This window comes from Companilactobacillus nantensis DSM 16982 (assembly GCF_001435815.1).
Lineage (GTDB): Bacteria > Bacillota > Bacilli > Lactobacillales > Lactobacillaceae > Companilactobacillus > Companilactobacillus nantensis.
Genome location: NZ_AZFV01000008.1, coordinates 1 through 57,671, shown reverse-complemented (window position 1 = coordinate 57,671; position 57,671 = coordinate 1). Strand labels below are relative to the sequence as shown.

At 36.5% G+C, this 57,671-nt stretch carries 55 protein-coding genes (1 of these 55 running past the window's edge); 39 read left to right on the top strand and 16 right to left on the bottom strand.

The window, feature by feature from the left end:
- The 3 genes from FD31_RS04840 to FD31_RS04830 form a co-directional block, all read left to right on the top strand.
- A protein-coding gene (locus FD31_RS04840; RefSeq protein ID WP_057891641.1) for a helix-turn-helix domain-containing protein crosses the window boundary here: on the top strand, window positions 1–485 show its 3' portion. The gene continues 361 nt to the left of window position 1, outside the view; only the last 485 of its 846 coding nucleotides appear in the window; the start codon falls outside the window, past its left edge; it ends in the stop codon at window positions 483–485.
- Window positions 486–497: 12 nt separating this feature from the next.
- Window positions 498–1,049 (top strand): hypothetical protein, encoded by a 552-nt coding sequence (locus FD31_RS04835; protein ID WP_057891640.1) that lies wholly within the window; start codon window positions 498–500, stop codon window positions 1,047–1,049.
- A gap of 84 nt (window positions 1,050–1,133) precedes the next feature.
- Window positions 1,134–1,790, top strand: coding sequence for a histidine phosphatase family protein (locus FD31_RS04830; protein WP_057891639.1), 657 nt, complete (start codon window positions 1,134–1,136; stop codon window positions 1,788–1,790).
- 53 nt (window positions 1,791–1,843) lie between these two features.
- On the opposite strand, the gene FD31_RS04825 is transcribed toward FD31_RS04830, so the two are convergent.
- Complete coding sequence (locus FD31_RS04825; protein ID WP_057891638.1) at window positions 1,844–2,776, bottom strand: DHH family phosphoesterase; 933 nt, start codon at window positions 2,774–2,776, stop codon at window positions 1,844–1,846.
- Window positions 2,777–3,113: 337 nt separating this feature from the next.
- Window positions 3,114–4,571 carry an APC family permease gene (locus FD31_RS04820; RefSeq protein WP_057891637.1) on the bottom strand — a complete coding sequence of 486 codons (1,458 nt, stop codon included), beginning with the start codon at window positions 4,569–4,571 and terminating at the stop codon, window positions 3,114–3,116.
- A 657-nt stretch (window positions 4,572–5,228) separates the two neighbouring features.
- Between FD31_RS04820 and FD31_RS04815 the strand changes: the two genes are divergently transcribed.
- From FD31_RS04815 to FD31_RS04750, 14 genes are all read left to right on the top strand, one after another.
- Entirely contained in the window at window positions 5,229–5,981 is a 753-nt protein-coding gene (locus FD31_RS04815) for an ABC transporter ATP-binding protein (protein ID WP_057891636.1), read from the top strand.
- Between the two features lie 15 nt (window positions 5,982–5,996).
- The gene (locus FD31_RS04810; RefSeq protein ID WP_057891635.1) at window positions 5,997–7,787 is read left to right on the top strand and encodes an FtsX-like permease family protein; all 1,791 of its coding nucleotides are present in this window, start codon (window positions 5,997–5,999) and stop codon (window positions 7,785–7,787) included.
- Window positions 7,788–8,351: 564 nt separating this feature from the next.
- Window positions 8,352–9,083 (top strand): amino acid ABC transporter ATP-binding protein, encoded by a 732-nt coding sequence (locus FD31_RS04805; RefSeq protein ID WP_164480483.1) that lies wholly within the window; start codon window positions 8,352–8,354, stop codon window positions 9,081–9,083.
- A gap of 12 nt (window positions 9,084–9,095) precedes the next feature.
- Window positions 9,096–9,941 carry a glutamate ABC transporter substrate-binding protein gene (locus tag FD31_RS04800; RefSeq protein WP_057891633.1) on the top strand — a complete coding sequence of 282 codons (846 nt, stop codon included), beginning with the start codon at window positions 9,096–9,098 and terminating at the stop codon, window positions 9,939–9,941.
- Window positions 9,919–10,557: an amino acid ABC transporter permease gene (locus FD31_RS04795; RefSeq protein ID WP_057891632.1), complete on the top strand. Its 639-nt coding sequence runs from the start codon at window positions 9,919–9,921 to the stop codon at window positions 10,555–10,557. The genes FD31_RS04800 and FD31_RS04795 overlap by 23 nt, the downstream gene beginning before the upstream one ends.
- Before the next feature lie 12 nt (window positions 10,558–10,569).
- Window positions 10,570–11,223: an amino acid ABC transporter permease gene (locus tag FD31_RS04790; RefSeq protein WP_057891631.1), complete on the top strand. Its 654-nt coding sequence runs from the start codon at window positions 10,570–10,572 to the stop codon at window positions 11,221–11,223.
- An 865-nt stretch (window positions 11,224–12,088) separates the two neighbouring features.
- Window positions 12,089–13,489: a Na+/H+ antiporter NhaC gene (gene nhaC / locus FD31_RS04785; protein ID WP_057891630.1), complete on the top strand. Its 1,401-nt coding sequence runs from the start codon at window positions 12,089–12,091 to the stop codon at window positions 13,487–13,489.
- 569 nt (window positions 13,490–14,058) lie between these two features.
- Entirely contained in the window at window positions 14,059–14,970 is a 912-nt protein-coding gene (locus FD31_RS04780; RefSeq protein ID WP_057891629.1) for an efflux RND transporter periplasmic adaptor subunit, read from the top strand.
- 12 nt (window positions 14,971–14,982) lie between these two features.
- Window positions 14,983–15,660 (top strand): ABC transporter ATP-binding protein, encoded by a 678-nt coding sequence (locus tag FD31_RS04775; protein WP_057891628.1) that lies wholly within the window; start codon window positions 14,983–14,985, stop codon window positions 15,658–15,660.
- On the top strand, window positions 15,653–16,804 hold the full coding sequence (locus FD31_RS04770; RefSeq protein ID WP_057891627.1) for an ABC transporter permease: 1,152 nt from the start codon (window positions 15,653–15,655) through the stop codon (window positions 16,802–16,804). The genes FD31_RS04775 and FD31_RS04770 overlap by 8 nt, the downstream gene beginning before the upstream one ends.
- Window positions 16,805–16,812: 8 nt before the next feature.
- Window positions 16,813–17,265 carry a hypothetical protein gene (locus FD31_RS04765; RefSeq protein ID WP_057891626.1) on the top strand — a complete coding sequence of 151 codons (453 nt, stop codon included), beginning with the start codon at window positions 16,813–16,815 and terminating at the stop codon, window positions 17,263–17,265.
- A 208-nt stretch (window positions 17,266–17,473) separates the two neighbouring features.
- Window positions 17,474–17,962: a prolyl-tRNA synthetase associated domain-containing protein gene (locus FD31_RS04760; RefSeq protein WP_057891625.1), complete on the top strand. Its 489-nt coding sequence runs from the start codon at window positions 17,474–17,476 to the stop codon at window positions 17,960–17,962.
- A 96-nt stretch (window positions 17,963–18,058) separates the two neighbouring features.
- Complete coding sequence (locus FD31_RS04755) at window positions 18,059–19,750, top strand: FAD-dependent oxidoreductase (protein WP_057891624.1); 1,692 nt, start codon at window positions 18,059–18,061, stop codon at window positions 19,748–19,750.
- Between the two features lie 98 nt (window positions 19,751–19,848).
- Window positions 19,849–20,613, top strand: a complete 765-nt coding sequence (locus FD31_RS04750) for a hypothetical protein (protein WP_057891623.1) — start codon at window positions 19,849–19,851, stop codon at window positions 20,611–20,613.
- Window positions 20,614–20,685: 72 nt separating this feature from the next.
- Here FD31_RS04750 and FD31_RS04745 read toward each other — a convergent pair whose 3' ends face one another.
- The gene (locus FD31_RS04745; RefSeq protein ID WP_057891622.1) at window positions 20,686–22,380 is read right to left on the bottom strand and encodes a hypothetical protein; all 1,695 of its coding nucleotides are present in this window, start codon (window positions 22,378–22,380) and stop codon (window positions 20,686–20,688) included.
- A gap of 954 nt (window positions 22,381–23,334) precedes the next feature.
- Here FD31_RS04745 and FD31_RS04740 point away from each other — a divergent pair.
- From FD31_RS04740 to FD31_RS04720, 5 genes are all read left to right on the top strand, one after another.
- Complete coding sequence (locus FD31_RS04740) at window positions 23,335–24,189, top strand: PRD domain-containing protein (RefSeq protein WP_057891621.1); 855 nt, start codon at window positions 23,335–23,337, stop codon at window positions 24,187–24,189.
- 28 nt (window positions 24,190–24,217) lie between these two features.
- Window positions 24,218–24,562: a PTS lactose/cellobiose transporter subunit IIA gene (locus FD31_RS04735; protein WP_057891620.1), complete on the top strand. Its 345-nt coding sequence runs from the start codon at window positions 24,218–24,220 to the stop codon at window positions 24,560–24,562.
- A gap of 14 nt (window positions 24,563–24,576) precedes the next feature.
- Window positions 24,577–26,007, top strand: coding sequence for a 6-phospho-beta-galactosidase (lacG, locus tag FD31_RS04730; RefSeq protein ID WP_057891619.1), 1,431 nt, complete (start codon window positions 24,577–24,579; stop codon window positions 26,005–26,007).
- 564 nt (window positions 26,008–26,571) lie between these two features.
- On the top strand, window positions 26,572–28,332 hold the full coding sequence (locus FD31_RS04725; protein ID WP_057891618.1) for a PTS lactose transporter subunit IIBC: 1,761 nt from the start codon (window positions 26,572–26,574) through the stop codon (window positions 28,330–28,332).
- A gap of 2 nt (window positions 28,333–28,334) precedes the next feature.
- Entirely contained in the window at window positions 28,335–28,559 is a 225-nt protein-coding gene (locus FD31_RS04720; RefSeq protein WP_057891617.1) for a hypothetical protein, read from the top strand.
- Between the two features lie 38 nt (window positions 28,560–28,597).
- On the opposite strand, the gene FD31_RS04715 is transcribed toward FD31_RS04720, so the two are convergent.
- The 3 genes from FD31_RS04715 to FD31_RS04705 all read right to left on the bottom strand — a co-directional run bounded on the left by FD31_RS04715 (window position 28,598) and on the right by FD31_RS04705 (window position 31,641).
- Window positions 28,598–29,737: a trans-sulfuration enzyme family protein gene (locus FD31_RS04715; protein ID WP_057891616.1), complete on the bottom strand. Its 1,140-nt coding sequence runs from the start codon at window positions 29,735–29,737 to the stop codon at window positions 28,598–28,600.
- A gap of 507 nt (window positions 29,738–30,244) precedes the next feature.
- Entirely contained in the window at window positions 30,245–30,904 is a 660-nt protein-coding gene (locus FD31_RS04710) for a histidine phosphatase family protein (RefSeq protein ID WP_057891615.1), read from the bottom strand.
- A gap of 83 nt (window positions 30,905–30,987) precedes the next feature.
- Window positions 30,988–31,641, bottom strand: coding sequence for a histidine phosphatase family protein (locus FD31_RS04705; protein ID WP_057891614.1), 654 nt, complete (start codon window positions 31,639–31,641; stop codon window positions 30,988–30,990).
- Window positions 31,642–31,750: 109 nt separating this feature from the next.
- On the opposite strand from FD31_RS04705, the gene FD31_RS04700 reads away from it, so the two are divergent.
- From FD31_RS04700 to FD31_RS04685, 4 genes are all read left to right on the top strand, one after another.
- Entirely contained in the window at window positions 31,751–32,371 is a 621-nt protein-coding gene (locus FD31_RS04700) for an NAD(P)-dependent oxidoreductase (protein WP_057891613.1), read from the top strand.
- Window positions 32,372–32,375: 4 nt separating this feature from the next.
- Entirely contained in the window at window positions 32,376–32,816 is a 441-nt protein-coding gene (locus FD31_RS04695) for a flavodoxin domain-containing protein (RefSeq protein WP_057891612.1), read from the top strand.
- 134 nt (window positions 32,817–32,950) lie between these two features.
- Window positions 32,951–33,643 (top strand): sunset domain-containing protein, encoded by a 693-nt coding sequence (locus FD31_RS04690; protein WP_057891611.1) that lies wholly within the window; start codon window positions 32,951–32,953, stop codon window positions 33,641–33,643.
- Window positions 33,643–34,479: a DNA/RNA non-specific endonuclease gene (locus FD31_RS04685; RefSeq protein ID WP_057891610.1), complete on the top strand. Its 837-nt coding sequence runs from the start codon at window positions 33,643–33,645 to the stop codon at window positions 34,477–34,479. Before FD31_RS04690 ends, FD31_RS04685 begins: the two co-directional genes overlap by 1 nt.
- 31 nt (window positions 34,480–34,510) lie before the next feature.
- Here FD31_RS04685 and FD31_RS04680 read toward each other — a convergent pair whose 3' ends face one another.
- The gene (locus FD31_RS04680; protein WP_057891609.1) at window positions 34,511–34,912 is read right to left on the bottom strand and encodes a MerR family transcriptional regulator; all 402 of its coding nucleotides are present in this window, start codon (window positions 34,910–34,912) and stop codon (window positions 34,511–34,513) included.
- 278 nt (window positions 34,913–35,190) lie between these two features.
- Here FD31_RS04680 and FD31_RS04675 point away from each other — a divergent pair, with 278 nt between their 5' ends.
- On the top strand, window positions 35,191–37,446 hold the full coding sequence (locus FD31_RS04675; RefSeq protein WP_057891608.1) for an L-type lectin family protein: 2,256 nt from the start codon (window positions 35,191–35,193) through the stop codon (window positions 37,444–37,446).
- Between the two features lie 98 nt (window positions 37,447–37,544).
- Here FD31_RS04675 and FD31_RS04670 read toward each other — a convergent pair whose 3' ends face one another.
- From FD31_RS04670 to FD31_RS04645, 6 genes are all read right to left on the bottom strand, one after another.
- Window positions 37,545–37,862: a hypothetical protein gene (locus FD31_RS04670; protein ID WP_057891607.1), complete on the bottom strand. Its 318-nt coding sequence runs from the start codon at window positions 37,860–37,862 to the stop codon at window positions 37,545–37,547.
- 601 nt (window positions 37,863–38,463) lie between these two features.
- On the bottom strand, window positions 38,464–39,453 hold the full coding sequence (lacD, locus tag FD31_RS04665; RefSeq protein ID WP_201782111.1) for a tagatose-bisphosphate aldolase: 990 nt from the start codon (window positions 39,451–39,453) through the stop codon (window positions 38,464–38,466).
- 33 nt (window positions 39,454–39,486) lie between these two features.
- Window positions 39,487–40,431, bottom strand: a complete 945-nt coding sequence (gene lacC / locus FD31_RS04660; protein ID WP_057891605.1) for a tagatose-6-phosphate kinase — start codon at window positions 40,429–40,431, stop codon at window positions 39,487–39,489.
- Between the two features lie 472 nt (window positions 40,432–40,903).
- On the bottom strand, window positions 40,904–41,419 hold the full coding sequence (gene lacB, locus FD31_RS04655; protein ID WP_057891604.1) for a galactose-6-phosphate isomerase subunit LacB: 516 nt from the start codon (window positions 41,417–41,419) through the stop codon (window positions 40,904–40,906).
- Between the two features lie 20 nt (window positions 41,420–41,439).
- A complete protein-coding gene (gene lacA, locus FD31_RS04650; RefSeq protein ID WP_057891603.1) occupies window positions 41,440–41,874 on the bottom strand; it encodes a galactose-6-phosphate isomerase subunit LacA in 435 nt (144 codons plus the stop codon).
- A 17-nt stretch (window positions 41,875–41,891) separates the two neighbouring features.
- On the bottom strand, window positions 41,892–42,656 hold the full coding sequence (locus FD31_RS04645; RefSeq protein WP_057891602.1) for a DeoR/GlpR family DNA-binding transcription regulator: 765 nt from the start codon (window positions 42,654–42,656) through the stop codon (window positions 41,892–41,894).
- Between the two features lie 509 nt (window positions 42,657–43,165).
- On the opposite strand from FD31_RS04645, the gene agaB reads away from it, so the two are divergent.
- The 9 genes from agaB to ppk1 all read left to right on the top strand — a co-directional run bounded on the left by agaB (window position 43,166) and on the right by ppk1 (window position 52,245).
- Entirely contained in the window at window positions 43,166–43,660 is a 495-nt protein-coding gene (gene agaB, locus FD31_RS04640; RefSeq protein ID WP_057891601.1) for a PTS galactosamine transporter subunit IIB, read from the top strand.
- A 40-nt stretch (window positions 43,661–43,700) separates the two neighbouring features.
- A complete protein-coding gene (gene agaC, locus FD31_RS04635) occupies window positions 43,701–44,501 on the top strand; it encodes a PTS galactosamine transporter subunit IIC (protein WP_057891600.1) in 801 nt (266 codons plus the stop codon).
- Window positions 44,479–45,324: a PTS galactosamine transporter subunit IID gene (gene agaD / locus FD31_RS04630; protein WP_235805331.1), complete on the top strand. Its 846-nt coding sequence runs from the start codon at window positions 44,479–44,481 to the stop codon at window positions 45,322–45,324. Before agaC ends, agaD begins: the two co-directional genes overlap by 23 nt.
- Window positions 45,325–45,342: 18 nt before the next feature.
- A complete protein-coding gene (locus FD31_RS04625) occupies window positions 45,343–45,786 on the top strand; it encodes a PTS sugar transporter subunit IIA domain-containing protein (protein ID WP_235805330.1) in 444 nt (147 codons plus the stop codon).
- 324 nt (window positions 45,787–46,110) lie between these two features.
- Entirely contained in the window at window positions 46,111–46,623 is a 513-nt protein-coding gene (locus FD31_RS04620; RefSeq protein ID WP_057891599.1) for a PTS sugar transporter subunit IIA, read from the top strand.
- A 15-nt stretch (window positions 46,624–46,638) separates the two neighbouring features.
- Window positions 46,639–46,944, top strand: coding sequence for a PTS sugar transporter subunit IIB (locus FD31_RS04615; RefSeq protein ID WP_057891598.1), 306 nt, complete (start codon window positions 46,639–46,641; stop codon window positions 46,942–46,944).
- Window positions 46,945–46,972: 28 nt separating this feature from the next.
- On the top strand, window positions 46,973–48,391 hold the full coding sequence (locus FD31_RS04610; RefSeq protein WP_057891597.1) for a PTS galactitol transporter subunit IIC: 1,419 nt from the start codon (window positions 46,973–46,975) through the stop codon (window positions 48,389–48,391).
- A gap of 449 nt (window positions 48,392–48,840) precedes the next feature.
- Window positions 48,841–50,214, top strand: a complete 1,374-nt coding sequence (locus FD31_RS04605; RefSeq protein ID WP_057891596.1) for a DUF2252 domain-containing protein — start codon at window positions 48,841–48,843, stop codon at window positions 50,212–50,214.
- Between the two features lie 27 nt (window positions 50,215–50,241).
- Entirely contained in the window at window positions 50,242–52,245 is a 2,004-nt protein-coding gene (gene ppk1 / locus FD31_RS04600; protein WP_057891595.1) for a polyphosphate kinase 1, read from the top strand.
- 462 nt (window positions 52,246–52,707) lie between these two features.
- Here ppk1 and FD31_RS04595 read toward each other — a convergent pair whose 3' ends face one another.
- From FD31_RS04595 to FD31_RS04585, 3 genes are all read right to left on the bottom strand, one after another.
- A complete protein-coding gene (locus FD31_RS04595) occupies window positions 52,708–53,613 on the bottom strand; it encodes a proline-specific peptidase family protein (RefSeq protein ID WP_057891594.1) in 906 nt (301 codons plus the stop codon).
- 349 nt (window positions 53,614–53,962) lie between these two features.
- Complete coding sequence (locus FD31_RS04590) at window positions 53,963–54,262, bottom strand: type II toxin-antitoxin system HicB family antitoxin (protein ID WP_057891593.1); 300 nt, start codon at window positions 54,260–54,262, stop codon at window positions 53,963–53,965.
- 24 nt (window positions 54,263–54,286) lie between these two features.
- Window positions 54,287–54,478, bottom strand: a complete 192-nt coding sequence (locus FD31_RS04585) for a type II toxin-antitoxin system HicA family toxin (RefSeq protein WP_057891592.1) — start codon at window positions 54,476–54,478, stop codon at window positions 54,287–54,289.
- A gap of 220 nt (window positions 54,479–54,698) precedes the next feature.
- Between FD31_RS04585 and FD31_RS04580 the strand changes: the two genes are divergently transcribed.
- From FD31_RS04580 to FD31_RS04570, 3 genes are all read left to right on the top strand, one after another.
- Window positions 54,699–56,012 (top strand): NEAT domain-containing protein, encoded by a 1,314-nt coding sequence (locus FD31_RS04580; RefSeq protein WP_057891591.1) that lies wholly within the window; start codon window positions 54,699–54,701, stop codon window positions 56,010–56,012.
- A 397-nt stretch (window positions 56,013–56,409) separates the two neighbouring features.
- The gene (locus FD31_RS04575) at window positions 56,410–57,174 is read left to right on the top strand and encodes a threonine/serine exporter family protein (RefSeq protein WP_057891590.1); all 765 of its coding nucleotides are present in this window, start codon (window positions 56,410–56,412) and stop codon (window positions 57,172–57,174) included.
- A 2-nt stretch (window positions 57,175–57,176) separates the two neighbouring features.
- On the top strand, window positions 57,177–57,641 hold the full coding sequence (locus FD31_RS04570; protein WP_057891589.1) for a threonine/serine exporter family protein: 465 nt from the start codon (window positions 57,177–57,179) through the stop codon (window positions 57,639–57,641).
- The last annotated feature ends 30 nt before the right edge of the window (window positions 57,642–57,671 follow it).

The following is a 57,671-nucleotide window of genomic DNA, read 5'->3' as shown; positions in this document are numbered from 1 at the left end:
CATTTGATTTTAAACGTTATTACACTTATTGGACTTTGAATCGAACGGGAATTACTTATATTAGTGATACTAAGGGTAAATACACGGGGATTGATGAGTTAATAATTCCGCTCAAAGCCTTATTTCACCTTAGAAAGCCACAATTTATTTCATACAAAAAGATAAAAAGTATTGAAATCAAAGTTGATTTATTTGCTTACAATCCTAATTCGATGATTACCTTTGATAATTACGTACCCAATATGGGTCAAACGATGCACGAAATGTTTTATCTACTTGTAACAACTAAAGATAATCAAAAAATTTATTTAGATTTACGCCAGTATTATTGGCCTGACTCCAATGAACGTAAAATGTTGGCAACGATATTAACGTTTTTACAACGAAAGAATATTGAATTTATAGATAAACAAAATATTACGGAAATTACGAAGAATCGAGATATTAAATTAACCAAAGAGCTATATAGATTGCGTGATGAGTAGCAGGGGGCAATTATGAAGGAATTTACGTTTGGTCGCAAAATTAATTATGTGCCACTGGTAGTTAGTTTGGCTGTGGGCATAATTATTAGTGTATTTTTCTATACTTTTGCTAAAGAGATTGGAATTAGTATTTTGTTTGGAGTGCTTTGTTTTATCGTAGCTGTGGCACTGTATGCAGTTAAATTGTCAGATACTTACGGTTATTGGAAAATCAATCAGCAACAAATTAGTTATTACGATTATAAAACGATGGGTCGTCGAATTATGGCTATCTTATTACCGTTAAGTAGTAAGCAATCCATTGTCAGTCTTCAACAGGTCGACACTGCCAGTTTAGTTATTGGCAAGAAAATGCAAGTTCCTGCTAATATTAAAGCCGCTGCAGCCAGTGCTTATCTGGTATATTTTTACCCAAGTGCCTATTATTTAGGCTTGAAACTGGAAGATTCACAAGAAGTAGATTTGGATTTGTCATTTGATGAGATGGAAAATCAGAAAATTGAGCGGATGATACAATTATTGAACTCACAGTTGAGCAATCCCGTAACCTTAATTGAAAAATAAGCCGATTTGAAAAATTGTCTTTTGTTTCGGACAAGCCTACAATTTTCTCTGTAATTACGTTTCAATTAGGAGTTGATTTGTAAAATGGATATCTACTTCGTTCGTCATGGAGAAACTTATTTTAATTATTTAGGTAAAATGCAAGGTTGGTCTGATACACCTTTAACTAAATCAGGTCATGAGGAAGCCTACCAAATGGGCAGAACACTTGGTAACTTAGGCGACATTTCCAATACCATTTATTGCAGTGATATGAATCGTTCGATCCAAACTGTCACGGAATTGAATAATGGTTTTAAAGCCGCTGGTGGCAAAATCTTTAAAATGGTTACAATGCCTGAGTTAAGAGAACAATTTTACGGTAGTTTTGAAGGTCAATCTAAGAAAGAAACTTACGCTAAGATTTCTGGTAAATCAGTTGAGGCAACGCTGCAGGAAATGAATGCCAACGAGATGCAGGATAAAATTGCTAAGCTTGATTCAACACATTTAGCCGAGACAAGTAAGGCATTTTGGACTCGTTTTGCCAGTGGAATTGAAAAAATTCTTCAAACGGAAACTAAACCAGTTATCGTTGTAACACATAGTGCTATTTTGACTGCTTTAGTTGATACATACGCTCACGAAATGCTGGATCAAATTGAACCAAACAATTTATCACTAACCAAAGTTCATTTTGAGAGTAAGAAATTTGAACCAAGAATTGTTTACTATAATATTAAAGTTGAACAAAATATTTAGAAGAATCAAAAAAGGAGCTAGTAATCATAGTCGATTACTAGCTCCTTTTGCGTTTATTTATTTAAGTTATCCATATCTTTAATCAAAGCATTAACATCTTCCATGCTACCGACATAAACGCCACTAGCTAGGGGATGACCACCGCCACCGAATTTTTCAGCGACACCGTTAATTGCGACATTCTTCGAACGTAAGTTGACACGGAAGTGATTAGGTTCTTTTTCACTAACAACAATCCAATTATTGATGGTATTAATTCGACCAATCAGTGGCACGGCATGATCGAGTTCGCCGTCGTCTAAATGGAATTTATCGAATTCAGGTTTACGGATAATAATGTAACCAAAACCTGAATCAGTAATTTGGAAATTGTCTAAGATGTAAGCCTCTAATCGAGCAACTTGCAAGGACATTTCATCCTCATGCAAAGCAATTTGGGAAATATCGATACCAGTTTTAGCTAACTCAGCTGAGATTCGTAAAGTTCGATAATCAGTTTCTCCATATAAGAAACGATTCGTATCGCCAACAATACCGGAATAGAGGCTAAAAGCTGTTTCCCGTGAAACTTTAAGTGGTGCCAGCTTTTCGGCCAAGGTATAAATCATTTCAGCACAACTAGAGAAGGATTCGTCGACCCAATTAATTTCCCCAAACGAATCAACATTAGGATGGTGATCAATCTTAATGATTTTATCAGCAATACGATAGTCGCCATTATTGTCGATTCGTGGTGAATTGGCAGTATCAACCGCAATAACGAGTGCATCTTGATAAGTGTCAATAGAAATTTGGTCCATTTTACCAATCCAATCGAGGACTGCTAAATCGATTCCAGCAACGTAAATTTGTTTTTCAGGAAAAGCTTCTTGAAGCATTGTCTTCAAACCGATTTGTGAGCCAATTGCATCAGGGTCAGGATTTTGATGTCTGAGAATAATAATTTTTTGATACTGCTCAATTGTTTTTAAAATTTCATTGATCATAAGAAGACCCCTCAGCTTTTTATAGATTTAATAATATTGTATGCCGTCTCCAGAACTTAGAAATATTCACTGGCTGTGCGGACCGACCTGAGCCAAGGTCTCAGGTCTCGGTTTGAAGCCTTGCAAGCCAGTCTCCAAACACGTCCGGTGGTGTAAGCGATAAATCGCTAACGCCACTTTCACTGCCTGTGAATATTCTAAGTTCCTCCGACTAGATTAAATAAGAAAACTAGTAATTTGGTTATAGGCTATTTATATAAAATAGTAAATTATCAGATTAATATCAAAATACTTATTTATATTTTAACATCAATTCAATAAAGCAAGAATTAATATGCTAAGCCTGCTCGTGTGACCGTTGAACGTAAGCAATTACTGGCAAAATGATACCAATTAGGATCATCAAAACAGGTTCCAAAATGTTCAATGTCAAAACGTGTGTCCAAGCAGCTGTACCCGGTGTTTCATCAGTTGGGAAGATACCTAATGTGGCGGCCCCAAAGGTGATAGCGAAGCACCAAATACCAACTAGGATAGCGAAATACTTGTTTTTGATGTAAACGAAGTCAGATTTAAATTTATCATCGTGTAATCTAACGAGAATAAAGGAACTGAACAAGAAACAAGTTGTATATGGTGAAACGATTCCGTTCAAGTTCAAGAGTTGATTAAAGATTGAATTCATATTTGGCAAAGTAGCACTCATTACCATGATAACGGTACAGATACCAGTCGTTAGCCAGTAACCATTGATTGGTAAACCACGTTTATCAGTTTTCGTGAGACCCTTTGGTAAGTATTCTTTGGCGGTATCAGAAAGGAACATTCTTGTCCCGGCATCCAAAAGGACAGCCAATTGCGCCATCATATAGAGAGCTTGTGTTAAAGCAAATAAGTATAGGAAGAAACGCCCCATACCAAATTCTTGTCCCATGTATTGGAAAGCATAGTAAGAACCATTCATTTTCAAGTCATTTGGCAAATGGTGTGCATTAAAGAAGACACCTAAGGCAAATGAACCTAAAACAGTTAGAAAACCAGTCATAATAGCTAGCATCCACATAGCTTTAGGAAAATCACGTTTCCCATTTTTCATCTCTGTAACATATGGTGCCGCAAATTCTGAACCGTTCATCGCAAAGATGACAAGTCCGAAAGTGGAAAGATAATGCATATCAAACTTAGGAATAAAAGATTGAATCGTAAATGGTTGAGTATGTGGCATGTTACCTTTGCCAAGATAAACAAAAGTCATCACGACATACAAGATTGAGATGATGAACATAGCGCCACCACCGAGAATACTCAAAATTTGTAGTGAATTGCGTAAATAATGTTGAATAAAAATGAAGACTGTAAAAATAACAGCTGTTAAGAGAGCAAACATTGAATTGCTCATTTTGTCAGACATTGAACTGTTACCGTTGATCAACCAACCAAAGGAAATCAAAGTTGAATTCGCAACATCGACAATGTAAGGCAAACTAGAAACCCAAACGGTCCAGGCACAAATATAACCCCAGACATTACCACCAGTGGCACGAACCCATGATGTAACGCCGCCACCTTCTTCATTAAATGTTGAACCTAAATGACCAACCATCATTTCATAAGGTACAACGAAAACAAATAACATAATGATCCAAGTAAAAACAATTCCCAAACCTTGGTTATGGAAATTATAAACAATATCATCGAAGCCAATAACAGTAACGAAATCCATTAGAGCAACGACAGGCCAACTAATAAACGACTTTTTTGATTCTCCGTCGATATTTGGCAGATTTTTCCCCATCGGAAATACACCCCTTAGTGTTTTATATTTTCGGACATCTTTGCGAATAGTCCTCAAATATTATATATCAATTGCTGTCTCCGGAGCTGAGAAACATTAACTGTCTATGCGGACCGGGCCGAGCCAAGGTCTCGTCCCTCGGTTTGAAGCCTTGCAAGTTCGGCAAGTCTCCAAACACGCCCAGTGGTGTAAGGGCTAAAGCCCTAACGCCACATTCACAGCCAGTTAATATTTCTCAGCTCCTCCGACTAGTTTAATAAATGTTTGCAGTGTTTATATATTTGAGTAGTTGGATGCTTTTGAAAATCATTGCAGCTCTTTGACATAATTATTCGTAAGAAACATAAAATTTAAGAATCCAATAGTCGGAGGGCACAAGGGGTGAAATCAGCAGTGGCAGTGGTGTTAGGTCGAGTGATTTTTCTCGGCCTTACAGCACAGGACGTATTTTGAAATTCGCGGGTTCTGCGAAGTTCAAAATCGAGGGTCAAGACCGCTCCTCAGGCTTGAGCCGTTCCTCACAGCGATTTCACCCCTTGTGACCGGAGACGGCCCCGTAAGTGCGGCTTACAAAAGTGTAAGGAAATGTAAGGAGAATCGCACGACCCTAAACGTCCTAGCCGTTATGATAGATATATCAAATGGAGGGAAGTACAAATGCAAAAAATCGTCGATGTACAAAATGTTGAAAAAATTTATGGTAAGGCTGGAGAGAAACAATTCAAAGCTTTATCCGATGTAAATTTTGAAGTTAAGCCCGGCGAATTCGTAGGAATTATGGGTGCTTCAGGTTCAGGTAAAACAACACTTTTAAATATTCTTTCAACTCTAGACACACCAACTAGTGGTCGTGTTGAAATTGCTGGTCAAGATATTACTAAATTAAAAAACAATCAAATGGCTGATTTCCGTGCCAATAAAATTGGTTTCATTTTCCAAGACTTCAATTTGTTGGAAAACTTAACTGCTTATGAAAATATTGCTTTGCCATTAGCTCTACAAAACAAACCATCTAAGTCAATCAAGCCTGCAGTGACGAGTATCGCTGAAAAATTAGGCCTAACAGAGATTTTAAATCACTATCCAACAGAACTATCAGGTGGTCAAAAACAACGTGTCGCCGCTGCTCGTGCCCTAGTTCATGAACCATCAATCGTCTTTGGTGACGAACCTACTGGTGCTTTGGATTCGAAGAGTGCTAGAGCTTTGATGGATACTCTAACAAAAATTAATCGTGAAGATAATGTATCAATTTTACTTGTAACTCACGATCCATTCTCAGCTAGTTTCTGTGACCGTATTCTTTTCATTAAAGATGGTGAGATTGGTCAAGAGTTGAAGAAAGAAGACGCTAGTCGTGCGGAATACTACCAAGAAATTCTAGATTCATTAGGAACATTCGCTGAATAGGAGGGGAGAAACAGTATGTTAAATAAATTAGCCTTAAGTGGCATTAAACATCGAATGCGTGATTATAGCGTGTTATTTTCCGGTTTGATGATTGCATCAGCTATTTTCTATATGTTCATGTCACTGGCAACTAATCAAACATTTTTAAGTTCTAATTCTCCAGCAGCAGCCACAAGTTTCATCTTCGGTTTTGGGATTGTTTTACTAGCAATCATCACAATCGTTTATGTGAATTATGCGAATACCTTCCTGTTGAGTATGCGTCAAAAGGAATATGGGATGTTCATGATGCTTGGAGCGAAGAGTAGCAAGATTTCTCGCATGATCTTCGTGGAAACTTTTGCTATCGGTGCTATTTCTACTGTAATTGGCTCAGCTATCGGTATCATTACTACTGGTTTTGTAAGTAAGTGGATTATCAGTGCGTTAGATATGCACGTAAAACACTTCAATAGTTTCTATTTACCAGCTCTAGTTTGGACATTTATTTTCTTTATCGCCATTTTCATGTTTTCTGCAATTAGAAATTCAATTTCACTCCGTCGTAGTAAGGTTTTAACTTTATTAAAACGTGATAGTCAACCAGTTAAAATCAAACGTAACGGCGTTTTGAAAACAGTTCAAGCTGTTTTAGGATTGGTACTTTTAGCTGTAGGTTATGTTGCAATGTGGTATATGGGTAAGGAAGCTGGCTTCATCATGTTAGGTGTTCCAATTGCCTTAGTGACAATCGTTGCCGGAACTTACTTCACAATTAACTCATTTGTGACAGCTATTATTTCAATGTTAAAACGTAATACGAAATATTCTCAAAAAGGTTTGAACAACTTCACACTTTCTCAATTAAGTTTCCGTATTAATGATTACACAAAGATTCTCTCAATGGTTTCAATGATGTTTGCTTTAGCACTTGGTGCAATTACTGTTGGACTAGGCTTTAACAACCAAATTGATAACGTTGTTAATGGTCAAAATTATTATGATGTGCAACTAACTAATCCAGATGCTGCACAACAAAAACGTTTAAAGAGTTTAAATATTAAGTCTAAGAATGTTTACAACTTTAAATCAGATGATAAAGCAGTTTACTATCGTGCTAGTGAATTTAAAAAACAACCAATTGGTTATTCACAAATCAATACTAAGACGATGGTAGCCAAACTTAATAAGACAACTGATCCTAATAAGAGTGATAATGCCAAGTTTGAGTTGATGAATACGCGTTTACCAGAGCAACGTGGTAAAGAAGCTAAGTTTGTCAGTGATGCTGACTATAACGCCATTAATGGTCAAGAAACAACAACCGTTTTAGTTAAAACTAATTCCTTTAAAGATAATTTAGCTGGTATTAAAGCAATTTCAAAAGCTGAAGCTAAGCGTTATCCAGTTTTGGCCAAAGCAGGTGGCGACAAGTTCAGTGCTTATAACATGATTAATGGTTTCTTCTCTGGACTAGAATTTATGGGATTCTTCCTAGGAATTGCTTTCCTAGCTATGTTAGCCAGTTGTTTGATGTTCAAGATTCTTTCCGGTGCCAATGGCGATGTTAAGCGTTACAACATGCTTTACAAGATTGGTACACGTCAAAAGGTTCTTCGTTCAACAATCAATAAAGAAATTGCTGTACTTTTCTCAGTACCTGCAATTTTAGGTGTGATCCATGTGTTACTTGGTTTACAAATGTTCAGTGCCATTCTTTATAAGCCATATGCGCATATTGAAATTCCATTTGCTATCTTCATCGTCTTATATCTTGGTTACTACTTCTTAACCAGATATCTCTACAAGAAGATTGTTCTGAAATAGTTTTAGCAGTTCCTTTCCGAGGAACTGCGCACAGCGGGTAATGACCTTTTGTGCGCAGCTTCTCGGAGACGAGAAGCACTTCCCCCTTAATAATTAATCTAATAAGATTTCGAAATCCTCAACAATTTTTCGAAAGAATTAAAAAGAGTCCACGTACATTCTAATGCGTGGACTTTTTGTTTGTTCGTAAAATTTTTTTTATTCCGAAAAGTGTTTCGATTATAATACTGATAACATTGGTGTTATAGTTTTTTTAGGACTGTGTCCAATCAACAAAAAGCCGAACATTTTTTTCACAAAATGTTTTTTTGTTGCCAAAACACAAATTAAACATTAAAATTTTCTTAATATAAATGTGACATGTATAAAGCCGTCTCCAGAGTGGCAAAATATTTATTTTGTTGGATTATTATTTAAAACACGTCACGTTAGTATGATTTAAATTTTGTGAATTAGACTTGGTTTTAGTTGTTTATCACCGACCAAAAAAGAATTAAGGGACGGCACTGACACAATAGGACTATTTTTTTATGAGGATAGAAGGGAGTATTAGCTATGTCATCAATGATTGAATTCCGCGATGTTCAAAAATATTACGGAGATTTCCATGCTTTGAAAGATGTGAACTTGGAAATTGACAAGGGTGAGACGGTTGTTTTGATTGGACCATCTGGATCCGGTAAAAGTACTTTAGCCAGAACTGTCAATGGTCTGGAAACGATTCAAGAGGGACAATTGATTGTCAACGGTCATGATATTGCTGAGAAATCAACTGATATTAACCGTATTAGACGTGATGTTGGGATGGTTTTCCAACACTTTAATTTGTATGCTAACAAAGATGTTTTGGAAAATATCATGCTTGCACCTCGAATCGTTTTGAAAATGAATGAAGAAGAAAACAAGAAGCAAGCTATGGCCTTACTTGAACAAGTTGGTTTAGCTGATAAAGCTCATAATATGCCTTCTCAAATTTCTGGTGGTCAAAAACAACGTGTTGCGATTGCTAGAGCTTTAGCTATGAAGCCTCGTTGCATGTTGTTTGATGAACCAACAAGTGCTTTGGATCCTGAAATGATCGACGATGTTTTGAAAGTTATCAAATATGTTACTAGTCAAAGTGATATGACTTCTTTGATTGTTACGCACGAAATGGGCTTTGCTCAAGAAGTTGCCAACCGGGTTATCTTTATGGCTGACGGACAAATTTTGGAGGATGACGAAAAGGACAAATTCTTCAACCATCCAACTAATGAACGTGCAAGACAGTTCCTAAGCAAAATTATTAAACACTAGGGGGATAAGGATATGAAACGCTTGAAATATTTAGCAGTAATTATCACTTCTTTACTTCTAGTCTTTACATTGACTGCTTGTGGTTCCCAATCACTGTCATCACAAAATATTTATGAAAATGACAAGAAATCCAAAACAGTTACTTGGGGTGTCAAAGCTGATACTAAGTTACTTGGTTTGGTAGATGTTAAAGACGGACAAGAAAAGGGATTTGAAATTGATTTAGCCAAAGCTATTACTAAAAAAATGTATGGTAAAGATGCTAAGGCTAAGTTTGTTACCGTTACATCACAGTCACGTATCCCTTTGTTGAAGAATGGTAATATCGATGCAATCATCGCTACAATGACCATAACGCCGGAACGTCAAAAGACAATTGATTTTTCTAACTCTTATTTTGACGCTGGACAATCAATCTTGGTTAAAGATGGTTCACCAATTAAAAAAGTGCAAGATTTAAATAATCGCACAATTATTGGGGTTGTTGGTTCAAACTCAGTTCAAAACGTTAAGAAGTTTGCTCCTAAAGCCCAAGTTTTACAATTGCCTGATTATGCGCAAGCTCTAACAGCATTGAAGTCAGGTCAAGGTGATGCTTTGACAACTGATAACGTTATTTTAGCTGGTATGGCTGTCAATAATCCGGGTTATAAACTACAAGGTAAGGCCTTTACGACAGAACCTTATGGTATTGGTATCAACAAAGGCCAAACTGATTTTAAGTCAGCTGTTAACAAAGCTTTGAGTGAAGTTGAAAATGACGGAACATACAACAAACTAATTATTAAGTGGTTCGGTAATGTTCCTGGATTTAACTACAAGGAGGTGCTACGCAATGATTCATCTACTAACAAGTAACTGGAATGAATTTATCAGTGGGTTTGGTTGGACGTTATTATCAAGTGTTCTAGCACTGTTCTTTAGTTTGATCGTCGGCTCATTGTTCGCGATTCTCGAAGTAGTTCCCAATAAATTTTTACGTATCATTGGTAATATTTACGTTGAAGTTTTCCGTAATATTCCACTATTAGTTATTACAATGTTCTTTTATTTAGTAATTCCACTATATGTTGTTAAAATCAATGGTTTCACAGCTGGGACAATTGGCTTAACGATTTATACCTCAGCCTTTATCGCTGAAACAGTTCGTGCTGGTATCAATTCAGTTGATATCGGACAAATGGAGGCTGCCCGTGGACAAGGAATGACTTTTTGGCAAGCAATGCGTTATATCGTTTTACCACAAGCTTTCAAATACGTTATTCCGCCATTGGGTAATCAATTCGTTAACTTGGTCAAAAACTCTTCAGTTCTAGCTTTCGTGGCCGGATTTGATTTGATGTATCAAGGTAATGCGATTGCCTCACAAACCTTTGATACCGTTAATACATACATCATTGTTGGTGTATTCTACTTGATTATTACGTTACCAATAAGTTATTACATGCAACATCTAGAAAGAAAACTAGCTTAGGAGGAGTAAATTATGCAAAATTGGATTGACGCTTATTCGTGGATCAATATCAGATTCCTTCTCCAAGGCTTGTGGATCACGATTTTGATCTCCGTTATATCGGTGGTTTTAAGTTTCATTATTGGATCAGTTCTAGGAATTATTCGTTATGCGAAAATTCCATATCTTTCAAAAATCGTTGGTTTTATTATTGATGTTATTCGTAACTTGCCATTGCTACTGATTATTTTCTTCGTGTACTTTGGTTTGCCAGCATTCGGATTCAAACCAGATACGATACCAGCGGCCATCTTAGCGATGACAGTTTTCGAATCAATGATGATTGCCGAAATTATCCGTTCAGGTATTTTGGCAGTTGATGTCGGACAAATGGAAGCCTCAAGAGCCATGGGTATGAAAATGTCTCAAGCAATGTGGCATATCGTTTTACCACAAGCATATAAAAAGATGATTCCAGCTCTAGTTAGTCAATTTATCTCATTAATTAAGGATACATCGTTGGCAACAATTATCGTTGTGCCAGAATTGATGCAACATGGCCAAGTAGTGTATGGACAAGATCCAAACTATATCATTCCAGTCTTCGTAGCGATGGCTATAATGTACTTCGTAGTTTGTTACGCTTTGTCATTACTATCAAAATTCATCGACCGTCGCATGGCATAAGGATTTTTGAAGTTAAAATTTACTAATAGAGTCGTTATAACGGAGTGGACTAATAATTCATTCCGTTATTTTATTAGTTAAGTATGCCGTCTCCAGAACCGAGAAAATCTTAACTGGCTGTGCGGACCGACCTGAGCCAAGGTCTCAGGTCTCGGTTCTTCCGACTAGTAGAATGTAGTTGTCATATTAGGGATTCAAATTCATAGAATACTGAAAATTATTAAAATACGTCAGATTTAATTTTATAATAAACACGTAATTCAAATTTATATTAATCAAAAAATTAAAAAATACACTAGCCATTGAGAGTGAGGAAATCTGGCAGCAGTGCAGGTGGCGTTAGGGCTTTAGCCCTTACACCACGGAACGAGTTTTGAAATTCGCGTACTTTGCGAAGTTCAAAATCGAGGTCTGAGACCTTGGCTCAGACCGGTTCCCACAGCAGCCTGATTTTCTCACTCTCGGTGGCGGCAATATAACTTTAATGTTGACAGATTAAAATTTGCCTGTTATTGTTGATGTCAATCAAATAAACAAATATAAGTGTCTGAATCAATTAGTAATGTATCTGTGTGTAAGAAAGCCGGTGGTTGATGCGAACTGGTCAGGGTGCAGTTATGAAATACCAGACATGACTTGGTTTTGCCAAGCGGAAAAAGAGAGCCGTTATTTCTCAAGAGTGGAGTAATAGTTTATTTAACTATTCTCAAGCTGGGTGGTACCACGGTAAATCGTCCCTGTTGCATATTTGCAGCAGGGACTTTTTTTATACAAGGGGTACGGAAAATGATTATTAATACATGCGGTGGAAATCCTCGATATTAGTTTTTCTCGTTATAGATAAAAACAATTTGGAGGAAAAAACATGAATAAGAGCAAAAAAGAAGTAAGTTTTAAAGAGGCAATTGCCATTTTAGTTATGATGTTGATTGTTTTAGGATTTGGAGTTATCAAATTTGGATTATCTCCTCAAACACCAGTCTTAGTAGTTATCGGTCTATTGATTTTGTGGGCCAAAGTTCGTGGTAGTGAATGGGACGATATTTTTGAGGGAATTACCGACGGTGTTAAAAATGGTATTATCCCAATTTTCATTTTTATTTTAATCGGTGCCTTGATTGGTACTTGGATTGCTGCCGGAATTATTCCATCAATGATGGTTGCCGGATTCCACATGATTTCAGCACAATGGTTCGTGCCATCTGTTTTCTTAGTTTGTGCTTTGATTGGTACATCAATCGGTAGTGCTTTTACAATTATTTCAACAATCGGAATTGCCCTCTTCGGAATGGGTCAAACATTAGGTATGAATCCAGCTCTAGTTGCTGGTGCGATTATCTCAGGTGCTATCTTTGGTGATAAGACTTCACCACTTTCAGATTCAACTAATTTAGCTTCAGCAATTGCCGAAGATGACTTGTTCGATCACATTAAAAACTTGATGTGGACAACAATTCCGGCTTTCTTAATTTCACTAGTTCTTTACGCTATTTTAGGTAACGCCGGTTCAGGCGCTAGTTTAAGCAAAATTGATACAACTTTAAATGTTTTAAATACGCACTTTATCATTACATGGTGGTCTATTTTACCAATCGCGTTGTTGTTTGCTTGTTCAATCATGAAAATACCAGCCATTGCGACATTGATTTTAAATATTACGGTAACTGTCGGAATGATTTTTATCGAAAAACCTGGTACACCTGTTAAAGATATTGCCGGATTCATCGAAAGCGGCTTTGTTTCAAAAACGGGCAATGCCAGTGTTGATGCTTTATTGACTCGTGGAGGAATTACTTCCATGATGGGTACTGTCTCACTAATTTTCCTAACACTTTCGTTAGGTGGCTTGTTAATGAAGTTTGACATCATTCAAACAGCCATGACACCTCTAGCTAAGAAGCTTAAGACACCAGGATCAGTCGTTACAGCTACGATCCTATCTGGAATTGGCGTTAACATCTTCGTCGGTGAACAATACTTATCAGTTATTTTACCGGGTAAAGCTTTCAAAGAAACATTCAACGAGCGTGGTTTAGATAACTTAGCATTGAGCCGTGTCCTTGAAGATGGTGGAACAGTTATCAACTACTTGATTCCATGGGGAGTAGCCGGAGCCTTCGCTGCTAATACCTTAGGAGTACCAACATTAGCGTTCCTACCATTCTGTTTCTTCAGTCTACTATCACCAGTTCTTTCCATTATTAGTGGATTCACAGGAATCGGTTTGAAACGCCGAGTAAAGACTGAAAAAGTTGCTACAGCATAAACGTTGTATTCAGTGTTCTGTGAATGGGTGTATTTGATTTAGTTCCTATTTAATAATGATTAAAATAAATGACCTTTAGTTATCTTGATAGAAATCTTGATGATTAGAGGTCATTTTTCTTTTTCATGCTAAGTGGAAACTGGGGTGTAGGAAAATACTTTGGTTATTAATATAAAAAAAGTGATTAGACTATAAGTATTTAACTAGCTGGAGGAGATGAGCAGACGGGTGTACCAGCAGTGAAAGTTGCGTTAGAGCTTTAGCTCTTACACCACCGGGCGAGTTTGGAGACTTGCTTGCAAGGCTTCAAATCGAGGTCTGAGACCTTGGCTCAGACCGGTCCGCACAGCAGGTACACCCGTCTGCTCATCTTCGGAAGCAGCATTTTAAGAATAAATTTTTTTATAATCTGTGTAACCGCTAACGACCCCAAGTACAAAGAAAAATACCGTAATTTATAGGTAAAAACTGTTCTAATTTTTTATAACCAAGCATTGACAGTACGCCAATTTTTGTCTAGTTTAAGACTGTTATGCTATTTAAGATAAGCAAATTTAGGGAGATTATTTATGAAGAAAATTAAGATTGCTATTTGGGGTATTAATGTTGTCCTAATTGCCGTTATTCTTTTTTTAGTTTTAGGAAACGGTTTTAAGAATGATAATAATAAAACAGATTATAAAACTTATACTGTTCAACGCGACAATACTAATTATTTCAATGGTATTGTTCAAGAAACAGATAAGCAAGCGGTCAGTGACCAACCAAAATCTGAGGATGAAAGTTTAACTTCAACTCATGTGATCAATGGTCAAAAAGTAACTAAGGGTGAAGTATTATTCAGTTTTTACCGTGATATGAGTAGTGATTTGGCTAGTGCCAACGCTGAAATTCAACAAGCCCAACTTGCTATCCAAGCATATAATTCAACTGACAAGACAACTGCCGACAAGATTGAATTGAGCAAAAATCAAGAAGTTTTAGCTGAAGCACAAGCTAAGATTGCTAAGTTGAACAAAGCTCAAAGTAGAACTGTTTTAGCACCAATCAGTGGTACTTATTACAAAGATGATGCTGGTAGAAGTTTCATTTATGGTGCACCTGTAATTCAAGGTAACGTAAATGAATACAGTCTTGATAAGATCAAACTTGGTGCTAATGTCACAATTATTAAGAATGATGGTACAAAGATTTCTGGTAATTATGAACAAAAAGATGTTATTCCATACAGCACACACAATGTTTCTTACTATCACTTCCGTGTCGCAACTGAAGACAAGCTTCCATATGGTATGCATGTTCAAATTAAGACTGAATCAGACGGCTACAAGATTCCTTCTAAGGCTGTTTGGAACAAAGATACTGTCTATCTCTTGAAGAATGACAAGAAGCATAAGAAACACGTAACAATGACGAAAAAAGATCAAGATTATTACGTGATCGATGGGCTTAAGGCTGGCGATAAGCTAGTCTTAAAATAAGGCGGTGAAATGATGCTTAAAGTTACTAATGTAGGTAAAGCTTATGGCAAATTCACTGCTTTAGAGAATATCAATCTGGAAGTTGCGGATGGTGAATTTTTAGCTGTCATGGGACCTTCTGGATCAGGTAAATCAACTTTGATCAACGTTTTGGGGTTACTAGATCAAAGCTATACTGGTGAATATTTGCTCGAAGGTAAAAATTATAAAGATGTTAATGACAATGAGTTATCACAAATTCGTGGTGATCAATTAGGATTTGTTTTCCAAAACTTCAAATTGTTAACAACTTATAATGTTTATGAAAATATTGAAATTCCGCTTATTTATAGTAAGAAAAAACAAAGTAAGAAACATGAAATGGTTGAAGATGTCATCGAAAAAGTTGGTTTAACAGGGAAAGAAAAGAATCGTCCCTCTGAATTATCTGGTGGTCAACAACAACGTGTAGCCATTGCTAGAGCAATCGTTAACCGTCCTAAGTTGATTATCGCTGATGAACCAACAGGTGCTTTGGATTCCAAAACTAGTAAAGAAATCATGGAGATTTTTACGAAATTAAACGAAGCTGGAACCACAATTATTATGGTTACCCATGATAGTGAAGTGGCTGAATATGCGATGAGAACAGTTTATATCCGTGATGGTCGACTATATAACGATGAAAAGAGTGTGAAAAATCATGACTGATAAAATTATGATTGCTCTTAAATCAATCGGTAAGAATAAGAATCGTAATTTCCTAACGATGTTGGGAATTATTATTGGTATTGCAAGTGTCATTTGTATTTTAGCTATCGGTGATGGTTTTACACATACTGTTACCAAGGGTATGGGTAATCACAATACTCGGAATAAGGTTATTTTACAGTGGGAACCAACGTCTGATTACAATACTGATGGTGGTTTCACACCCAATGATGCTTCAGCTTTAAGCAAAATTCCTGGCGTTGACCATGTAAAATTAACAAGTAGCGTGGCCGAAGCTGGTGCTAAGGTTCAATATAAGACGAAAAATGTTTCAATTGGTTTGAATAAACAACCTAAACACCTGAGTTTGGTTAAAGGTACATACTTTACAATGACTGGTGCATCTAACGGTGTTTATATTTCTGAAGATTTAGCACATAAACTTTTCAAAGAAAATGCTATTAATCGCTTGATTTCAATTGATGGAACGGTTTTTGAAGTTCAAGGGATTTATCACATCAGTGAGATGAATTATCGACCAGATGCCTATGTTTCCAAACAAATCTTCAAGGAATTGTTTGCTAACCAAATTTCTAAAGATCAAGCTAAATTGTACGTTAAAGCTGATGCCAATAAGAAACAAGTTGGTAAAACAGCTGTTCAACGGATGAAGAAGATGGGTGAACAAAAGAATACAGGACGTTATTCAGTATCGAACCCAGATACCGTAAGTAAACAGTTCACACGAATTTTGAATGACATTACATACTTCATTGCCTTTATCGCGGGGATTTCATTATTGATTGCAGGTATCGGCGTTATGAACGTTATGTATATTACTGTTTCTGAACGTCGGAAAGAAATCGGGATTCGTCGAGCTTTCGGTGCCACTTCTGGTGATATTAGAAATCAATTTTTGATTGAAAGTGTGGTTCTCTGTGTTATTGGGGGATTAATTGGGATTATCTTTGGATATATCTTCGTCGCAATCATCAATGCATTCTTACCATTTAAAGCCGTTATAACGGCGTACTCAATTATCCTCTCGTTGTCTGTTTCAACGGCAGTCGGTTTAATCTTCGGATTTATTCCATCAAATAAAGCTGCCCATTCAGAACTAGTTGGACTATTGAAAGAAGAGTAGGGGAAAATATGAAGAATTTATATAAATTAGACAGACTTTCTGTTTTGGGAACTGTTTTAATCAGTATTTTGATGACAGTTATTCAAATGATTATTTCAGATCCTAATGTTGCAGATATGCCACAAATGGGTAAATGGTTGAAACTATTGCTCTATGTTGTTGGAGCTGTAGTTGCCTTTGCCATCGCTTATTGGCTATTCACATTATTGTTGAGAAATAACGATAATTATAAAGCTAAATTGGTTATTAATATGGCAATTGGGTTAACAATTGAAACAGCTTTGATTATCATTGTTTTCTTAATTGCTGGTAAAACAAATATCTGGGCTAACGGCATTGCTGGTGTCATTGGTTTTGGTACATTAGCCGGTTTAAATTGGAAATACTTGGAAGTTTCACAATCAGACAAGATTAAAATCAGTGTCTTAACAGCTATTTGGTTCATTTTGACATTGTTCTAAGAGAGTGGGACAAAACATGGTCAGCTTTCGAGCATTAAGGCAAATAACCCAAGTAATCCGATTTTGGATTGCTTGGGTTATTTGTTTTAAGCGGAAAAAGCTATGTTTTGTTCCACGTTTATGCTGCATGTTTGAAAACAATAATAGTTTTGTCCCAAGTTGTTTTATTGGGATAAAGTAAAGCTAATGATTTCAAGGGGGAAAGATGATGAGTCCATATGAACAAGTGAAAGCGGAACTAGAGAAGTTGGATATTTCTTATGATATCGTGGAACACCCAGCCGTGTATACGACTGACAAGGCCGATGAATATATTAAAGGTAAGGTTGGTATTAGAACGAAGTCATTATTTTTAACTAATAAAAAGAAAAAAGCGTTCTATTTGGTTTTCATGGATGATGACAAACGATTAGATATGAACCACTTTGCCGAAGTTGTCGGTGAAAAACATATCAAATTTGCGTCGGAAACTTTGTTGATGGATAAGTTAGGCTTGAAACCGGGATTTGTTTCGATATTTGGGTTATTGAATAACCGTGAAAAAGATGTTCAGATCTACTTTGAAAAGGATATTGTTGGGGATGTTCCTTTGACTTTCCATCCGAATGACAATACGAAGACACTGTTTGTGCAGATGGACGATTTAGTTAAGTTTATGAATGATTTGGGATTTGAGTACCATGTGATTGAATTGTAAAAGAAAACTTTCTGAGGCTGAATATTATCAGCTACAGAAGGTTTTTTATATAATTGAAGTAATAGTTTGTTAAAAGAGGAAAAGGGGATAATACTGATGTTTAATAAGAAGATTGTAGTAGTTGGTGGAGTAGGCGGTGGCGCTTCAGCAGCTGCCAGAGCACGTCGTTTGGATGAATCGGCAGAAGTTACGATGTATGAAAAGGGCCCAGACGTTTCATTCTCAAATTGTTCATTACCCTACCATTTGAGTGGTCTGATTCCTGATGCAAATAGTATTATTTTGAAAACTCCTGAACAATTTAAAAAGCAATACAATATTCAAGCCGAAGTTAATTCGGAAGTTGTTGATATTGATTCTAAACAAAAGACGGTTCAAGTTAAGGATACACAGACTGGTGCTTTAAGAACGGTAAATTATGATGAATTAATTTTATCACCGGGTGCCAAGCCTGTTATGCCACAAATAATCAAAGGTATTGATAATAAAAATGTATTTTCGATTCGCAATGTAGTTGATATTAAACGAATTCAAAAGTACTTGGTTGATAATGATGTCACTGATGTAGCAGTTATTGGTGGAGGATTTATTGGCTTAGAGGTTATTGAAAATTTAGGTCAAACAGGTAAAAATTTAACATTGATTGAAATGGCAGACCATGTTTTAGGAACGATTGACGATGACTTTGCGCAATTGGTTCATAAGAATTTGTATGACAATGATGTTAACGTGATTTTGGAAGATGGTTTAGTAGAGGTCGATGATGATCAAATCCGATTGGTATCTGGAAAAACAATTAAAGCTCAAGCAGTTATTATGGCCATTGGTGTAACTCCAGATATAGCTTTAGCAGCTAAAGCAGGGTGTAAAATTGGCGTTACTGGTGGTATTGAAGTCAACCAACAATATGAAACATCTATTCCTGATATTTATGCGGTTGGGGATGCGATTGAAGTAACTAATATGTTAACTCGCCAAAAAACACGATTAGCATTGGCTTATCCTGCTCAAATGGAAGCTCGTGATGCAGTTGACCATATTTATGGTCGTCCCATTCAAAATAAGGGTGTAATTGGATCACAAGTAATTCATTTATTTGATTTGAACGTTGCATCAACCGGTTTAACTGAGGCAGCTTGTGAGGAGAATCAAATCGAGCATCGTGCCGTGACCGTTATACCGCAAAATCGAGTTAGCGTAATGCCTGATACGTCTCCAATCTTTTTGAAATTAGTTTTCGGTTATCCTAGTGGAGAAATACTAGGGGCACAAGCTATCGGCAAGTCAGGTGTTGATAAGCAAATTGACGTTATAGCGACAATGATTTCAATGCACGGTCATATAGATGATTTGACACATTTGGAATTATGCTATTCTCCTTGGTTTAGTACAGCCAAAAATGCAGTTAATATCGCAGCTTTAGTTGCTGAAAATATTCTCAATGACGAGTACCAACAAGTATCAATTAGCAAAGTTCGCTCATTAGTGGAAAAAGGTGCCTTTATTATTGATGCACGTGAACCTAATGAATATGCTGCAGGGCACATTACAACTTCTGTAAATATTCCACTCAGTCAATTCCGTCAACGTTTAGATGAGATACCAACGGATCGACCAGTTTATATTCATTGTCAGTCAAGTCAGCGTAGTTATAACATGGTGCGTGCACTCGATAATTTAGGATATAAAAATATTACTAATATTTCTGGGTCATACTTGGAGTTAATGCAATATGAGTATTTTAAAGATCAAACAACTAATCGTGAGTCTATTTTGACTAATTATTAATTGATTAAATATTGACAAAAATTTTAGTGATTTATATAAAATAATCGCGGTACAAACGCTTTCTCGAACGTGCGATAATGGCAACGAGGAGAATTGCGATGAAAAAAACACTAATGATAATTGTGGCTTTGTTAGTATTTGTTTTGCCGTTGTCAGCATACAGCGTTAATGCGCTGAGAAGTTCTGATGCACGACAAATAAAACTTGAACAATCCTCTAAGCTAATTCATACGAATCAAAAAAAATGGCGAAAACATATTGCGAAAGCTGACGTAATTCATAGTGATGAATTTGCTAACCAGTCAACTTCGGTTAGTACTTCGCTGGAACAATTACAAAATCATAGTCAGACGGTTATTCAAGGCACCGTTTATAATTTACAGAAAATGCACAGTCCAGAAGGGATGTCATACACCAAAGCGACAATTTATGTTGATCGTGTTATTAGTGGTGACGAGTCCATAAAGGATAAGAATATTTATTTAGCGCTGGATGGCGGGTTAGTCTCATATGATTGCTGGTATGCTAAAAATATTGGTAAAAACATGGACCCTAAACATGAAATATTAGTTCAGAATGATGAATTTCCTTTGCCAACAATTGGTTCTAAAGTTATTACGGGATTAGTACCCAATCATTTAAATGAGACCAATGCGTATAATACAGCACTAAAACAGAGTGGTTTTACAATCAATAACTCCTATGCGATTGATAATCCTCAATACGATTTTTGGGTTAAGAAACCTAAAGCCACAAAGTACCAGTTGAATAATCCCAAATTGAGAAAATTTACTAGTAATCAACGTACCAAACAATTACAAAAGTTAACTGTACTCATAAATCAAAAATACAATAAAAAATAAAGATCAAAAAAGGCATCTATCGAAAAGTTTATTAACTTACGATAGATGCTTTTTAGCGTTGATATAGATTAATTAGTTGTTCATTAATTCTGTTAGGAGTTCTTTTGCTGATTCATGCAAACTGTCTTTGGATTTGTCATAACCTAAGTGAGTATAAATTTCGCCGACATAAACATTGTCTTGATAGAGCTTATTGAAAACTTTATCAATAATTGGACGAGTTTTAGCTTCTTCTTGAACAGGACCAAATGGATTAGCAAAGAAAGTTGTGCTCATACCAACTTCATCGGTTGTTCCCAAGGCTTTACGCTTACCGGCAATGAAGGTTGCCTTAGCATGATCTTCATCAGGGAATTGATGTAAACCAATTTCAGCATCGTAGTTGTTGGCGTAAACCCACATGTCGATTGAATGATGTTCAACAACGTGTTTATAAGTATTGGCTGGTAAAATAACTCGTGCGTTCTTCAATTCTGGATTCAAGTAAATTCCTCGATCCATATTGTTGAAAGCAACTGAACTACTTAAATCATCCAAACGGACAAAGGCACCAGTTTCTGTTCCTTGAGCATAGATATTACCTTCATCATCGAAAGCAAAACTACCCATGTCATCAAAAATGGTTTCAATATTAATGATTTTGTCATCAGCGATTTCTTGAAGTGCTTCAATTGATTCAGATTTACCGGCACCTGAGTCACCGAAGAAGACAACTGATTTAGTTTTACCATTAGAGAAACTAATACGAACCATTGAACCATGAATTGGCAAACGGTTTTCATAAATCATATGTAAATTGTGGACGGTTAGGCACATCTTTTTCATGTAGCCAAAGTAAGTTGTCTTATCATTGTAAGGAACTTCACCGACCCAAATATCGTTTTCTTCATCGTGGTAATAATGGCTAACATCACCTTCAGTTTCTTTAAGACCGAAGAGAATAATTTCGTCAGGTTTCTTGCCAGCAATACTAGCTTCATCAGCGACTTCAAACAAGTTGGCTAAAGCAATTCCACTGACAAAATAATCGCGATGGAAATAAATGAATGCTAAACTTTCACCGATTTTAGCGGGGAAGCAGTACCAGTCTTTTTGATCACCATCGAATTTATCGATTGGATTATGCTTAACAGCACTGAAGACACCCTCACGCTTGTTACTCTTAGTGTGCATCATCATTGGTGGACGCAACATAATAGTATCTAGGAAACGAATACTTTCGAGTGCTTGATAGTTTTTAGGCATGTTCCATTTGATTGATTGAGTTAAAACACAGGCATTAGTTCCGGCATTGATTTGACGGTAAGTGCGGTTAGGAAAGCCTTGCAACTTTTCTTCAATAGCCCTGTAAAGGTGAATTACAACTTCATTGTAACGGTTGTCGATGTTCATAAAGTTACCCTTAACGATGGCACTGCTGTGTTTATTGATGAGAGAAACTCTAAAGTATGAACGGTAGTATGAGTAAAAATCTTCAATACTCTTGAGGATTTGTTCGTTACCATATTTTTCATATGTAGGTTTATCGTCAATTAGGATAGCCTTCAAGATGTTAATGTAAGTATCGGTGGCTAGGCCCTCAACTTTATTGGTTACAGCAAGTTGACTCTCTTCTAGATACAGGTCAACCAAGTTGCGGAAACCTTTGCTGTTAATTAATTGGAAAATATCTTGAATATATTCCTCGTTGTAATTAATTACAGCAACTGATCGATTAGGATTAATATAAAATGCATTTGATTCGATAGCTTGTAATGAATCAGACATATGTCAAAGTTCCCCTTTCAAATATGAGATTAATACACAGTTTATAGCATTTTTCAGTAAATGGATAGAGATAAATTAGAGAAAATTTAATCTTTGAAATATTTAAAATGCCTTTAATATTGAAACTACTGATTTATATAATTCATATTTGAAAAATTTTAAATAAAAAAATTATTTTATTAGACTGATTGTAATTTTCATGAAAGGGGCCGTCTCCGGAGCTGAGCAATATTCAATGGCTATGCGGACCGACTCGAGCCAAGGTCTCGAGTCTCGGTTTGAAGCCTTGCAAAATCGGCAAGTCTCCAAACACGCCCGGTGGTGTAAGAGCTAAAGCTCTAACGCCACTTTCACAGCCATAGAATATTGCTCAACTCCTCCGACTAGAGTATTGGATATATTTGGTTAATTAATAGATATATTTCCTAAGTAAGAAAAGTAGTTTTAAAATCATGGTACTAGAAGCTCTAAACATGATAAGGTTCCTTTCTTTAAATGATGGTAATAGACTAGATTATTGATAACATATGAAATGATTAATCAACTAGCTTCTGGGGACAAGAATTTTTGGCAGCAGTGAAGGTGGCGTTGGTGCTTTAGCACCTACACCACGGGACGAGTTTTGAAATTCGCGATTTTTGCGAAGTTCAAAATCGAGCTTGGAGACCTTGGCTCCGAGCGGTCCCCACCGCAGCCAAAAAATTCTTGTTCCCAGAGGCGGCATTTTTCAAAAAGCCTTTATACTCAAGAAATAAAGCATCTAATTAATAAATAATAATCAAAAAATGACAAAAATAATAATTAAAGCGTTTACAAAACGTAAACTGGTGTCTATAATGAATCTTGTAAGTTGAATAAATCGTTGGATTGTTACTATTAAATTAGGCATGACCATGGATTTCGCTCTTAGGGCGAAGTTTATGGTCATTTTTTTTTGAGAAAGGGGGGAATGCTTTGTTAGTAGTAAATCGTGTTTATAATAACAACACTGTACTTGTTGATATCGGTAAAAAAGATCAGGCAATTATCCAAGGTAAAGGCGTTGGTTTTCAGAAGCGACATGGGGACGATGTTTCGCCCAAGCAAGTTGAACGGATTTTTTATTTAAATACTGACGAAGCAAAAGAGAGATTCGGTACGTTATTGAAAGATGTTCCAATTGATATCACAATGACGAGTTTTGCCATCATCGAAATGGCTAAAAAGGATTTCAATTACCCAGTTCTTGATTATATTTATGTAACGTTAACTGACCATATTGCACAAACTTACAAACACATAATGTCAGGCAAGTATCAAAAAAGTGCTGCGCCTGATATTGCAGATAAATATCCTGTTGAATATGAAATCGCTGATAAAGCTGTTGAAATGCTGAATCATGATCTCAATGTTCGTTTCCCAAAAGACGCTGCTCAACCAATTGCATTACATTTTATTAATGCTCATGGAACAGAGACGTCTGAAGATAAAGAAAAAATGGATCAGGCTGATTTTGGAAATAATGTAAATAAAATTGTCCAATCTGTTTTCAGTGAATATGGAATAACGAGAAACATCACGAATCAAAATTACTTTGATCGTTTGATGATTCATTTACAATACTTAGTTGCACGTATTCAAACTGATGAACAAGATAAACGAATTTTGAATCAAAATATCGAATCGGATTTTCAAAAGCTTTATCCTAAGTCATACAAAATCTCGAATGAGATATGTAACAAAATCGAAACAGGCTTAAATATCACATTAAATGATAATGAATTAGTTTACTTTGTGATTCATGTTCAACGTCTAATTCAAGAAAAATAAAAACGTACAATTTCAGGAGGCTTTACTGATGGCAACAAAAGAAGAAATCTCAATGACTGGTTTTTCAATCGTAGCTTATGCTGGGGATGCAAAAACAAGTTTGATCGAAGCATTACAACATGCACAGAAGGGGGAATTCGATAAGGCCAGCGAATGTGTTGATGAAGCTAACCAATCAATCGTGGATGCTCACAATGAACAGACTAAGCTTCTAAGTAAAGAAGCTGGTGGTGAAGATATGGATGTCACTTTCATCATGGTTCATGGTCAAGATACATTGATGACAACAATGATGTTGATGGATGAGGTGAGATTCTTCATCGATGAGTACAAACGTATTGATAAGATTGAAAAACAATTAGGTATGAAATAAGAGGAGGTAATGCCGTGAGTATTGAATTGAATCGTGTTAAAAAGTTACCAAAAGGTTTCGTCTGGGGTGGTGCGACAGCTGCATATCAAGTTGAAGGTGCTACAAAAGTCGATGGTAAAGGTAAAACAATGTGGGACGACTATTTGAAAGCTCAAGGTCGTTTCTCACCAGATCCAGCCAGTGATTTTTATCACCTCTATCCCGAAGACATTGCATTATCTAAGAAATATGGATTGAACGCAATTAGAGTGTCAATTTCATGGACTAGAATTTTCCCAAATGGTTATGGCGAGCCAGTTCAAGCTGGGGTCGATTATTATCACCGTTTGTTCAAAGAATGCCTAGACAATGGAATCGTACCTTACGTATCATTGCATCATTTTGATTCACCTAAGACTTTGTTTGATGATGGTGATTGGTTAAACCGAAAGAATATTGATTACTTTGTCGATTATGCGAAGTTCTGTTTTGAAGAATTTACGGAAGTTAAGCACTGGTTTACAATCAACGAATTAATTTCTTTGGCATATTCACAATATATTCAAGGTAATTTCCCACCAAGTCATAAATTTGATGTCACAAGTGCTATTCAAGCTGAACATAACGAATTGTTGGCTCACGCACGAGCAGTTAACTTGTTTAAAGATAATGGCTACGATGGAGAAATTGGTTTGATTCACGTGTTACAACCAGTTTATCCATACCCAGAAACACCAGAAAATCAACATGCGGCTGATTTAAGTGATGCCTTTATGAATGCTTTCTTGTTAGATGGAACATTCAAGGGTGAATATACTGATAAGACAATGAAACTCATCAACGAAATTCTTGACGCTAATGATGCCAAATTGGACATTGAACCTGGCGATATGGATATTTTGAAGAAAGCTTCAACACGCAATGATTACTTTGGTTTGAACTATTATCAACCATCATACTTTGCTGCATATGATGGTGAAAGTACTAATCACTTCAATGGTACTGGTGAAAAAGGTACGTCATCATTTAAGTTTAAGGGCGTTGGCCAAGCTGTTAAGAATCCTAATATTCCAACAACTGATTGGGACTGGAACATTTATCCAGAAGGACTCTACGATATTTTGAAACGTGTCAGTTCTGAATATCCAAACAGTAAAGAAATTTTCATTACCGAAAATGGTTTAGGTTTGAAAGAAGAATTACCTGAAGGTGCTACTCAAGATACCATTATCAATGACGACAAACGAATTGATTTTGTTGACCAACACATGGAAGCTATCTTGAAAGCACGTAGCGAGGGTGTTAATGTAAACGGTTACTTTATCTGGTCGCTCCAAGATCAATTCTCTTGGGCTAACGGATATAACAAACGTTATGGTTTATTCTTCATCGATTTTGCAACACAGAAACGCTATATCAAGAAGAGTGCTCTATGGTATAAGGCACTTGCCGATACAATGAAATAGCTTTTAGTTGTGGATTGTTACTATTAAATTAGGCATGACCGCAGTTAAAGCATGGTGAACTAGTTTGCTGTGCTTTAAACTGCGGTCTTTTTTTATGAAATTATTTAATGCCGCCTATAGAGCCGAGAAACATTTACTGACTGTGCGCCACTTTCACTGCCAGTAAATGTTTCTCAGCTCCTCCGACCAAGTTCATCAGTAATTAATTGATTATAAGGAAATTTAATACTATACACATTTGAGACTTTTACTGATGAACTGGAATTTTAGGTCTGAGAATTTCCAAGAATTAAATTAAGTATCTAAACATATTGGGGAAATCAATAAAAGGTTAGTTTCTGCAATAAACAGATATACTAGCCGGAGGATTCGATAAATTTAACATGCAGTGAAGGTGGCGTTAGAGCTTTAGCTCTTACACCACGGGCGACTTTGGAGACTTGCTTGCAAGGCTTCAAAGCGAGGCGCGAGACCTTGGCTCGCACCGGTCCACACAGCATGTTGAAATTTATCGAATCCGGAGGCGGCAGCAGTATGAATTTAAAATAAGAAGGGGTGTAAAGCATGCAAGTTATTATTGATAAACTGGAAAAACATCAAAAATTCTTTGATAAAATTTCCAAAAACATTTATCTAATGGCTATCAAGGACGGATTCTTAGCAGCAATGCCAATTATCTTGTTCTCAAGTATTTTTATTCTATTAACATCTGTTTTGCCACTGATTGGTATCAATTTACCCGGTGGACTGAACGATTGGTTTAACAAAATTTATAATTACACTATGGGATTTGTTGGTTTATATGTTGCGGGGACAACTGCTAAAGCCTTAACCGGTTCAATGAACCAACGTATCAAAGGTGGTCGTTTCATTAACGGAACTTCCACAATGATGGCCGCAATGTGTGGTTTCATGTTGCTTGCTATCGGAACTACTAAAGGTGGAGCTTACATTGGCGACTACTTTGGTACAAAAGGTATTTTGTCATCATTCGTATCTGCTTTTATTACTGTTCACATGTACAAGTTCTGTGTTGAAAGAGATATTACTATCAAGATGCCTAAGGAAGTTCCTGGTGCCATTTCACAAAACTTCCGTGATATCTTCCCATTCTCATTTTCAATTCTTGTTATGGGTATTATTGATGTAGCTGTTCGTTCATGGCTACACGTTCCATTCAGTGCTATGCTAGCTACTTTGATTGCTCCTATCTTTAAAGGTGCTGAAACATATTGGGGCATGGCATTTATCTGGTTCCTTATTCCGCTATTCTGGTTCATGGGTATCCACGGACCTTCAGTTGTTAAACCTGCTATTACAGCTGCTTTGTATGGTAATACAACTGCTAACTTGGCTTTGTTTAAAGCCGGTAACTTCCCATACCACTCACTAACAGAAAACTTTGGTAACTTCATTGGTGAACTTGGTGGTACTGGTGCTACATTCGTTGTTCCATTTATCTTTATGTTCTTAATGAAATCAAAGCAATTGAAAGCTATTGGTAAGGCTTCATTTATTCCTGTAATGTTTGCTGTTAACGAACCTCTATTGTTCGGTGCTCCAATCATTTTGAACCCTTACTTCTTTATTCCATTCGTCTTATCACCAGTTGTTAACGTTGTTATTGGTAAGATGTTCATTGATCTATTCCATATGAGAGGGTTTATGTATATCTTGTCATGGGCTTTACCTGGTCCTATTGGTGCTTGGCTTGATACACAAATGCAACCTATTTCCTTATTGTTAGTTGTTGTTCTATTAGCCTTGGATACATTGATTTATCTACCATTCTGTCGTGCTTACGATGCTTCACTTGTTAAACAAGAAGCTGAAGTGGACGCAGCCGACGAAGATACTGATGCTGCCGTTGAAACAGTTGGTGCAACTGCCGCCGTTGGTGCAGCCGTTACTGCTTCAGAAGCAACACCTGCTACAGCTACAACCGAAGAAACTGCTCCAGTCGATTCAGATCCAGCTCTTGCTAAGAAATTAGACCATCAAGTTAAAGTCCTTGTTCTTTGTGCCGGTGGTGGTACGAGTGAACAATTAGCTAATGCTTTAACAGAAGGTGCTGAAAAGTACAATGTTCCGATTGTCGCCAGTGCTGGTGCCTATGGTTCACATCACGATATTCTTCCAAATTACGATTTAGTTGTTTTGGCTCCGCAAGTTAGAACTTATTATGACGATTTGAAAGCTGATACTGATCGTTTAGGTATTCAATTAGTTGCAACGAAGGGTCAACAATACATTGCTTTAACACGTGATTCTAAGAAAGCATTGGACTTCGTTATGGATAATTTGAATAAGAAAGCCGATGACTAATAATGATGAAGACCATTTTTACGGCGCAACATATCTTTTCGATAATATTTTTCTTACTAGCATATTTTCAATTTAGATTTGCTCGTAATTATAAGAAAACAGCTATGAAACGAGGTACATCAAGTACAGCTCAATTCGGAGCACCGATGATTGTTGGTAGTTATATAGTCGTTGTACTTTTGTTGATTGTAGCCATTTCCTTATTGATTGGTCCACTAAGTCATTAAAATAAAAATTCCGATAGAAATTTTCTATCGGAATTTTTTTATATCTTAGCAAAAGCTTGTTGTAAGTCGGCTAACAAATCCTCTTCATCTTCAATACCAACTGATAAACGAATCAACTCATCTGTAATACCGTTTTGTAAACGAATTTCTCGAGGGATGGCAGCGTGCGTCATAACGGCTGGAACTTCAATAAGGCTTTCAATACCACCTAAACTTTCAGCTAAATCAATTAATTGAAGACTTTCAACAAATTTTTTGGCATCAAGTCCTGGTTGGAGTTCGAAGGAAATCATAGCACCGAATCCACGCATTTGTTTCTTGGCAATTTCATAATCACTTGATTCGGGATTTCCGGGGTAATAAACATTAGCCACTTTATCGTTATTGGTTAAATAATCGTAAACCAACTTAGCATTTTCGTGGTGAACACGCATTCTAACACCGAGCGTTTTGATACCGCGCATCAAGAGCCAACTGTCATCTGGACCTAAAACACTCCCAATTGAATTTTGGAGAAAGGCAAGGTCTTCGGCAATTTGCTTGTCATTCGTGACCGCTAGGCCAGCTACGACGTCACTGTGGCCACCGAGATATTTAGTAGCACTGTGAACTACGATATCGACACCAAGAGTTAACGGATTTTGGTTGTATGGTGTCGCAAAAGTATTGTCAACGATTGTCTTTAGGTCATGCTTTTTGGCAATATCTGCAACAGCTTGAATGTCAGTGATTTTTAGTAATGGATTAGTTGGTGTTTCAAAGTAAATAGCTTTGGTATTAGCTTGAATTGCGTCTTCAACAGCTTTCAAATCACGGGTATCAACGACACTAAATTCCAAACCGAATCGTTTCAAAACTTTATTAACTAAACGGAAAGTACCACCATAAACGTCATTCCCGATAATGATGTGATCTCCAGCTGAAAAGAGTGAAAAGACAGCATGAATGGCTGCTGATCCTGAAGCAAAAGCAAAGCCATCAGTACCATTTTCGATTTCGGCAATTAGTTGCTCTAGGGCTTGGCGAGTAGGGTTTCCAGTACGGGCATATTCCCATTTTGGTTCGGCACCAAGTTTGTGTTGGTGGAAAGTTGATGAACGATAGACGGGGATAGAAACAGCTCCTGTTGTTGGATCTTCACTGATACCACCGTGAATAAGCTTTGTATTAAATTTCATAATTAAGATTCTCCTTTAATTTTTGGGCGTAAAAAAAGGGTGCAAATCGAATTGATTTGCACCCTACGCGTAAGTTACCAGTAGTCTAGTTTGATTTTAAGCACTCAAACTGACGGCACGCATAGAATGCGAACCGCAACAACATAATGATGTTTGAGCATTGATTAAAATCATTGTCTGGACCTCCAAGTAATTGATGAATTGAGAATATATTAATTTAATTATTTTGTCAAATAGATGTTCTTTGGATGCCGTCTCCAGAGTTGCAAAAATAGCTACTGGCTGTGCGGACCGACTCGAGCCAAGGTCTCGAGTCTCGGTTTGAAGCCTTGCAAAATCGGCAAGTCTCCAAACGCGCCCGGCGGTGTAAGAGCTAAAGCTCTAACGCCGCTTTCACTGCCAGTAGATATTTTGCAACTCTTCCGACTAGTTAAGTTTTAAAAGGAAGTTGTTAATTACTTAGTTTATTTGATAATGATAATTGTATTTTAAAATTCACTGAATATTTTAATCAAGCATTTGGTTATAACTAGTAACTGTATTTTGACCGTTATCACGAGTCATCATTGTTAAACTAGAGTTTCTTGGACTAACCGTTACGTCAAAATTTCCATCGTTATAACGGTCAGTAATTGAACGAATTGTTGTTCCGTGTGAAACTAAAAGAATTTTATCGCCATCTTTAGCAATTTCATCTAGTTTTTCGAAACCTTTGTTAACTCGTGTCCAATATTCTTCGGCATTTTCCGCGTCATGGAATGGATCGGCTTCTTTCATGAAGTCTTTTGTGGCGTCCATGCCATATTTGGCAATGATTTCGGCAAAGGTAGCGGCTCCGTGTGGTTGGCCAACCATATACCAAGCTTCTGGAGAATTCATACCCTCATAATATCCGTAAAATTCTTCCCGAAATTCCATTAGTTTTTGTGGTGTGATGTTGGCGTGGTTGATATTTTCATCCACGATTAATTTACAAGTATCAATAGCACGTCTGGCATCTGATGAAAAAGCGGCCGCAAAGTTGATGTCTTTTAAAGCATGTGCAGCTTTCTTAGCTACTTCGACACCTTCGGGGGCAAGGGGAGTATCAGACCAACCTTGCATTTTATTGTATTTGTTAAACCAAGTCCGACCGTGACGAACTAGGTAAATTTGATATTTAGCCATGGGTAAATAAATCCTCCTCAATGTATGTAGTATTAGTGTACTACATTAGGTTGATGCGTGTATTTTTCGGCAAGAATATTGAATTAGTCAATTAATGATTGGTTATATTTAGTTACCTTATTAACGCCATTGTCACGCTCCATAATTGTTAAACTGGCGTTGGCTGGAATATCATCAATCTTTAAATCAGGTGTCTGGTAACGGATGGCAAAGCCTAAAATCGTGATGCTATGTGTGACTACGAGAATTTTGTCGCCGTCATGAGCAATTCGGTCGAGCTTTTTGAAACCACGTTCAATTCTGCTCCAATATTCATCAGCACTTTCGGCATCATGGAGTGGGTCGGCTTCTTTAACGAAGTCCATCGTGGCGTCGAAACCGTACTTTTTAACGATATCCGTAAAAGTTCTAGCATGATGTGGCTTACCAATAGCAAACCATGATTCGTCAATACTGCGGCCTTCAAAATAACCGTAAAATTGTTCTCTGAATTCTGATAATTCTTGTGGAATTAAATTATTTTTATTTCGTCTAGTAATGATTCTAGTTGTGTCGACAGCTCGTTTCATATCTGACGTAACGGCGGCCGCAAAGTCAACGTTTCTCAATGCTTCAGCTGCTTTTTGGGCAACTTCAACGCCGTCATTGGTTAGGGGAGTATCGGACCAGCCCTGCATTTTTTCGTATTCGTTATACCAAGTTTTACCGTGTCGTACAAAATAAATTTGATATGCCATAATTACGCCTCCCAGCACGATAAGTTTACTATATTGAAGCCATATTCTTGGTCATTTTGCTTGAGAATATGTAAAGTTATCTTGTCGAAAGAATTTGGAGGTATTAATTATGAAGGTAGCTGTTATCGGAGCCAATGGTAAAGAGGGTTCTTTGATTGTTAAAGAGGCATTAAATCGCGACTTAGACGTTACATCAATTGTGCGTGATGCTAAGAAATCACCAACTGACAAGTATTTGGTACGTGATGTTTATAGCTTACAAGCTGACGATATTAAAGATTTTGATGTATTAGTAGATGCATTAGGATTCTTTGGCCCAGCGGTCAAAGAGTATGTTCCTGCAACGCAACATTTGATTGAAATTATCGGTGACTCAAAGACAAGATTATTGGTTGTCGGCGGTGCTGGATCATTGTACCTTGATGAGAATCATACAAAGCAACTCTATCAACAAGCAGACTTCCCAGAAGCTGTTAAACCTTTGAGTGAGGAAATGGGTAAGTCATTGGATATATTGCGTGATAGTAATATTGATTGGACATTCATCAGTCCGGCAGCCGATTTTCAAGCAACTGCCAAACGAACTGGTAAGTATGTTCTAGCTGGTGAAGAATTAACTTTTGATGCGAATGGTAAAAGTGAGATCAGTTACGCTGATTTTGCCATTGCGATGGTCGATGAAATTGTTGAGGCCAAGCACTCTCGAGAACGTATTAGCGTAAGGTGGTAATTAAATGAAGATACTTTTAACTTATACTAGTTTGACTGGACGTAATGAAGAAATAGCCAAATATTTGGCTGAATATTTAAAAAGTAAAGGTGCTGATTTGGATTTACAACAAATCATTGATACGGATGCCTTTAGCTTAACTGATTATGACGCCGTTATAGTCGAAACTTACACTTACCATGATGGTGAAGTTCCTGATGAAGCTCAAGATTTCTATGAAGATTTAGCAGACGTCAATTTGGATAAAACTAAATTTGCGGTTCTAGGTTCGAGTTCGAAGACACATTTGCACTTTGGCCGGGCAGTTGATTATTTCACGATGCAACTGAACTCTAGTAATGGGGAACAAGTGGCTGATTCAGTGAAGATTGATCGTGATCCGGATGAGGATGATTATAAACGTGTTGAGACTTTGGGTGATTATGTTTTAAAGAGTCTAAAATAGAATGTTAAATTACGAAAATATCGAAAATTCTCATGAATTTTCGATATTTTTATTTATGAGAGCATTTTTTGCCTTGTTTATAAAAATTATCTCCGATAACATGAAACTATAAAATAGTTAAGGGGGCTAGGGGAATGGCGAGTTTTATATCATTAGTGGCATTTGGATTTTTAATCTATTTTGCTATTAAAATGTTCAAAGGTCGCAAGTTAAAGTCTACAGATCGAGCTAGTAAGAAACTGAAAAAACGCAATCGGATTGGTTTGATTGTTAGTATCTTAGTATTTTTTATTGCTGCAGGTATAGGGGGCAGTAATGAGGAGACCACATCGAAACAATCAAGTAGTGCTGATACGACTAAAGTTGTTAAGAAACAAAAATATATCGGTAAAGATAAGTACAACATTGCTAAGAAGGAAAACGTTGCTTTACTAGCTAAACAAAAAAAGTTACAGGATCAAGAAGATAAACTTCAAGATCAACAAGACCAAATAGCTAGTGATGAGGCAGCGGCTAAGCAAAAAGAAGCCGAGCAACAAGCTGCCGCCCAAAAGCAACAAGAGGAACAGGCCAAAGCAGCTGAAAAACAACAAAAAGAGGCTGCCGCTCAACAGAAACAACAGCAAGAACAACAGTCACAACAAGCTTCATCTCAGACACGTGGGGATATGAATACGTCTGATTCAGGAACAATTGTTGGAAATGCTAATTCCCACATTTACCATGTACCTGGTCAAGCCGGTTACAACATGAATTCATCTAATGCCGTTTACTTCCATAGTGAACAAGAGGCTATTGCTGCAGGTTATAGGAGGTCGAAGAGATAATGAAAAAATTAGTTAAATTTTTAGTGCTATTATCCTTAGTTCCTGCCACAACTGCAGTAACAACGCAAAGTCAGGCGGCAACGAAGAGTAATGTTAAAACTGAATATGTCAAAAATTATTCTTATCAAAAGAAAGCTAAGAAGTTAGTTACTAAGAATAAAAAATTGAAGAAATCCATCGCTAAGTTGCAACAAGAAATTGCCGATAAACAAAAGGCTGTCGATCAACACGAAAACAAGCCAACTCAAACGGCAGATAATACTGATTTAGCTAATATGGATTACAATGGCACGCAAGAAATTGTTGTTAATAACAATAATCCGAAGTTTTCTGATGAAGATTTGAGTACTGCTAAAGGTGCTTGGCAACAATATGGGGACCTTGATAATCTCAACCGTGTAACAGCAGCAAATGCCTTGTTGAATGTTTCATTAATGCCCACAGCTAAACGGGAACCACTTCATTGGAATCCAACTGGTTGGCACAACAAGCGTATCAGTGGGGGCTGGTTATACAATCGCAGTCACTTAATTGGTTATCAATTGACCGGTCAAAATAATAATCCTAAGAATTTAATGACTGGGACTCGTTCATTAAATAGTCCAGAAATGTTAGCTCATGAAATGGATATTGCTTATTATTTGAAACAAAGTAGTTCTAATTACATCAGATATCGTGTGACACCTGTTTTCCGTGGAGATGAATTATTACCTCGAGGTGTTCAAATGGAAGCTCAATCAATTGGTAATGATTCAGTTCATTTCAATGTTTATATCTTTAATGTCCAAAATGGCGTTACGTTAAATTACAACGACGGAACAAGCCAAATAGGGTAAACAAAAAAGACGATCAATTGATCGTCTTTTTTTAGGTGTTAAATCTTCTAGCAGCACTTAAACTGTCTGTCTTTTGACCCTTCATGATTTTTTCCTCAAACTTGATTTTACTCTCAAGTCGCTGTAATCGTTCAGAAGATTCTTCAATATCCTGTTGAGCTTTTTCATATTGATTTAAAAGCATCTCGTGACGTTTTCTCAATGCTGCAGGACCGGTCTTTTGGCTTAGTTGAATATAGGCTTGAATTTCAGAAAGTGAAGAACCTAGTTCTCGTTGAAATTTGATTCCTTCAAGCCATAAGACAGCTTCACTATCAAAAATTCTTTCGTCATCAACATCGCGTCGTAAGGAAGGAACCATGCCAAGGTCACAGTAATAGCGAATAGTTGGGACAGTTAAATCAACTTTTTTACTTACTTCAGAAATTTTCAAGAGTGATCACATCCTTTGCAATGAATAAATTTTTTATCAAGACAAAGGATAGCATGTTTTTTCACAAGTGAAGGTTACAAAATGTTGTAAGAACTTGAGACGGAAACGTTTGGCCTTGCGTTAGTAGGAAGGTGTTGGACAGATAAATACAGAATGTATAAAAATACCTAATATCAAATATTTAAAAATAAATGTGCATATTTTGAGATTGATTTTTAAATATTTGATATTATATGTGCTAATAAGTGGTATTAGTATATTGAAAGAAAGGTATGTTTATGCTATTTTGGGGAATCCATCATAAATTGTTATTCGCATTATTCATGATTATTGATTGTTTAATGATATATTTGATATTTAATTTTACCATGACAAATGTTCTAGCAGATCCATTAGATAAAGAGGATTTTGAAAATGCATTGAATACGGCACCTCGAGGATTAGATATTGATTCACCAGCATTTAAGCTAGGTACATTTGATGGGAATGAAGCTAGAGTGCTTCGGAGAAATGATGATCCTAATGATCGTTCTGGAGTTTTGAATGTTACCAGTAATACTAATCAAATTGGGGCAATATGGAGTAATTTTGCGGCTGATAATTATTTTGATATGGATAAAACGCAAACTTTATCGATGTGGTTGTACTTTGGTCGTCCTTTTGGAAAAGATCCATTAGAAGTTGGGGATGGGATGTCTTTTGTACTGCAAAATGATCCTAGAGAGTATGGGGCCATATCAACTTATGATGGAAAACCCGCTGTAGGTGAGACTCTGGGTGTTTGGGGAGCTGATTTTGATAATATTCTCCACGATGGTAGTTTCGTTACAAGTAAGGACATCGCAAAAACTGCCATTCAAAATAGTTGGGCTTTAGAATTTGATACATTCATAAATCAACTGAAAATGTATACTCAAATTAATGGTAAGGGTGTTTCTTTCGATATGGATAAACAGGGACAACATATGGGGAATAGTTATCCAGGTGATCCATCCACATATAGACCCGAGAACTCAGCAGATGTTGGAAGCAATGGTCAAAGGAAACAATATTTTGTGTTGAATCATGGTGAAGGTTTTCAATTTATGAAGCTAACTAATCACGATTGGAATCACATGACTGTAAAATGGGATCCGTCAACAAAAGAATTAACGTATTGGCTTTATGATAAAAATTTAGATGGAACATCTGTTGGAACAATTTACACCAAAACAATTAAGTTAAATCTTGATGAATTTAATTTTAAGACTTCGGATCATAGGTTGCACTGGGGATTTACAGGAACAACTGGGCAATTTACGGAGAACAATCTAATTGTTTTTGAATCAATTCCATCATTTATTAATGCAGAATCACATGTGACAATTGACAATCTTACTTCTAATAAGCCTGTCAATGCGGGAGATAGTGTACGTCCAGGGGATGCGTTAGATTTCAATTATCAATTAAGCTATACCAGTGGTACAAAGGATTGGAAAGATATTTTAGCTAATCTTAATTTACCTAAACAAGTAACTTTTAGTTCCGGCGACATAATATATGACGATGGATTAGAGCCTGAGCATATAAATGCAAGCGAACTGAATAATGGTAATTTACAGCATGTTTTAAAGGAAAGTCTGAATAGCACTCATCCTAATGCCAAAATTATTCTTCATACGATTGTAAATTCTGTCAAAACGGATACATTTGTTGGAAAACAACACGCTTCATTTAAAAGTGACAATTTTATTATTGATGATGATACTCCTAATTTTAAAATAGCTGTTGATTCACTGATGATTAGTACAGATCCATCTGGAACAATTACTTATCCTAATATGGATACCATTTCTGATAATGTACTGATAGATGGATCAGTTTGGTATGGGGCTGGTTATGGCATAAATTATAATAATATTACGGTTGATAGTTCATTAAATGATGAACAAAATGACACGATAAAATGTACCCAAAAGGATATTCAAACAGCCGGATTCAATTTGAATATTCCCAAAGATAAATTACATAAGGGGACCAATATACTGAAAGTTCAGGCAGTCTCTACTGTTACTAATAATGGTGTAACAGTGGTTTTAAAGTCCAAAGAACTCCAAATAGATATTGAAGTAGGTGGTAGCCTGAAATTTGGGGATGTTAGTAAGAATGTTGCATTTAAATCAGTGAACGAGGGGTATAATAATCAAATAGTGCCAAGACAAGATGGATGGAAAGTTGAAGTTATTGATGGTCGCAGCAGTGAAAGTAGTTGGACTCTTCAAGCAGAAGCATCGAGGCTGATTAATCCGGATTCTAAAGAAGAACTCAATGGTGAAATGGTTTATAAAGATAATTCTGGAAAACTTTTGACATTGACTAATCCAACTAATATTTATACCAATACTAAAGATACAGATTCCAGTCAGACAATAGATGTTGTTAAATCATGGAATAATAACGTAGGTATTTTTCTTAGATTGAATCATAGTAATTCGAGTGGCCAATACTCGGGAAAGATAACTTGGAGTTTGTTAGACGGCATTCAAAATGTTTAAGAGTAACCTACGAAAAATAATCTTTTAATAATATCCTTAAGGGATTACAAAAAAAGGCATAGATGAATTTTGTAAACAAAATTTATCCATGTCTTTTTTTAGTTGTTCTTAGATTTTGAAGTAATTCTCTTATAAATTGAATTAATAATAAAGGCTATCACAACTATCATAAAGGCAAAGGTGACGACCGTATTAATATAGTCAAGATTAGCTGGTAATGTGACAAAATTCATTAACGTTATATAAACGCAATAGATAGCGATAAAAGTTAGTAGGATTGTATCAGCAGTCCAAACCTTAGCTTTATCACGATGTGAGTATTTCGAAATCATATAAATAATGTAAATGACAATTAGTAGAACAGCGACCATTGAAGTGATAGCGTTTCTGGCCAGTTCAAAGTTAGCAGGAACCATTTGATTTTTACCCCCAGATAAAATATCTAAAAAATGTTTTTTTGATGCCGTCTCCAGAGCTGGGAAATGTTTTAATGGCTGTGCGGACTGACTCGGGCCAAGGTCTCGAGTCTCGGTTTGAAGCCTTGCAAGCAAGTCTCCAAACACGCCCGGTGGTGTAAGAGCTAAAGCTCTAACGCCACTTTCATTGCCATTAAATATTTCCCAGCTCTTCCGACTAGTGTATTAGTGATGGTTTGATGGATATCTATCGAAGAGAATGATATCCATCAAGAGGAATACCTTATCAACTATACTCGTTATTACCAAATAATATAATATAGAAGAAAAAAATACACTAGCCGGAGGGAACAAGGAGGTAAACCAGCAGTGGCGGTGGTGTTAGTGCTTTAGCACTTACAGCACAGGACGTATTTTGAAATTCGCGATTTTTGCGAAGTTCAAAATCGAGATCGGAGACCTTGGCTCCGGTCGGTCCTCACAGCAGGTTTAACCCCCTTGTTCTCGGAGGCGGAATACAAAAACTGGCTTCTCCTGAACAAAAAGATTGTCCAAGAAAACCCAGTTTATTCAAAGTACGTAATTTTTTTAAAGTTTTAAATTAGTCTTTCGAAACTTTTTCTTTCCATGAAGTTGCAGTTTCAGCAAGAACTTCGTTTAATTCTTCAATGTTCTTCTTACCTTGATCGTTCATCCACTTCTTACCAGCTTCTTCACCGTCTTTAGCGAATGGTTCGATAGCGCCTCTCCATGTGGCACGTCCACATAGAACACCGTTGAACTTAGCATCAGCATCTTTAGCTAGGTGTAGTTCATCTCTGAAGGCTTGTGCTGTAACACCGGCACTCAAGAAGATGTATGGCAAGTTTGTAGCATCACTTTGTTCCTTGAAGTACTTGATAGCTTCATCCTTTGTGTAAACAACAGGGTTGTCGCCGTTAAATCCTTCAACGTAGTCAAGGTTAATAGGAACTTCAACCTTCAAAACATCAATGTGATATTGTGGCTTTGAGAATTCCTTCATAGCTTCGATAACCTTGTGTGGCTTTACCTTAGCATATTCGGCACTCTTAACGTCACCGATTGAGTCATCGTATGTAACCAATTCAACGAAGAATGGGATATCTTCAGCAACACATTCGTCACCGATTCTTTCTACGAAGGCTTCTTTTTGATCAATGATTGATTTATCTTCATCTGGATCGATGTAAAGCAAGAACTTGATTGAGTCGGCTCCGGCTTCCTTCAAACGACGTACTGACCAGATTGAAATCAAATCAGGTAATCTACCTGGTTCAGTAGCATCGTAACCAGTCTTTTCGTATGAAACTAATAGACCTGAACCAGCAGCTCTTAATTTAGATGCTGGAAGACCATATTCTGGGTCCAATAGGATTGCTGAAGCATAAGGTGTCAATTCTGAAGAAATCGCTTTCTTGAATTCGACAATATCTTCCTCATTAGCTGGCTTGTTTGCGGCTGCGGCTAACATTTTCTTTAGTGAACCACGTTGGTCAATAGCAAGAGCTGCAATAACTCCGTTCTTGTCAGACATTTTTTCTAGTGCTGCGTACTTTTTTGGTGTTGTCATATACATTCATTCCTCCGAATAATAAATTAAACATTAGTACTTAACTATGTCTACCTGTTCAAAATAATCTTTATACTGACTAATGTCAATATTTCCAGTCTTTTCCTGTAAAGTATTTAGGATGCCGACTGTCATAGCTCTTTTCATAATATCTTCTGGTTTTTCATCTTTAACCAAACCTGCGGCTAAACCAGCTACAGTAGAATCGCCTGATCCAACAGGGTTAACGGCGTGAATTTTTGGAATATTTACTTTGAAGAAGTTATTTTGGTATTTAACGAATGCGCCCTGTGAACCGAGTGAGACTACAACCCAAGGAATTCCTTGGAAAATTTCTTCGGTTGCTAATTTTTTCTTCAAGTCGTTCAAATCACTGATTTCTTTACCAATTAATTGAGCGATTTCATCTTGATTAGGTTTGATCATGAATGGTTTAACATCGCTTTCTAGAGCCAAACGTAATGCTTCGTTAGAACTGTCTAGAACAACGGGAACATTATGTTTAGCAGCGACATGGACCATCTTAGAATAAAGGCCTGTTGAAAGACCTTGTGGCAAGCTACCAGAGATTGTTACTAATTTGAAACTACTTACTTGATCGTCGAAATGTTCTAGAAAATCATTTTCGTCGTCTTTTGAAAGGATAGGACCTGCTTCAAGAATTTCAGTTTGATCACCATTATCGTGTAAAATAGCGATACAATTCCGAGATTCTTGACTAATTTTCATGAAAGCGTGATCGATGTCATTTTCATCAAGTTGATTTGTGATAAATTGGCCGATTGTTCCACCAATAATTCCTGATGCTGTGACATCAACGCCAAGTTGCTTGAGAACCCTTGTAACGTTTAATCCCTTACCACCAGCTGTCTTGGAAACATCCTTAACACGATTGACGGTATCAATATTTAGATGTTCTAGTGGATAGGAGATATCAACTGAAGGATTCATTGTGATTGTTAAAACTGAATTACTCATTGTGCGGACCCCTTTGTTAAATTTAAAATAGTCTGTTTCAGGCCATTAAAAATGGGTTCTACGAAATAAAACCTCTCAGAGTTAGTCCAGCTTCATGCACTGTACCAATAGTTCAGTGCATGAAGCCGGGCTAACTTTTTTCATTTCATATAGCCCTTGATGAGTTACACAATGGCAGCTCACTTTTTGTTTTTAATATTTTTGATTTTAATTGGAAGGTTAGAGTTGGTGTGTTGGCAATGGGTTTTTAGACCATATGCTGGCAGTGGCTCTAAAACGAGCTCCGCAATGGCAACTCCTTCCGCTTTTCATAGACTTGTAAATCACACGCAAGTTCGGCGTGTAATTCACAAGTCTACNGCAACTCCTTCCGCTTTTCATAGACTTGTAAATCACACGCAAGTTCGGCGTGTAATTCACAAGTCTACGAAAATGCTCGGGAGCTAACCGCCATTGCTCCGCTCTCTGCTATTTAGTCGTGATAGAATCCTTCGTCCCATAGCTTCATTTCGTGGTCATAGAAGTGTGGATTGTCATGTTGTTCTGGGTTGTCTTTAGATTCAACGGCATCAATCTTCTTAACAAGATCGTCGTCTTCACCTAGATAGTCAGCAGCAAGGAATGTCTTAACGATTTCTTCAGCTAGATGTTCACCGACAACGGCACCACCGAAACTGATAACATTTGCATTTAAGTGTTCCTTGGCATACTTAGCAACGGTTGTATCAGCAACTAGGGCAGCACGAACGCCTTGGTTCTTGTCTGCGGCTGTTGAAATACCAACACCTGTACCACAAAGTACGACACCATAGTCGGCTTTGCCATCACGTACTAGGTTAGCTACACGTAATCCGTAGATAGGGTAGTGAGTTCTTGTGTGGTCGTATGTACCAACATCAATAACCTTGTGGCCCATAGCCTTTAACATTTCTGAAATCTTGATTTTAGTATCTGTAACAATATGGTCGTTTCCTAATGCAATAATCATAAATTAATTCCCTCCTACTATTAATATAGTTTTTCCAACATGTCCAAACGGATTTGGTGACGTCCACCAGCGTAATCAACACCTAAGTATTCATCAACGATTGATTCAGCACGTTTCTTACCAACAATTCCAGCACCGATAGCAATAGCTTTTGCACCGTTGTGTTGTGTTGTCATGTGGGCTGTGTTTTCTTCAGTAACGTTAGCTGTTACCATGCCATGAATCTTATTACTTGCCATAGCTGAGCCTGTACCGTATTCATCAAACATGATTCCACGATCTGTTTTGCCATCAAGTACGGCGTGAGAAAGTTCAACTGATGAATCAACGAAGTCAGCAGCTGGTTCTTCTGAAAGATCTACAATTTCGTAGCCTTTGCCTTCATTTTCAAGATAATCCTTGATGTAGTTCTTTAATTCAAATCCTGCTTTATCTGAAGCTAATGCGATTTTCATAAAATGAATCCCTCCAATTATTTGGTAATGAGTCTTACATATTGTTGATAATAATCGATTGTTTCCTTTGAAGTGCTCTTGTTAGTCACAAGGTAATCTACATCGTCCAAACTATAGAAAGTATAGAAATCATTACGATTTAACTTGTATTTATCAGTTACGATGTATTTCGTCTGCGAGTTATTTAAAGCAACGCTTTGAATTCGACCTTCTTCAGTGTTGGCAGTCATAATTTGAGAATTTTGAATACCATTAACACCGACGAATGCTTTGTCGAATTTCAATCCACTCACAGCGTTGCTTGCCAAAGCACCAATTAATGTTCCTGAACGGCTACGATAAATTCCACCGGCTAAAATTAATTCACAATTGAGATCTGAATTTTTAAAGCTTTCAAAGACAGGAATACTAATTGTCACGACCCTCAAAGAATTAATATCTTTTGTAATGTTTTGAGCAATCAATTCAAGCGTTGTTCCTGGACCGATAAAGATAGTATCGAAATTTTCGATTTGGTTAGCTGCCAGTTTAGCTATTTCTTGTTTTTCCTTAATATGGACCTGACGTTTTTCCACATGAGAAGCTTCCTCTAATGGAGAAACACTAACTTTTTGAGCTCCACCGTGAATCCGGATCAACTTGCCAGATTCTGACAACTCTTCAAGATCACGACGGATGGTCATATCAGAACAATTCAATAATGTAGTTAAATCGTTAACAGTAACGATATCGTTCTTATCTAATTCCGATAGTATCTTTAGAAAGCGTTCTTTCTTTAACAAAAGATCACCTCTTTTTGTTTACTATTGTTCGTTACAAACATAATTTAGCATCTGTTTGTTTGATTGTCAACATATAAAATGAATCAACAACGAATAATGTATGCGCTTCATATGAAACTGAAAATTATTAAAAAATAACTGGTATTAAAGGCAAAAGCTGAAAATTGTAATTAAAGTAAATGATAATTAAAACTGATTTCAAGCGATTTAGGACTGATGTTAGTCACTTTTCTTAAAAAATAATCGGCTTTATTAAGAATAAGTGGTTCTTTTTTAGGAAAACCAAAGTTTTTTTTATTTCACAAATAATTTTTTTAAAAGTTTTTACTGGTAGTAGGCGTTGGGGAGACGTGGTAGAAGATAATTGTGAAACCATTAGCAAACATTGACATACCTCTTCACTGGAATATAATGAAAGCGTTATCAAAAGTAAACAAAATAACACAATAAAAAACAAAACCAAAAACAAATAAGTTTTGGTTACGTTTAACGGAGGGGGGTGAAAAAACATGGCTGCAAATATTTTATTAACTCGTATTGATAACAGATTAGTTCACGGACAAGTTGGTGTAACTTGGACAAAATCTTTGGGAGCTAACTTAATCTTGGTTGCTAATGATGATGCTGCGGGCGATGAACTTCAACAGAAGTTGATGTCAACAACTGCTGATTCATCAGGTGCAGGTATTCGTTTCTTCACATTAGAGAAGACTATTAAGATTATTAGCAGAGCTGCTGATAGACAACATATCTTCATCGTTGTTAAGACACCTGCTGATGCACGTACTCTAGTTGAGGGTGGTGTACCAATCAAAGAAATAAACGTTGGTAATATGCATTTTGCTCAAGGCAAGACTGAAGTTACCAAGAAGGTTTATGCAGATGCTAAAGATAAAGATGATCTTTTAGCTTTAGCAAATTCTGGAGTTAAGATTTATATTCAAGATTACCCAGGGGACAAGCAATATCCTATTACTGACGATCTTTTGAGCAAGGTTGAATAATGGTTATAATTTTTCGAACTTATTTACGGGGGTGAACTAAGTGACGATTACATTAACTCAAGGAATCCTGATTGCCGTATGGGCAATGGTAGCTGGACTTGATTGCTGGTTACAAGCATTCTATATTTTCAGACCTATCATCGTATGTACAATTACAGGATTAATATTAGGAGATTTGCAGTTGGGTGTTATTGCCGGTGGACTTACTGAATTAGCCTTTGCCGGACTAACTCCAGCTGGTGGTACACAACCACCAAATACAGTACTATGTGGTATTATGACCGTCGTTATTGCTGCTACTAATAAAACGGCTCCAACAACTGCAATTGGTCTATCATTACCATTTGCTATGCTTATGCAATATATTCTTTTGTTCTACTATTCATCATTCTCACTCTTCATGTCAAAATTTGACAAATATGCTGAAGAGGGAAATGCAAGATCATTTAAGCGTTTGAATTATATTCCGCTTACTATCGTTGTATTGTCATTCGGTATTGTTGCATTCTTAAGTGCCTATGCTGCTCAAGCACCAATGCACCAATTAGTTACATCAATGCCACAATGGTTAACACATGGTTTTGAACTTGCTGGTGGTATTCTTCCAGCTGTTGGTTTTGCTATGTTACTAAAAGTTATGTTGAAAGCTCAATACTTCCCATATCTTTTAATCGGATTTGTTATTGCTTCAATGATTCCATTTAGCAACGTTTTACCTGTTGCTTTAATTGGTGTCGTATTCGCTATGATTGAATACTATAGAAGTCGTAAAGACGCAAAAGTTGAAGCTAAGATGAAAGAACTTGAGACGAAAGGTGATGACATGGAAGATGGTATCTAAAGTTGAAGATGTAAAGTCTGATAAAAAAGACACAAAAAAGAAGAGTTTATTTACTAAGCATGAAATTTCCATGTTAGGTATCCGTTCGAACTTGGTTCAAGCATCATTCTCTTATGAACGTATGCACGCTCCAGGCTGGACATGGGCCCAACTCCCATTTTGGGAAAAGATTTACAAAGATGATAAACAAGGCTTGAAAGATGTTATGACAGATAACATGGAATTTATCAACAGTTCACCACCTTTGTATCCTATCCTTATGGGACTTCTACTAACAATGGAAGAAGATCACGTTGATCGTACAACTATTAAAGGTTTGAAGAATGCCTTATTCGGTCCTATGGCTGGTATTGGTGATGCCATTTTCTGGTTCACTATTATGCCTATTACCGGTGGTATTGCAGCTTCAATCGCTAAAAATGGTAACGTTCTTGGACCATTGCTATTCTTTGCAGTCTATGTATTCTTGTTCTGGTCACGTATTCCATTGGCTCACTTAGGATACAACCTAGGTACTAGAGCTATCGATGTTATTGAAGATAATTCAAAGATTATTTCACACGTTGCATCAATTCTTGGATTAACTGTTATCGGTGGTCTAATTGCTTCATACGTTAAGATGTCATTAGTAATCAAAGTTGGTACAGGCTCTGGAGCAATTAGTCTTCAAAAGCAATTGTTGGATAAGATTTTTCCAAATCTATTACCATTTGCCTTTGTATTCTTCCTATACTGGTTATTAAGAAAGAAAGTTAGCCCTATTTGGTTAATTGTGCTTACTTTCGTACTTGCTATTTTAATGTCAGCAATTGGCTGGATGTAGTTAGGAGGTAATTAGTTAGTGGCTGAAATTAATCTAATTGTAAGTGGTCATGGTGGATTTGCTTCTGGTATGCAGGCAGCACTTCATTTATTAAGCGCGATTCCAGATAATTGGTCTTTTATAGACTTTAAGGAAAGTATGTCAGATAAAGATCTACAAAAAGAATTTGAAAAAGTTATAAATAATAAACCTGATGGACAATTCGTTATGTTTACTGATTTAGCTGGAGGTACACCGTTCAAGGTTGCTGCTGCTTTATCATACAGTAATAAAAATATTCAAACTGTGTCTGGATGTAATCTTGGCTCATTACTTGAATCGATTTATTCAACATATGATAGTTCCGATGATATGGCCGAAAAGCTTGTGTCTATATCCAAAGAAGGTATACAGCATTTTACTATGGATGATAGTGATTCAACTTCGACTAATGCCAGTGACGAAGAGTCAGACGGTATTTAAATAAAAAATGACAAACTCGTTAATGAGCTTGCCATTTTTTTGTGTAATAAAAAGCGAATGTATCTTTTTGTTTATTATAGTTTGTTACAAACAAAAAGAACATTTTTGTAAATAATAAAAGATCATTTTATTAAAAAATAATATGTAGGTCTACATTTCCTATCATTCAGTTATATGTAAACGTATACATCTGTGTTCCTTGCCCCATAAGGGATGTACTATTTATAAGTTTATAAATTTATAAATAGTATTGACATATTTTGTGCAAGCGTTTACTATCGTTCTTGTAAACAAAAACAAACAAACGGGTAGGTGATGGTGTTAATGGGTGAATTAGCTACTGATGAACTATTTAGCGAAAACGAAGTTTATATTTCAAAAGCTTCAACACAAGAGGAAGTGTTTCGCGAAATAGCCGATTCTTTATTAAAGAAAGATCTTGTGACTAAAGACTTCATTAACAATTTATTGGAACGTGAGAAGAACTATCCAACTGGGATTGATATGTCAGTCGTATCACCAAAGATACCAAACATAGCTATTCCACATACGGAGAGCGAATTCGTTAAAGCACGAATGATTGTTCCTATTAAATTGGATAAAGAAATTTCTTTCCATAATATGATTGATCCATCGAAAGAATTTCCAGTGAAATTTTTATTCATGATTTTGAATAATGATCCAGAAGGCCAATCAAACATTTTGGCACAGATCATGGACTTCATGGCTCGTACTTCAGAAAACGAGCTTGTACCATTCTTCAAGAGTGATGATTCTAAAGAGATTTATTCATTCTTGAACCGTAAATTTACTAAATATGCAAAGAGTAATGAATAAAGGAGAGTGTAAATTATGTTCAAAATTTTAGCTGCTTGTGGTGCCGGAGTTAACTCAAGTCACCAAATCAAAGATGCGTTGGAAACAGAAATGAGCAATCGTGGATACGATGTTCAAGCTGACGCCGTTATGGTTAAGGATATTACTGAAGATATGTTGAAGGATTACGATCTATTCACACCAATCGCTGCCACAGATCTTGGATTTACACCAAGCTGCCCAGTTATTGATGCTGGTCCTATCCTATATAGAATGCCTGCTATGGCCAAACCTGTTTATGACCAAGTAGAACAAGCTATTAAGGACAGTGGCAAGGCATAAAAAAGGCTTCATCTAGGGGGAAACGGAAATGTCAGGAATTATTGATTTTGCCAACGCGATATTCAAACCGTTAATTGATCTTGGTGCCGCACCAATGATGTTAATCGTTTTGACAATTATCGCCTTGATTTTTAGAGTTAAATTCTCTAAAGCTTTGGAGGGTGGTATTAAATTAGCCATCGCTCTTACCGCTATCAGTGCCGTTATTGGATTGTTGACAACAGCCTTCCAAGACGCATTGAATGCGTTTGTTAAGTCAACTGGTATTCAACTATCAGTTACTGACTTAGGTTGGGCTCCACTTGCTACTATTACTTGGGGTTCACCTTACACATTGTTCTTCTTGCTAGTTATGGTTATCGTTAATATCGTTATGATCGTAATGGACAAGACAAATACACTTGATGTTGATATTTTTGATATTTGGCATCTAGCTTTCGTTGGTTTGCTAGCTATGTTCTTCGGCGCAAACTTACTAATCACTACAATTCTTGTTATCTTTATTGGTGTTTTGAAGATTATCAACTCAGATTTGATGAAACCTACTTTTAATGATCTATTACATGCACCAGCTTCAAACCCAATGACAACAACTCATATGAACTACATGATGAACCCAATTATCATGGTCTTTGATAAACTATTTGATGTTATCTTCCCATGGTTAGATAAATTTGACTTCGATGCCGCCGCATTGAACAAGAAGATTGGATTCTGGGGAAGCAAGTTCGCTATTGGTATTTATTTAGGTATCTTTATTGGTTTACTTTCACACCAAGGTGTTAAAGAAATCTTTACATTATCATTTACAGCTGCTTTCTGTTTGGAACTATTCTCACTTATCGGTTCATGGTTTATCGCCGCTGTTGAACCACTATCACAAGGTATTACAGACTTTGCTAACAAGAAACTTAAGGGTCGTACAATGAACGTTGGACTTGACTGGCCATTTATCGCCGGACGTGCTGAAATCTGGGCTGCTGCTAACGTTCTAGCACCTATCATGCTTCTTGAAGCACTTGTATTACCTGGCAACAAGATCTTACCTTTAGGTGGTATCATCGCCATGGGTGTTACACCAGCTTTGCTAGTTGTTACACGTGGTAAGATTATCCGTATGATCGTTATTGGTGCTATCGAATTGCCTCTATTCCTATGGGCAGGTACATTGTCAGCACCTATGGTTACAGCTACAGCTAAGAAACTTGGCGCATTCCCTAAGGGTCTTGCATCAGGTACAATGATTTCTCACTCAACTATGGAAGGTCCTGTTGAAAAATTCTTGGCTTACTTAGTTGGTAATGCTTCAACTGGTCAAATTAAGTTTATTCTCTACGCTGCATTAGCACTTGTTGCATACCTATTGATCTTTATCTGGTACGCACAACAAATGAAGAAGAGAAACAAGATTTATGCTGACGAAGCTGCTGCTAAAGCTGCTAAATAGTATATAAGTTTTAAAAAATCCCGAATGTTGTATTCGGGATTTTTTTTGCTTTGTTTTAGAACGTAATTGCATTAGACCTGAAACTTGAGGTCTATTTTTATATTTGTATTGAATCTTTTAAATATAGTTCAAACTTTTGTCGGATATTCGAACGATTTATAAATTTTTGTTTGGTGGATTAACAATAATATAAAAAAGTTAGTAGTAAGGAGTAAGTATCAGTAGACACTGAAAGCGACGCACACTACACGACGTGTTTGCTCCTTTCTGGAGATGATATATTTCCTTAAACATTGTGTATTTTAAGTTAATATTTAGTTATAAAAGATAACATTTTAGTCATACTTAAAATATATATTTTAGTATAGTAAACATTAATGTAAAAAATGATGAAAGCTGGCAGTTATCCGGGCTAGCTATTGTATAATGAAACTGAGGAGATGACCGGTATGAGCAGAACACCATATACTTTTCAAGATACTGATGCTTTTAAAAGTACGGAACAATTAATTATCAGAGGTCGCTTTTTTGCGACAACTGTTTCCGATAAATTTGATCAGTTTGAACCTGAAAAAAGAAATATCCACAAAATCTTGAACATCAAAAATAAGCTTTTAGTTCCAGAACTTTTGGCAGTTAAGCGGGAAAGAATGTCGAAGTCACTCTTTGCATTTTTCCGCGGAACGGTTGATGTGATGCATTATGACTTATCACGTAATGAGAATAGTGGCATCAAAGTTTTAGTTGGTGGTGACGCCCATCTCGGTAATTTCGGATTTTATGGTTCTTCAGAAGGACAATTGCTCTTCGATATGAACGATTTTGACGAAGCTCATTTGGGTCATTGGGAATATGATTTAAAACGCTTGTTGGTTAGTGCGCTGATTGTGGCCCGTGCACATGGCTTCGTTGAAACTGACGTTCAGGAATTTTTGTTGACGGTAGTTGATACTTATTTTGATACGCTAAAACACATGACAAAAATTTCCGAAATGAAACGGTTTATTTTACCAAATACGCTCCAAAATATTACCGAGATATTTGGTATGCTAAAGGACAATGAGGAGTACTTCCAAGAATCATTCAATAATATGATTGCGAAGAGTATTAAAAAAGCTCAGAAGAGTAATTCGCGACTAGTTATTGAAAAATATACTGAGTTGAGTGCGAGCGGTGAACGTCGTTTTGTTGAAAATAAACCCGTAACGCAACATATCAGTGAAAAAGATTATAAGAGTGTCGTTGACGGTTATAAGCGGTATAAGAAGAATCAACGCAGTGATGTCAGACTATTTTTGGAAGATTTCGACATTATCGATATCGTCCGTCACAGTGTTGGTGTAGGGAGCGTGGGGACTCTTTGCTACTTGATCTTGCTACAAGACTTGGATAGTAACTACTTAGTGCTTCAAGCTAAGCAAGCTTTACCAATTTACAACGATGACAAACTTTACTCTGATGATGAGGTTAGTCAGGGACAAAATATTGTTAACAGTCAATTGATTTTGCAAAGTGCCTCCGATCCATTCTTAGGAGCCTTCGATACTAAGAAATATAGTTTTTATATGCGTCAATTCAAGGATATGAAGTCATCCATCAACTTGGATAAATTAGATTTTGAATCGTTTGAAGACTATACAAAGGTTTGTGTCATTCTACTTGCCAGAGCCCACTCACATTCACCAAACTACCCATTGATTATTGGATTCGGTGAAGAGTATGCGGATATTGCCAATTCTTTGATGAACTTTACTAATAGTTACGTCAAACAAGTTGAATACGACTACGAATCATTTAAAAAAGAACAGAGGGATGAAGGATAAATATAGGAATGAAGGTTAATTAGCTATATGAAGGATAAATATTATAATAGGGATTTAAGTTGGATATTATTTGATAATCGAGTTATTGATCAAGCTTATGATGAAAATGTTCCGTACTTGGAAAAACTCCGCTTTTTAGCCATTGCCTCAAACAATTTGGATGAATTTTTCCGTGTCAGAATGCACAATATTCATACGATGGTTAAGCAAGATAAATCAGAGAAACGGACTGGTTTGTCTGGAGAAGAAATTCTCAGTTTAGCTTATGAATTCAATAATCGAAATATTGAAAAACAATATGTTGCCTACAAATCATTAATGAAAGAGGCTAAGGAAACTGGTCTCTTTAAATTAATGAAGTTCAAAGATTTAAATGATTCAGAAAAGAAATATGTCAAAAAGTTTTATAATAAGAAAATTTTGCCAAGACTAGATATGCAGCGTTTTATGAAGGGATTCAAGTATCGTCGAAATTTGAATTTGCTGATGGAAACGCCTAATTATGTTTATACTTGTCCAATTCCAGAGGATCTTGGTCGCTTGATTGAAACCGGCGTCGATAATCACTACATTTTAATTGAAGATGTAATTCGTCATTGTTCATCTGAGATGATTCGAAAATATAAAATTTCTAAGTTCTATGTTTTCCGTGTCACTTATGATCAAAACAAACCGTATGACTTTTTGGATGAAAAATTGACTGATGAAGAATACCTTAACAAGATGATTAACTATGTCGATACACGTGATTTAAGAAAAATTACGCGAGTTGAATTCTCTGACAATGGCGACAAAAAGGGTCGAGAATATTTTGCTAAACTACTCGATATTAGTAAGAAGAGTGTTTACAAGATTCCTGGTCCCGTTGATTTGAAGTTCCTTGGTAATATTTTCAAGCTTTATAAGAATCATCCTGATTTAGTCTTTCCACCGTTTGACGCTTTACAGTGGAATAAGTCTAACAATATGTTGCAATACTTGGATAAATCACCAATTTTTGTACAATATCCATATGATTCATTCCAGGTTTTTATTGATTATTTGGAAACAGCAGTCAATGATCCTAAGACAACTAAAATTTGTATTACGATTTATCGGACTGAAAATAATTCGGAGTTATTGCGTCTGTTGAAAGAAGCATCTGCTAAAGGGATTGATGTTACAGCAGTTGTCGAGTTGCGTGCTCGTTTTGACGAAGTTCATAATATTGAAGTGGCTAAGATTCTTCAAGAGGCTGGCGTTAAAGTTTTATTTGGAGACAAAATCAACAAAGTTCATTCGAAGATTTGTTTAGTATTGCATGCCGATAATACTGGTTATGTTCAAATCGGGACAGGTAATTACAACGCTATAACGGCCAATGTCTTTTCTGATGTCAGTTATTTTACTAGTAAACAAGATTATATTGATGACGCCACGAAATTCTTCCATTATTTGATAACAGGTGAAAAGTTGCCTTATAAGTATTTGACAGCTTCACCTAATGGAATAAACGATATGGTCATTGCCAATATCAAACGAGCTACTGAAGCTTACAAACGTGATGGTCAAGGTGAGATCTTCATGAAGGTTAATGGGTTAACCGATGTTGATATCATTGATGCAATCTATGATGCGGCTAAAGAAGGCTTGCCATTTAGAATGATTGTTCGTGGTCCATGTTCGTTGAAACTAGGTATTTGTGGTCCCAAAGAAAATATTCGAGTAAAGAGTATTGTTGGTGAGTTACTGGAACATAGTCGGATTTTTAAGTTCCAATATGGTAGTGATCACACCGATGTGTGGATCTCATCAGCCGATATGATGACGAGAAATCTTGAGCGTCGGGTAGAAATTGCGGTTCCTGTGATTGAAGAAAAACCTAAGCGCCAATTGTTGAAGATTATTAAGATGTTCTGGAAAGATACGGAAAATTCTTATCATCTAACAGATGAAGGAAACTATGTGAAAATCCATGAACGTCATGGAATCTCTGCTCAACAAACTTGGCTGGAACGTCTCCAATATCGGAGATACATTCATACAAAGTAAAAGTACGTAAAAAATCCTTCAAAATTAATTGAAGGATTTTTTTGTTGTGTTGAATTTAGTTTTTTTATATTGGCGGTGGCTCTGAAACGAGCTACACAAGGGCAACTCCTTCCGCTTTTCATATCTTTGTAAATCGCCCGCAAAAACGGCGTGCAATTCACATAGTTACGAAAATGCTCGGGAGATGACCGCCCTTATTCCACTCTCTAATCAAAACGAGCTACGTAGGCCAATTTCTTCCGCTTTGCCTAACTTCCCAAATCATCCGCAAAGAACACGAATAATTCGTGAAGTCATGCAAATGCTCGGAAATTCTCGGGCCTACTCCGCTCTCTAATTAAAACGAGTTACACAAGGGCAACTCCTTCCGCTTTTCATAACTATGCAAATCACACGCAAAAACGGCGTGCAATTCACATAGTTAAGAAAATGCTCGGGAGCTGACCGCCCTTGTTCCACTCTCTAGTCATTAAAATTATCATTTTCAACATCTTTGATAAATGTCTTCAAATGATCAAAGTAAACAGGGGCATTATCAATCATGTGATGGTGGCCACCGTTTGGTGTTGTTACTAAGCGTGCATGCGGGATTTCCTTTTGCATAATCTTAGCTGTTGGGATAGGCATTGTTTCGTGTTCACCAAAAGTAATCAAAGTTGGAACGGTGATTTCTTTAAGGTGTTTTCTGAAGTGCCAGTCTTTTAATTTACCTGTGATAACAAATTCATTGTCACCTTGGAATGTATTGTAAACAGGAATACCTGTTGTATCAACCAAGTGTCTGATAGCCTTTGGTTGTTTACGGTCAACGTATTCTGCATTCAAAACATCAACGTAACTTTGGTATGTAGGGTCAGATAGATTATTGTCAGCTTCGACTTTTTCCATGTATTTAACTTTGTCAGGACCTAAAGTATCCAAACGACATTTGTTAATATTCTTTACATAGTCATCAATTTCGTCGACCATACTTGAGATGATAGCACCTTTAAGATGTTGTCCATATTTAGCAGCGTACATTTGAACTAAAGCACCACCCCATGATTGTCCAATGAGGTAGAAATTATCTAGTCCAAGTTTTTGTCTAACTTCTTCAACTTCTTCCAAGAAATAGTCGTATGTTAGATATTTCTTAGCAATTTCGGGATCGCTGTAATCTGGTTGATCTGAGTACCATGAACCTAATTGGTCATAGAAAGTAACTTGAACGCCTAGATCAGCTAATTCATCGCCAAAGTTTTCCCAATATTCATGGTTTCCGCCGGGTCCACCATGAAGGCAAAGCAATTTGATGTCACCATGACCTTGGGTGTGGGTCCATAAATGGTAACCATTGTCTAAAGTAAGGATTGTTGTTCCTTGTTTCATAAAAATTCACCTTCCTGCAAATGATAACTATAAGTATATATCTAACTCTTAGCTTATTTCAAATAATCTATAATATTACTTTAATAATTCTAATGTAAAATTTATTTTATGTTTTCTGAAAGTTGCAGCCGACGTGTTTGTGTTTACCCGTACGGTGGGACCGGATCGAACCAAGGTCCCGGGCCTCGATTGCGTGAGTAAATGCACACACGTCAGCTATTTTAACTGTTATATTTTTTGTGATTTAAAAATTGAAACTAATTGGTCTAATGATTATATACTTGTTCAAATAACACGATTTCAAAAATTGATAAAAATAAAAAGAATCGCTCGGTTGAGTGATTCTTATTTAATGTATTGTATTTTTAATTTTTGCTTGAGACTTAATGTGTTCTAAATCGACACTTACGAGATTAACGGTTGAGTTAGGGTTACTTGTTCTAAGTTGGTTCAAATCAGAAGGAGTTGGTAATTTTTCTAGTTCATAGAGCGATAATCCTAATGTTTCAGGGGCACGTTCTAGAGCTTCAGCTAGACTATTTCCATAAGTTAAAGCATCAGGAACGTCTGGAAATGTCACGCTATAAACCCCCGGTTTGTTGGCAGTATCGTCAAAAATTGCAGGGTAAACAATTAATCTCTTTTTCATATGATATTCTCCGTAAATTTAGAATTATTTTAGGTCAGCTTGTTTTAAAATTAAATTGTAGGTTCCAAGAGGTATATTATCTTTTAGTTCTGAATATGCGACAGTTACGAACTTTCCTTTACCATTTGTTAAGCGATGATGATCACCAACAATTCTTATTTCATAGAAGCCGTGTTCGTTGAGTATTTTTAAAACATCTTTAACAGTGTGTTCCATAGGATTGACCCCGCTAATAATATAAGTTGTGAGATGTTATAAAGCAACCGATTTGATTATTTTTGTTAGTAATTAAAGGATAAAAGGACGACAATTAGTTTCAATCCCAAGGTAAAGATAGAAATTAAAAAATGATTTTATATAATGAGAAAGATATCGTAATATTTAAGTGTTCAAGATAATTATGATAAAATTGGTATATGTTAAAAGGGGCGATACGATGAAGAAATTACTAATTAGTCTATTGTCTGTGGGGATGCTTTTGGGAATACTTAGTGGAACCGGAGTAAACAACTCGAGTTCACCTAACTTAATAGAAGAAACAGTTCAAGCAGATTCGACAAGCAATAGTAAAACAATAAATTACGAAGTTTACAAAGAAAATTCAAATTCACTTTCACCAATGAATGCACTATTTACGAAGAGTGCTACGATTACGCCAAATGATGATGGAACTTACAAGGTTACTGTCACTGGCCGCGGGACTAATTTGAGTGATTTGGATGTATCTACCATTGATGGTCAAACGCCAAAAATTTCAAATGGTAGTAATAATCAGAAAAATATTAGTTTTAATGTAAATAGTTTAGATGATTTGGATAAAGATATTCCAGCTACTGTCCAAACCAAAGTTTTAAATTTAAATGTTGATCAACAAAATGTGACGTTTAAGTTTGACTTGAGTTCGATGGACTCTGATGGCAATAATTCTTTTGCGGATAGTTTGAATAAAATTACCCATGCGGAAAACAATATTACCAATAGTTTGAATAATGCTAAGAGCATTGTCAGTGATTTACAATCCAATAGTGGCAATGACAACATTATTTCTACACCAAACGATGATACGACAACTAATTCAACAACAAATAATAACAACAATAATAATAGTAGTAATACCGATCCTAAAACAATTTTAAAAGAGCTAACTTATAAGATTGCAAAAAATAATGGGGACGGTTCGTTGATTTCACCATACTTCACTAATACTGCCAAAGTTATGCAAAATCCTGACGGCACATATTACGTAGAAGCAACGATTAAATATCCTAAGAAATTTGGAACGAATGCTTTTGAAATCAATTCAATGAATAATCAAAAACCTTTCAACGTTAGTTTTAGAAGTGAAGGCGACAGTAACTACATTACGTTCGATTTCCCAATTAAAAAACTAACCGACTTGAGCGATTTGATACCCGGCGATATCACGATGAATATTCCTGATTTTGGATTGAACAAAGACCTAGGTTTCGATTTGAATTTTGACGGTCTAAATCCATCCGATTTATCAAACTTAATGAGTGGAACAGACACATCAGGTTTATCAGATTTGATTTCCAGCTTAGGTAACATTAGTGATCTTGGAGATGCTAAACCAACAACAGCATCGAATGACAATCCAGTTAAGAAAACTGCCAGTACGTTACCACAAACAGGGAATACCACAAATTATGTTTTAGTAGTTATTGGTGTTCTGGTGTTAGGTTTGACGATTGTTTTGTTAAAAGGTACTTATTTCAAAAAAGCTAAATAATTTTTAGTATAGAATCTATCATGGAGAAAATCTGTGGTGGATTTTTTTATTATCCAAAATAAATGTTCTGAAAATAAAGATTTCTTTTAAGTAAGCAATATTATTAAAAACAGCAAAAGAGTACAAATAATCTAGTCTGCGAGTGCGAGAAATTGGGGCAGCAATGCAGGTGGCGTTAGGGCTTTAGCCCTTACACCACGGGACGAGTTTTGAGATTCGCGTACTTTGCGAAGCTCAAAATCGAGCTTGGAGACCTTGGCTCCGAGCGGTCCCCATAGCAGCCTCAATTTCTCGCACTCGCAGACGGCATACTAAAGAGATTTATTTTGCTTTTTTTTGGCATGATAATGTGTTAATAATATTCTAACGATTAAATTAGCTACTTGGAGGCACCATTATGGGGGCTATCAGTGAACGTGATATTGTCACTCTTTGTGGTCAAGTGGGTACAATTCTACTAGAGAATGGTGCCGAAACGGCTCGAGTTGAAAATACAGTTGAATATATAGGAAGAGCTGCGGATTTACCGGTTGTTTGTCACGCGACAATGACTGGTATTTTTGTTAGTTCGGAAAAAAGTGCGACCACCAGAATTTTTAAAGTGCGGGTGGGAGATTTTAATTTACAAAAAGTCGATGAGATCAATACTTTATCTAGGGCTTTTACTAGTCATGAAATCACCTTTGAAAAATTAGGTGAGGAGGTTGAACGAGTTGATAAGGAAACGCTCGACTTCTCTTGGTTAACGAAATGTTTTGGTGCTGGATTAGTGTCAATGCCGCCAATGTTGTTATTCAAGGCAACTTGGGGTGATTTAGGATTGGCTTTCTTCGTAGGAATTATTGGTTACGTGGCTTCACAATATGTGGGTCATCATACGAAAATACCTTATATACCAGTTGCTGTGGGGAGCTTAGCTATTAGTATGTTGGCACATATTTTGGGGATTTCGGGTATTGCACACGATGCTAACTACATTATTATTAGTGCTCTAATGCCATTAGTTCCGGGAGTGCCAATGACCAACTCCTTACGTGAAATTATTGAAAGAAATACTATTTCCGGCTTAGTTCGGGCGACGGATGCCATTATGTCAGGTATCTCGATTGGTAGTGGTGTTATTATCGGTCAAATTGTTATCAAAACGTTGTTGGGAGGTTAATCATGTCAGAAATTGTTTATGGATTCATCTTTGGCTTCTTATCAAGCGTTGGTTTTGGCATTATTACCAATAATCCCCGGCGAACGCTGATTCCAGCTGGTCTAGTTGGAGCGATTGCCTGGATTGTCTACATTGTTGTCGGTTGGTACAATCATGGATTGATCATGCCCAATTTGATGGGTGCTGTTGTGATTGGTATATTGGGAAATTTGTGTGCCATTTTAGTGAAAGCACCGGTCAATATTTTTTACGTTCCTTGTTTAGTTTCATTAGTTCCGGGAGCTATTTTGTATGATAGTATGCGTAATTTTACATTGGGACACGATAGTTTGGCAGCTTATGGTTTTGTCAAAGCTTTAACAGTGGGGATGTCGTTAGCCATTGGCTTCATTATTGCGGAAGTGATAGCTAATAAATTGTATCCACCAGTTAAGCGATATTTGGCTAAAAGAGAAAAGAAGCAGTAATTGATAGATGCCACCTCCAGGAACAAGAAA

Coding starts and splice junctions, on each gene's coding strand:
- FD31_RS04765 (WP_057891626.1), top strand. CDS start 16,813: ATGAAGAATTTATATAAATTAGACAGACTTTCTGTTTTGGGAACTGTT.
- FD31_RS04815 (WP_057891636.1), top strand. CDS start 5,229: ATGCAAAAAATCGTCGATGTACAAAATGTTGAAAAAATTTATGGTAAG.
- FD31_RS04780 (WP_057891629.1), top strand. CDS start 14,059: ATGAAGAAAATTAAGATTGCTATTTGGGGTATTAATGTTGTCCTAATT.
- FD31_RS04835 (WP_057891640.1), top strand. CDS start 498: ATGAAGGAATTTACGTTTGGTCGCAAAATTAATTATGTGCCACTGGTA.
- FD31_RS04830 (WP_057891639.1), top strand. CDS start 1,134: ATGGATATCTACTTCGTTCGTCATGGAGAAACTTATTTTAATTATTTA.
- FD31_RS04585 (WP_057891592.1), bottom strand. CDS start 54,478: ATGGAACACACTGTTAAAGATGTTTTAAAAATACTCAACGAACACGGC.
- FD31_RS04805 (WP_164480483.1), top strand. CDS start 8,352: ATGATTGAATTCCGCGATGTTCAAAAATATTACGGAGATTTCCATGCT.
- FD31_RS04580 (WP_057891591.1), top strand. CDS start 54,699: ATGAAGAAATTACTAATTAGTCTATTGTCTGTGGGGATGCTTTTGGGA.
- FD31_RS04690 (WP_057891611.1), top strand. CDS start 32,951: ATGGCGAGTTTTATATCATTAGTGGCATTTGGATTTTTAATCTATTTT.
- FD31_RS04825 (WP_057891638.1), bottom strand. CDS start 2,776: ATGATCAATGAAATTTTAAAAACAATTGAGCAGTATCAAAAAATTATT.
- FD31_RS04670 (WP_057891607.1), bottom strand. CDS start 37,862: ATGGTTCCTGCTAACTTTGAACTGGCCAGAAACGCTATCACTTCAATG.
- FD31_RS04725 (WP_057891618.1), top strand. CDS start 26,572: ATGCAAGTTATTATTGATAAACTGGAAAAACATCAAAAATTCTTTGAT.
- FD31_RS04735 (WP_057891620.1), top strand. CDS start 24,218: ATGGCAACAAAAGAAGAAATCTCAATGACTGGTTTTTCAATCGTAGCT.
- FD31_RS04620 (WP_057891599.1), top strand. CDS start 46,111: ATGGGTGAATTAGCTACTGATGAACTATTTAGCGAAAACGAAGTTTAT.
- ppk1 (WP_057891595.1), top strand. CDS start 50,242: ATGAAGGATAAATATTATAATAGGGATTTAAGTTGGATATTATTTGAT.
- FD31_RS04675 (WP_057891608.1), top strand. CDS start 35,191: ATGCTATTTTGGGGAATCCATCATAAATTGTTATTCGCATTATTCATG.
- FD31_RS04595 (WP_057891594.1), bottom strand. CDS start 53,613: ATGAAACAAGGAACAACAATCCTTACTTTAGACAATGGTTACCATTTA.
- FD31_RS04745 (WP_057891622.1), bottom strand. CDS start 22,380: ATGTCTGATTCATTACAAGCTATCGAATCAAATGCATTTTATATTAAT.
- FD31_RS04575 (WP_057891590.1), top strand. CDS start 56,410: ATGGGGGCTATCAGTGAACGTGATATTGTCACTCTTTGTGGTCAAGTG.
- FD31_RS04590 (WP_057891593.1), bottom strand. CDS start 54,262: ATGAAAAAGAGATTAATTGTTTACCCTGCAATTTTTGACGATACTGCC.
- FD31_RS04615 (WP_057891598.1), top strand. CDS start 46,639: ATGTTCAAAATTTTAGCTGCTTGTGGTGCCGGAGTTAACTCAAGTCAC.
- agaD (WP_235805331.1), top strand. CDS start 44,479: ATGACATGGAAGATGGTATCTAAAGTTGAAGATGTAAAGTCTGATAAA.
- FD31_RS04610 (WP_057891597.1), top strand. CDS start 46,973: ATGTCAGGAATTATTGATTTTGCCAACGCGATATTCAAACCGTTAATT.
- FD31_RS04715 (WP_057891616.1), bottom strand. CDS start 29,737: ATGAAATTTAATACAAAGCTTATTCACGGTGGTATCAGTGAAGATCCA.
- lacB (WP_057891604.1), bottom strand. CDS start 41,419: ATGATTATTGCATTAGGAAACGACCATATTGTTACAGATACTAAAATC.
- FD31_RS04790 (WP_057891631.1), top strand. CDS start 10,570: ATGCAAAATTGGATTGACGCTTATTCGTGGATCAATATCAGATTCCTT.
- FD31_RS04570 (WP_057891589.1), top strand. CDS start 57,177: ATGTCAGAAATTGTTTATGGATTCATCTTTGGCTTCTTATCAAGCGTT.
- FD31_RS04750 (WP_057891623.1), top strand. CDS start 19,849: ATGAAAAAAACACTAATGATAATTGTGGCTTTGTTAGTATTTGTTTTG.
- FD31_RS04685 (WP_057891610.1), top strand. CDS start 33,643: ATGAAAAAATTAGTTAAATTTTTAGTGCTATTATCCTTAGTTCCTGCC.
- FD31_RS04795 (WP_057891632.1), top strand. CDS start 9,919: ATGATTCATCTACTAACAAGTAACTGGAATGAATTTATCAGTGGGTTT.
- agaB (WP_057891601.1), top strand. CDS start 43,166: ATGGCTGCAAATATTTTATTAACTCGTATTGATAACAGATTAGTTCAC.
- FD31_RS04700 (WP_057891613.1), top strand. CDS start 31,751: ATGAAGGTAGCTGTTATCGGAGCCAATGGTAAAGAGGGTTCTTTGATT.
- FD31_RS04710 (WP_057891615.1), bottom strand. CDS start 30,904: ATGGCTAAATATCAAATTTACCTAGTTCGTCACGGTCGGACTTGGTTT.
- FD31_RS04775 (WP_057891628.1), top strand. CDS start 14,983: ATGCTTAAAGTTACTAATGTAGGTAAAGCTTATGGCAAATTCACTGCT.
- FD31_RS04705 (WP_057891614.1), bottom strand. CDS start 31,641: ATGGCATATCAAATTTATTTTGTACGACACGGTAAAACTTGGTATAAC.
- lacC (WP_057891605.1), bottom strand. CDS start 40,431: ATGAGTAATTCAGTTTTAACAATCACAATGAATCCTTCAGTTGATATC.
- nhaC (WP_057891630.1), top strand. CDS start 12,089: ATGAATAAGAGCAAAAAAGAAGTAAGTTTTAAAGAGGCAATTGCCATT.
- FD31_RS04760 (WP_057891625.1), top strand. CDS start 17,474: ATGAGTCCATATGAACAAGTGAAAGCGGAACTAGAGAAGTTGGATATT.
- FD31_RS04695 (WP_057891612.1), top strand. CDS start 32,376: ATGAAGATACTTTTAACTTATACTAGTTTGACTGGACGTAATGAAGAA.
- lacD (WP_201782111.1), bottom strand. CDS start 39,453: ATGACAACACCAAAAAAGTACGCAGCACTAGAAAAAATGTCTGACAAG.
- FD31_RS04800 (WP_057891633.1), top strand. CDS start 9,096: ATGAAACGCTTGAAATATTTAGCAGTAATTATCACTTCTTTACTTCTA.
- FD31_RS04605 (WP_057891596.1), top strand. CDS start 48,841: ATGAGCAGAACACCATATACTTTTCAAGATACTGATGCTTTTAAAAGT.
- FD31_RS04720 (WP_057891617.1), top strand. CDS start 28,335: ATGATGAAGACCATTTTTACGGCGCAACATATCTTTTCGATAATATTT.
- lacA (WP_057891603.1), bottom strand. CDS start 41,874: ATGAAAATCGCATTAGCTTCAGATAAAGCAGGATTTGAATTAAAGAAC.
- FD31_RS04810 (WP_057891635.1), top strand. CDS start 5,997: ATGTTAAATAAATTAGCCTTAAGTGGCATTAAACATCGAATGCGTGAT.
- FD31_RS04770 (WP_057891627.1), top strand. CDS start 15,653: ATGACTGATAAAATTATGATTGCTCTTAAATCAATCGGTAAGAATAAG.
- FD31_RS04755 (WP_057891624.1), top strand. CDS start 18,059: ATGTTTAATAAGAAGATTGTAGTAGTTGGTGGAGTAGGCGGTGGCGCT.
- FD31_RS04820 (WP_057891637.1), bottom strand. CDS start 4,571: ATGGGGAAAAATCTGCCAAATATCGACGGAGAATCAAAAAAGTCGTTT.